Here is a 56,584-nt window from a genome sequence, read left to right on the forward strand (position 1 = left end):
CGAGAGAATAAAGGCCGCCCGCCGCCAGGGGTTTCCCCTCCTTCGCCATACCGGAAAATATCCTAGCATCAATGAGTTAAAACTAACTAACTCATCAATTAGTCTGGTGTCCATGCCGCAAGCCGCCCGTTCCCGAATGGGTCGTCGTCCTCATCCGCAGGACTTCGACGCACGCGAACATCTGCTCGATGTCGCGGTGGCGCTGTTCGCCGAGCGCGGTATCGCCAACACGACGGTTGCGCAGATCGCGGCGGCGAGCGGCGTGACATCCGCGATGGTGCACTACTGGTTCCAGACGCGCGAAAAGCTGCTCGACGCGTTGTTCGAGGAAAGGCTCGTCGCCGCGTTCGGCGCGATCTGGGACCCGGTCGATCCCGAACACGACGAACCGCTCGCGCTGACGCAAGGCATCGTCAAGCGCATGTTCGATGTCACCGAAACCATGCCGTGGCTGCCTTCGCTCTGGCTGCGCGAGATCGTCAACGAAGGCGGTTTGCTGCGCGAGCGCGCGTTTGCGCGCATCCCCGTGCAAAAGCTCGCCGCGTTCGGTCAGAACATCGCGCGTGGCTGCGCGTCGGGTCAGTTGAACGCCCAGCTCGAACCGTTGCTGCTGTTCAACTCGGTGCTCGCTCTGGTGATGCTGCCGCAGGCAACCGCGAGGATCTGGCAGCGCCTGAATCCGCGCACCTCGTTCGATCGCGCGAGGCTCGAACGCCATGTCGTCGCGCTGCTCGCGCAGGGCATGAGTGCAACCACGGCGGTCGAGACCAACGCCAAGGCCGCAACCGGGGCGACGTCCACCGCACGCCGCGCGAAGGGCAAGCCGTCATGATCGTGTTCGCCAGCTCATCCCGACGTGCCGCGTTGCTCGCGCTGTGCATCGCGTGCGCAAGCTGTTCGCGACCACCGGCGAACACGTGGCAAGGCTATGTGGAAGGCGAGTTCCTGTACCTCGCGTCTTCGCAGGCGGGACAGTTGACCGAGCTCGCGGTCTCGCGCGGGCAGACCGTCGCGCAGAACACGCCGCTCTTCGCGCTCGAAGCGCAGAACGAAACCGACGCCGTCGCGCAGGCGGGCGAGCAACTGCGCTCGGCCCGCGCCCAGCTTGCCGACCTTGGAACCGGCAAGCGTCCGCCGGAAGTCGCTGTGACGCGCGCGCAACTCGTGCAGGCCGAAGCCGATGCGGCGCGCGCCGCGACGCAGTTCCGCCGCGACCAACAGCAATTCGGCGCGGGCGGCATCGCGCAAAGCCAGCTCGACGACTCGCGTGCGACCGCGTTGTCGAGCGCCGCGCACGTGCGTGAGTTGCAAAGCCAGCTGGCCGTCGCGCGTCTGCCTGGGCGGATCGAACAGATCCGCGCGCAGCAGGCGCAGGTCGACGCGGCGCAGGCCCAGCTCGGCCAGGCCCAATGGAAGCTCGATCAGAAAAGCGTGCACGCGCCGCACGCCGGCCTCGTGTTCGACACGATGTATCGCAGCGGCGAATGGGTGCCGGCCGGCAGCCCCGTCGTGCGCATGCTGCCGCCGGAGAACGTCAAGGTGCGCTTTTTCGTGCCCCAGGGAGTGGTCGGTTCGCTCGCGCCGGGCCGTCGCGTATCGATTCATTGCGACGGTTGCGCGGCCGATGTGCCGGCCGTGCTCAGCTTCATTTCGGACCAGGCGGAGTACACGCCGCCGGTGATCTTCAGCAACGAAAGCCGCGCGAAACTCGTGTTCATGGTCGAAGCCCGACCTCAGAGTGCCGATGCGCCGAAGCTGCGGCCCGGCCAGCCCGTCACGGTCACGCTGCAATGAGTGCGCCCGCGCCCCCCGGCAATGCCAGCGACCCCGTGTACGCGATCGACGTGCAGGGGCTGAACAAGCATTTCGGCACCAAGCACGTGGTCAACGATGTCACGATGCGCGTGCAGCGCGGTGAGATTTTCGGCTTTCTCGGCCCCAACGGCAGCGGCAAGACCACCTGCATCCGCATGATGTGCGGACTGCTGACGCCCGACTCCGGCAGCGGCACGTGTCTCGGCTACGACATCGTGCGGGACAGCGCGCAGATCAAGCGGCGCACCGGTTATATGACGCAGCGCTTCTCCTATTGGGAAGATCTGACGATCCGCGAAAACCTCGACTTCGTTGCGCGCATCTACGAGATGAAGAATCCGCCGGGAGGCGGTCGATCGCGCGCTCGAACAGCTTGGCCTTCAAAGCCGTGCGAAGCAGTTGGCCGGCGCACTGTCGGGCGGATGGAAGCAGCGTCTCGCGCTGGCCGCGTGCATGCTCCATGAGCCGGAACTGCTGCTGCTCGACGAACCGACCGCAGGTGTCGACCCGAGCGCGCGCCGCGACTTCTGGGAAGAGTTGCATCGCCTCGCGGCGCGCGGCATCTCGGTGCTCGTCAGCACGCACTATATGGACGAGGCGGAACGCTGCCACAAGCTCGCTTATATCGCCTACGGCAAGCTGCTCGCGCAGGGCACCTCGAAACAGGTCATCGATTCGCAAGGGCTCGTGACGTGGGCCGTGTACGGCCAGAATCTCGTCGAGCTCGGCGACCGGCTGCGCCGCTCGCCCGGCGTCGAGCAGACGGTGGCGTTCGGTTCGTCGCTGCACGTGAGCGGTCCGGACACGCCCGAACTCCACGCGACCATCGACCAGTTGGCTCATTCGGACCCAGCGTTGCGGATCGAAAGACAGGAAACCGGCCTCGAGGACGTGTTCATCTTCATGATGAACCGCTCTACCGACAATTACGCCACCCCTTCGGGCAAAGCACCGTGAATTCCGCGCGCCGACTTCCACGCTTTTCGCTGATGCGTTGGTGGAGCGTCGTGCGCAAGGAGTTTTTGCAACTGAAGCGCGACCGCATCACGTTTGCGATGATGATCGTGCTGCCGATCATGCAGATGGCGCTGTTCGGCTTCGCGATCAATACCGACCCCAAGCATCTGCCGACCGCCGTCATCGCCGCCGATCACAGCGAGTTCACGCGCAGTTTCCTGATGGCGATGCGCAACTCCGATTACTTCGACATCGTATCGACGCTGCCCGACGAAGAATCCGGTCGCCGTGCGCTCGCACAGGGCAAGGTGTTGTTCGTTCTGAATATCCCCGTCGGTTTCACGCGCGATCTGGCCAAGGGCGCGCGGCCATCGCTGCTCGTCGAAGCCGACGCGACGGACCCCACCGCGGTGGGCACCGCGCTCGGCGCGCTGCCGTCGATCGCGCAGTCGGTGTTGCAGAAGGACCTCACGGGTCCGCTGTCGACGCTCGCGGTCGGCCCGGCCGCTTTCGACGTTCAATTGCACCGGCTCTACAACCCCGAAAGCCTGACCCAGTACAACGTGGTGCCCGGCCTGATGGGCGTGATCCTGACGATGACGATGGTGATGATGACGGGCCTCGCGATCACGCGTGAACGCGAGCGCGGCACGATGGAAAATCTGCTCGCCACGCCGGTACTGCCGCTCGAAGTGATGACCGGCAAGATCGTGCCTTACGTGGCGATCGGCCTGGTGCAGGTCAGCATCATTCTCGCGGCGGCGCGCTTCGTGTTCAACGTGCCGTTCGAAGGCAGTCTGATCGCGCTGTATCTGTCCGCTCTATTGTTCGTTGCGGCCAATCTGACGATCGGCATTACGCTGTCGTCGCTCGCGCAGAACCAGTTGCAGGCCATGCAACTGACGATGTTCTATTTTCTGCCCAACATCCTGCTGTCGGGTTTCATGTTTCCGTTCGCGGGCATGCCGAAGTGGGCGCAGTACATCGGCAACCTGTTGCCGCTCACCTACTTCAACCGGCTGGTGCGCGGCATTCTGCTCAAGGGCGTCGGTTGGGCCGACATGTGGCCGCATGTATGGCCGCTGCTGATCTTTCTGTTCGTCGTAATGGGTATCGCCGTGAAGTTCTATCGGCGCACGCTCGATTGAGGAAGGCCTGCAATGTGTTCCGCTCCTGGCTTTCGTGACGCGGTTTTTCATCGCGCGGCTTGTTGGTCGCAGCGTTGCGCCATGCGCCGGCTGGCCGGCTTCTGCGCAAGCGCGGCATTGTGCGCGTGCAGCGTCGGCCCGGATTTCCATCGACCCGACGTGACCAGCGTGTCGAGCTATACCGCCGCGCCGCTTGCGGCGAGCACCGTCGCAGCCGATGGTCCCGGCGGCGCCGCGCAACACTTCGTGCCGACCGAGGTGCCCGGCGACGGCTGGTGGCGCGCTTTCGGCTCGCCGGCGCTGGACGCGCTCGTGCAACAGGCGCTCGACGATAGCCCGACTCTCGCGCAAGCCCGCGCGAAACTCGACGAAGCGCAGCAGGACTATCGCGCGCAGGCGGGCGGCACGCTATGGCCGCAAGTCGATGCGAACCTGTCGACCACGCGCGAGAAAATCGATCCCGAGGCGCTCGGCTTCGGTCAGCTGACGCAGGGCCGCGCGTTTGCGCCGTTCACGCTGTACAGCGCACAGGTCATGGTGTCGTACACGCTCGATCTGTTCGGCGCGAATCGCCGCGCGCTCGAAGCGGTGGCCGCGCAGGTCGACTATCAGCAATACGAACTCGAAGCCGCGCGTTTGACGGTCGCGGGCAACGTCGTGACGGCGGCGGTCCGGCGCGCGTCGCTCGCGCGGCAGATCGCCCTCACCGAAGCGCTGCTCGCCAACCAGATGCAGCAACTCGATATCGCCGAACGCCGCTATGGCGCGGGCGGCATCTCCGAGGTCGATCTGCTGAGCCAGCGCACGCTCGTGCAGCAAACCCGCGCGACGTTACCGCCATTGCGCACGCAGCTTGCGCAGACCGATCATCAACTCGCGATCTATCTGGGACGCGCGCCGGCGGAATTGGCCACCACCCACGACCTCGCCGCGCTCGACCTCGACACGCTAGTGCTGCCGGCCGATCTGCCGCTGACCTTGCCGTCGACGCTCGCGCGGCAGCGACCCGACATTCGCGCGTCCGAGGCGCTGTTGCATCAGGCGAGCGCGAACATCGGCGTCGCGACCGCGAACCTGTATCCGCGCATCACGCTGTCGGGCAGCGCGGCGACCGAACGCGTCAACGTGTCCGATCTGCTGACGGGCTTCAACGTGTGGAATTTCGGTGCGGGTCTCACGCAGCCGCTGTTCCACGGCGGTGAACTGCTGGCGCGCAAGCGCTCGTCGGAGGCGGGCCTGGCAAGCGGCGCTCGCCGTCTACAAGCAAACCGTGCTGCAGGGACTGCAACAGGTCGCCGACGCGCTGCGCGCGCTCGATCAGGACGCGATTGCATTACAGGCACTCGACGCCGCGCAGCGCAGCGCACAGCACAGCGCAGGGATCGCCAGCCAGCGGTATGCGGCGGGCGGCATCAGTCAATTGACACTGCTCGACACGCAGCGCCAGGAATTGCAGACCGGACTCGATCGCACCAAAGCCGCCGCGCAGCGTTATGCCGATACCGCCGCGCTCTATCAGGCGCTCGGGGCGCGGCCTTGAGTCGATCGGTTGGTCATCGGTTTGCAGGCGTCTCGCGCCGCACCTTGTTCAGCACGAGGTACGCGAACGAGCCGATCACGATGCCCCAGAACGCGGAGCCGAGCCCGAGGAACGTCATACCGGATGCGGTCGCGAGAAACGTGATGACGGAGGCCTCGCGATGGTCTTCGTCCTGGATCGCGCCCATCACGTTCGACGTGATCGCACCGATCAACGCGAGGCCCGCCAGAATCGCGACGAACTCCTTCGGCAGCAGTATGAAGGACGATCGCCGCGCGGCCTATCGGCATTGTTCAGCGGCCGCGGCTCGCTAGCCCTGATCGCCGCCGCCGACCGGCAGCACGGTGCCGGTGATATACGACGCGTCATCGGAAGCGAGGAACAGGATCGCGCCGACCTGTTCGTCGATCGTGCCGTAGCGATGCATCAGGCTCGACGCGATCGTCTGATCGACGATGCCCTGATACCACGTCGCTTCCTGCTCGCTTTGCGGTGCCGTATTGCGCGGCACGCGGCGCGGCGGCGCTTCGGTGCCGCCGGTGGCGACCGCGTTGATGCGGATGCCGTGTTCGGCATGCTCGAACGCGAGGCTCGCGGTCAGCGCGTTGACGCCGCCCTTAGAAGCCGCATACGGCACGCGATAAATGCTGCGCGTCGCAATCGACGACACATTGACGATCGCCCCGCTCGCGCGCTTCAGCATCGCGGGCAACACCGCGTGGCAGCACCACAGCGTCGGGAACAGCGAACGCCGCACCTCGGCCTCGATCTGCTCTGCTTCATATTCCTCGTACGGCTTCGCCCAGATCGTGCCGCCGACGTTGTTGACGAGCGCGTCGATGCGGCCGAACGCCTCGATCGCGAAGGCCGTCATCGCGGCCGCGCCCGCATAGGTTTCGAGGTCGGCGATGAACGCGCGCGCTTCGCCGCCTGCGCACGTGATCTCTTCGGCCACCTCGTGCACGATCGGCGAACGGTCGACCAGCACCAAAGCCGCGCCCTCGCGCGCCGCGCGCAACGCGACGCCACGGCCGATGCCCTGGCCCGCGCCGGTCACGACGAGCACCTTGCCCTTGAAGCGATCGGTAAAGGTCGAAGTCATGCTACGTTGCTCGCCGAGAATTTTTCGTAGTAGAAGTTCGCGGGCTCGACGCTGCTGTCGCGCAGCCAGCCCTGCACCGCTTCGACCATCGCGACCGGGCCGCACAGGTAGACGTCGACGTCGCCGTCGTTCAGCCATTCGCTATCCACATGCGCGGTCACGTAGCCCTTGCGCTCGTGGCTGCTCGCGGAATCGACGACACAGGTGCGATAGCTGAAATTCGGCAGCGAGCGCTGCGCCTCTTCGATCTGTTCGAGCGCGACCAGATCGATGTCGTTGGTCACGCCGTACACGAGGCGCACCGGCTGCAGGTTGCCGCTCGCCTTCAGCACGTCGAGCATCGACAGAAACGGTGCGATGCCGGTGCCGCCCGCGAGGAACAGCACCGGACGCTGCGGATCGCGCAGATAGAAGCTGCCATACGGACCCGTGAAGCCGATCTGCTGACCAGGCTGCGCATCGTTGCTCAGAAAGCCGCTCATCTTGCCGTCCGGCACGTTGCGCACGACGAACGCCGCGCGCGTCGCGCCCGGCGCCGAGCTGAACGAGTACGACCGGCTCTCGCCGCTCGCGCCCGGAATCTCGACGTTCACGTATTGACCCGCGAGAAAGCTCGGCGCGCTCGCGCCGTCGATATCGATCGAGAAATGGATCGTCGAATCCGACAGCCGTTCGACCGCCGCGAGCGTGCCTTCGAAACGCGACACCCCGGTCTTGCACGCCGCCGACGACGCCTGCACGCGAATCACCAGATCCGAGCGCGGCCGCGTCTGGCACGCGAGGATATAGCCCTGGCTCGCTTCCTCGGGGGTCAACGCATCTTCGACGTAGCTCGACTCGGGCATGTCGTACGCACCCGATTCGCACAGCCCCCGACAGGTGCCGCACGCGCCTTCACGGCAATCGAGCGGAATGTTGATTTTCTGCCGATATGCGGCATCCGACAGCGTTTCATTCTCGCGGCAGCTGATGAAGCGCGTGACGCCGTCTTCGAACTGAAGTGCGATAGTGTGTTCCATGGCCTGTCTCCTGCAACCGCACCGGCTAGATGTGGTAGATGTCGATGACCTGATTGATGTAGTCGTTCTTCAGCACGACGTACTTGCTCAGGATTTGCGGCTGCGCGCCGTTGAAGTCGATCACGTAGCGCGACATGCCGAAGTAGCTGTAATTCGTCTTGTAGCGATGGCTCAGCGTGTGCCAGTTGAAGCGCACCGTATACACGCCGTTGTCCGCGCTCTCCACTTCGACGTTGGCCACGTTGTGGCTCGTGCGCGTGTCGGGCATCGTCGCGCTCGAACGCTCGGTCTTGATGCGGAACACGCGGTCTTCGAGGCCCTGGCGGTTCGGATAGTAGATCAGCGAGATCTCGCGCTGCGGATCGGTGACGAGCTTGTCCTCGTCATCCCACGATGGCATCCAGAACGACGCGTCCGGGTGATAGCAGGCGAGCCACTCGTCCCATTGCTCGTCGTCGAGCAGGCGGCTTTCGCGGAACAGGAAAGCCTGAATATCGGTGATGGCGATGTTGCTCATGCGCGGCTCCCCGGCGCATTCAGCGCCTTTTTCATCGTGTCGATCCAGTAGCGGTGCTGCACCGTGTAGAGGCCCTCGTCCTCGGTCTTCACACCGCTCATCACCGGGTTGAGGCCGATCTTTTGCGCGGCTTCGTCCGCGCCGTCGATCCAGTGCTTCGAACCGCGGCACATGTCGTTCCATTCGACCGCGCGGCCCGCATAGCCCAGCTGGCAGGCGCGGAATTCCTCGAGGTCGTCGGGGGTGGCCATGCCGCTCACGTTGAAAAAGTCCTCGTATTGACGGATGCGGCGCGAGCGCGCTTCGTCGGACTCGCCCTTCGGCGCGATGCAGTAGATCGTCACCTCGGTCCTGTTGACCGACAGCGGCCGCAGCACGCGAATCTGCGAGCCGAACTGGTCCATCAGATACACGTTCGGGTAGAGGCACAGGTTGCGCGAGTTCTGGATCATCCAGTCCGCGCGCTCGGTGCCGCAGCGCGCGGCGAATTCCTCGCGGCGGCTGAAGTTCGGACGGTCTTCCGGATTCGCCCAGCGCGTCCACAGCAGCATGTGACCGTGCTCGAACGCGTAGAAGCCGCCGCCCTGACGGCCCCAGCTGCCGGCATCCATCGCGCGGATCTTGTCTTCGCGCGCGTTCTCTTCCTTGCGATGATTGGTCGTTGCCGCATAGTTCCAGTGCACGGCCGACACGTGATAACCGTCCGCGCCGTTTTCGGCGGTCAGCTTCCAGTTGCCTTCGTACGTATAGGTCGACGAGCCGCGCAGCACTTCGAGACCGTCTTCCGACTGGTCGACGATCATGTCGATGATGCGCGCGGCCTCGCCGAGGAACGTTTCGAGCGGCGGCACGTCATCGCTGAGGCTGCCGAACAGGAAGCCGCGATAGTTGCCGAAGCGCGCGAGCTTCTTCAGGTCGTGCGAGCCTTCCTTGTTGAAGCAGTCGGGATAGCCGGCCTCCGCGGGGTCCTTGACCTTCAGCAGCTTGCCGCTGTTGTTGAAGGTCCAGCCGTGGAACGGGCACGTATAGGTCGCCTTGTTGCCGCGCTTGTGGCGGCACAGCATCGCGCCGCGATGCGTGCACGAGTTGATGAACGCGTTCAGCTCGCCCTGACGATTGCGTGCGATCACGACCGGCTGACGGCCCATGTAGGTCGTGAAGTAATCGTTGTTGTTCGGAATCTGGCTTTCGTGGGCCAGGTAAATCCAGTTGCCCTCGAAAATGTGCTGCATTTCGAGTTCGAACAGACGCTCGTCGGTAAACGCGCTGCGATGCAGGCGGTAATCGCCGCGCTCGCGGTCTTCCACGAGAAAGTCGTCGATGTTCTTCAGTTGTGGAGTGTGATCCGGGTAGATCGGAATCATGCCTGTCTCCTGGTTCGGACTGTTGGTATGCGTGCGACGCACGCGTATAGGGAGCGGCCTGCCTGCCGGGAGGCCGGTGGCCGGTTGGTCTTTCACGTCGGGGAGCGGAGGCGGTGCGCCTCCGTATGGCGTCAGGCCGTGGCGCGCAAGCGCTCGACCTTCGGCACGGGAGGCGGGACCTGGTGCCTGAGGGAATCGGTGGAATCGGTGGACAACCCTTGCATCGGGGTTGCGATATCAGCATGTCTCATTGCTGCTCCTGAACTCTTTCTAGGTCTTGGATTCCATGCGCGCGAGGATTTGCCTGCGCCGTCTCCAGGGGCCGACCGACGCTTCAGACCGGGCCGAGTTATCGATGCTCGGGAGGTATAATTTTGTGGGGCGTCTACGGTAACTGAAGGATAGTTCGACGCCATTTGCATCGTCCAACACTGATTTGGTATCGCGACGATACTTAAAAGGTATTTCTATGGAACTGCGCCATCTGCGCTACTTCGTGGCCGTCGCCGAGGAATGCAATGTCACCAAGGCCGCCAAACGTCTGCATATTGCGCAGCCGCCGCTGAGCCGGCAGATCCAGCAGCTCGAAGACATCCTTGGCGTGCAGCTGTTCGAGCGCAACTCGCGGCCGCTGAAGCTGACCGAGGCTGGCCGCTTCTTCTATTCGCACGCCGTGCAACTGCTCGCGCAAACGACGGAAATCGAGGCGATGACGCGGCGCGTCGGCAAGATCGAGCGCAGTTTGTCGGTGGGCTTCGTCGGCTCGACGCTGTACGGCATGCTGCCGAAAATCATCCGGCGCTTTCGTACCGAGAACAGCACCGTCGAGTTGAGCCTGCACGAGATGTCGACGATGGATCAGATCAAGGCGCTCAAGGAAGGCCGCATCGACGTCGGCTTCGGCCGCATCCGTCACGAAGACCCGAGCATCCGGCGCGTCGTGCTGCGCGAAGAACGGATGATCGTCGCGCTGCCGCTCGGCCATCCGCTGATCGCCGCGAAGCCGGTGCTGTCGCTGCACGACCTGACCGGCGAAACGCTGATCATTTTCCCGAAGGCGCCACGGCCCAGTTACGCGGACCAGGTGCTCGCCGCGTTTCACGATCGCGGTCTGAAGCCGCAGCGGCTCTACGAGACGCGCGAATTGCAGATCGCGCTCGGCCTCGTCGGCGCGGGCGAAGGCATCTCGATCGTGCCGGCGAGCGTGTACGGCTTGCAGCGCGGCGACGTCGCCTACAAGGACCTCGACGATCAGAACCTCGTGTCGCCGATCATCATGAGCATGCGCATGCTCGACGAATCGGCCGACATCCAGCGCATGCTCGAACTGATCTATGCGCTGTACGACGAAGAGCACATGACCTATCTGCCGCCTTCGCATTCGTAGAGCGGATTGCGCGGTTCGCGGCCCGACGCCCAGGCGGGCGTCGTCGTAACGAAGTTGTATGGACAAGATATCCGCCGCGGTATAGACCGCGGGTATACGCGAAAATTCCGGCTGCGCCCGCAGCCCTTCAATTAGCCTTTAAAGCTTGTACACAAAGGCTTTCACGCCTATTCCCTGTCTCCTTCCGGGGTGCCCGTAAGCACTAACCCCGATTGCCGCTCATCGCTCGTACGGATAATTTGTCTATACAACATCGCACCTCGCAGCATCCCTCCCGGAGACTTTATGAAGAAACTCGCCTTGTCCCTCGCCCTCGCGCTCGCTGCCACCGGCGCCTTCGCCAAAGATTGGTCCACGGTTCGCTTCGGCGTGGATGCGAGCTACGCGCCGTTCGAATCGAAAGCGACCGATGGCAAGCTGGTCGGCTTCGACGTCGACCTCGGCACCGAAATCTGCCGCCGTTTGAACGCGAAGTGCGTGTGGGTCGAGCAGGACTTCGACAGCATGATTCCGGCACTGAAGGCAAAGAAGTTCGACGGCGTGCTGTCGTCGATGTCGATGACGCCGCAACGCGCGGAACAGATTGCCTTCTCGACGAAGCTGTTCAAAACGCCGGAGCGCCTCGTCGCGAAGCAGGACTCGGGCATCCTGCCGACCGCTGAATCGCTGAAGGGCAAGACGGTCGGCGTGGAACAGGGCTCGACTGAGGAAACCTTCGCAAAGGCCTACTGGGAACCGACGGGCACGAAGGTCGTGTCGTACCAGAATCAGGACCAGGTCTACGCCGACCTAGTCTCGGGCCGCCTGGACGCAACGATGCAGGACGCTGTGCAGGCTGACCAAAGCTTCCTGAAGACTCCGCGCGGAGCGGGCTTTGCGTTCGCCGGCAAGGAACTCGACGATCCAAAGATTCTTGGCACCGGCGTCGGCATCGGCATGCGCAAGGAAGACGCCGATCTGAAGACGAAGGTCGACAAGGCGATCGCCGACATGATCAAGGACGGCACCTACAAGAAGATCGAGCAGAAGTACTTCAACTTCGACGTGTACGGCAGTTAAGTCCGCCCCCACGAGCCCGCCCCACCCGATCGCCAGGCCCCGCGCGCATGCGCGCGGTTCGCTCCTTCAACAAGGACACTCCCATGCTGTTTCAAGGCTTCGGTCCGCAGCTCCTCGCGGGCACATGGGTAACCATCAAGCTCGCGGTGCTGTCGCTCGCGGCGTCGTTTGCGCTGGGACTTCTCGGCGCCGCCGCGAAGTTGTCGACCAACCGTGCGATCTCGCGCATCGGCACGATGTACACGACGTTGATCCGCGCCGTGCCCGATCTCGTGCTGATGCTGTTGCTGTTCTACAGCATCCAGATCTGGCTCAATGATCTGACCGACATGTTCAGCATGGAGCAGCTCGACATCGATCCGTTTCTCGCCGGTGTGATCACGCTGGGCTTCATTTACGGCGCGTACTTCACCGAAACCTTCCGCGGCGCGTTTCTCTCCGTGCCGCGCGGGCAGATCGAAGCGGGCTTCGCGTACGGCATGAGCGCGCGGCGCGTGTTCACGCGCATCCTGTTCCCGCAGATGATGCGCTTCGCGCTGCCCGGCATCGGCAACAACTGGCAGGTGCTCGTGAAGGCCACCGCGCTCGTGTCGATCATCGGTCTCGCAGACGTGGTCAAGGCATCGCAGGACGCCGGCAAGAGCACGCAGTCGTTCTTCTTCTTCACGCTGGCGACCGGGGCCATCTACCTCGCCATCACCACGATTTCGAATCTGCTCTTGAACCGCCTCGAGAAGCGCTACTCGATCGGCGTACGGAGGGCCGCGCTGTGATCGAACTGACTCGTCAATACTGGCAGAACTACCTGTTCACGGACGGCTTCAACTACACCGGCCTCGTCATCACGCTGTGGTTGCTGGTTGCGTCGATCGTGCTTGGTTTCGTGTTGGCCGTGCCGCTCGCGATCGCGCGCGCGTCGCGCAACCGCTGCATCTCCGGACCCGTCTGGCTTTACACCTACATCTTCCGGGGCACGCCGTTATACGTTCAATTGCTGTTGATCTACACGGGCCTCTACAGTCTGCATTTCGTCCATTCGCACCAGATGCTCGACAGCTTCTTTCGCAATGCGATGAACTGCACGCTGCTCGCGTTCGCGCTGAACGAATGCGCGTATGCCACCGAGATCTTCGCGGGCTCGATCCGGGAGACCTCGCACGGTGAAATCGAGGCGGCCCAGGCTTACGGCATGTCGAAGTTCAAGCTGTACACGCGCATCATCCTGCCTTCGGCGCTGCGCCGGGCACTGCCCTCGTACAGCAACGAGGTGATCCTGATGCTGCACGCGACGACACTCGCGTTCACGGCGACCGTCCCCGACATTCTGAAAGTGGCGCGCGACGTCAACTCCGCGACCTACGCGACGTTCCAGGCGTACGGCATCGCGGCGATCCTGTATGCGGCGATCGTGTTCGCGCTGATCTGGGGCTTCCGCAAGATGGAAATCCGATTGCTGGCTTATCTGAAACCGCAAGCGCATTAAACCCGGACGCATTCGCGTCATGATGGAGCATACGAGCATGTACAAGCTGACGGTCGACGACCTGCACAAGAAGTTCGGCGACAACGAGGTATTGAAGGGCGTCTCGCTGAAGGCGAAGGCGGGCGACGTGATCAGCCTCATCGGGTCGAGCGGCTCCGGGAAAAGCACCTTCCTGCGGTGTATCAACTTTCTCGAATCGCCGTGCTCCGGGCGCATCACGCTGAACGGAGAGGAAATCAACACGAGCAGGGATCGCAACGGCTCGCTACGCGTGACCCATCCGAAGCAGTTGCAAACGATGCGCACGTGTCTGTCGATGGTGTTCCAGCATTTCAATCTGTGGGCGCATATGACGGTGCTCGAGAACATCATCGAGGCGCCGATCAGCGTGCTGGGATTGAGCCGCGCGCAAGCCGAGGAACGCGCTCGGAAGTATCTGACCAAGGTCGGTTTGCCGGCCAGCACGGAGAAAAAATATCCGTCGCATCTGTCCGGTGGTCAGCAGCAGCGCGTCGCGATTGCTCGCGCGCTTGCGATGGAGCCGGAAGTGATGCTGTTCGACGAACCGACTTCGGCGCTCGATCCCGAACTCGTCGGCGAAGTGCTGCGTGTGATGCAGGCGCTCGCAGAAGAAGGCCGCACGATGATCGTCGTCACGCACGAAATGGGCTTTGCGCGCAACGTGTCGAATCATGTCGTATTCCTGCACAAGGGCAAGATCGAGGAGCAAGGGCATCCGCATCAGGTGCTGACGAATCCGCGCAGTGAGCGGTTGCAGCAGTTTTTGGCGGGGCGGTTGAAGTAGCGGCGGCGGGGTATGGCGCGTCGTTCAGCCTCGCGCCTTACCTCGAATCATTTCCAGAACGACTGCGCCACTCACCCGATCGCACTGGTCTGCGCGCGGTTCACAGATACACCGTGTGTTCGCTCTCGCCCTCCGGCAGCACGAGGATCACGCCTGACTCGTGTGAGCGCGCCGCGAGCTGCCCGCATCGCCGCTTTGCGGCGAAAAGCGTTCATCGCTCAGACTCTCCGTTCCGAATTGCCGAGGCTCCAGTCCCACGGACGGATCTCGACGCAATCGAACAGCCCCGCCTGCATATACGGATCGTTGCTGACGAACTCCATCACATCGTCGATACGCTCCGCTTCGACGACCAGCAACGTGCCATTCATCGCATCGCATTGCGGCGCGAGCGTCGGACCGCCGAGGCGCACGAACACGCCACGATGCGGATTGCCGCGCAACCACGTCCGATGCACCGGACGCACCCGTTCGCGCACTTCGCGCATGCCGGGCTTGTCGGTCGCGAATACCGCGAAAAAACGTGCCATCGTCATCAACTCCGATCGAGGATGAAGTCGTAGCGCGCTTCGCGGAACGGTCCATCGAAACCGAAGCGGCGCGCGAGTTCGTGATCCGCGGAGCACTCGCGATAGTCGACCATCAGCGAGGGCTTCACGCCGAACACCGCGTCCGAATCCAGATACGGATCCTCGCGATCGAACACATGCGTGACCAGTGTCCGGTGCCCCGGCGCATCTATCATGAAGTGCAGATGCGCGGGTCGCCACGGATGCCGTCCGGTCGCTTCGAGCATGCGGCCGACCGGGCCGTCGGTCGGAATCGGATAGCTGACCGGCACGATCGTCGAAATCGCGTAGCGGCCTTCGGCGTCGGTGCGAAAACGTCCACGCAGATTGCCGTGCGGCTGCTCGGTGTCCTGCCCCGAGTACATGCCGTTATCGGCGGTCTGCCAGACGTCGAGCACCGCGTTGGCAAGCGGCTCACCGTCCGTCGACAGCACGCGCCCATGCACGAGTGCGGGCGTGCCCGGCGTGAACGCGATGTTCTCGCCATATGCGCGCTCGGGCATGCCGCGAATATAGAACGGACCGAATACGGTGGTGTCGGTCGCGCCCGTCGCGAGACGGTGATTGATCGCGTCGACGAGCATCGATACGCCGAGCGTATCCGACAACAGGATGAATTCCTGACGCACGAGGTCATCGCACATCTTGCCGGTGTCGGTCAGAAAGCGAATGGCCGACATCCATTCGGCCTCGGTCGGCTCGACTTCACGCACGAACGCATGCATGTGCCGCACGAGGCTTTGCATCAGCGTGCGCAGCCGTTCGTCGGGCGTGCCCGCGAAGCTTGCTACCACCTGCTCGGTCAGGGCCTGCTCGGCCCCTTTGCTGTCTGTCGACATGTCTTCCTCCATCGATTGTTCTGGCGGCGCTGCGTTGGCCAATGCTCAGGCGGGTTCGGCGCCCTGCCACGCACGTTGCAGCGGCGCGCGGATCGCGTCGCGCGCCACGGGACGCGGGTTCGCATACGGATTCTTGCACGCGAGATCGGCCGCTTCGTCGAGTCCCTGCTCGAGCATGCCGATCTGCGCGAGCGCCATCGGAATGCCGAGCGCGCGGTTCAGTTCGAACAGCAGCGGACCCGCGTCGGCCGCCCGCTTGCCGCCGAGCGCGCGTGCGACGCGCGCAAGCGCGTCGGGCGCGGCGCCGTGGGTGTAGTGTGCCGTATGCGGCAGGTTAAACGTACCGCCCAACGTATGACACAGCTTGTGATGGGAAGTGAATGCTGTTTCGCTGCTAATCGCTGAATCTGTCAATCCGTCACGGTGGATCGTGCAGGTATGCTGATTGCTCATGTTATGACGAGGCGGTTTGCGATTGACCGGTTCACCGTCACTTTGCCACCGTCTGATTGGGTCTCGAAAGGAGTTTCGATCGTGTCGCTCTCTCGCCGTCATTTCATGATACTTGCCGCATCCGTTGCCTCAACGACGGTTCTCTCGACAAAGTCAAACGCGGACGCGCCGGTGCTGTCCGAAAACGATCCGACCGCACTGGCCCTCGGATACAAGATGGACGCATCGAAGGTCGACAAGGCGAAATTCCCTCGGTACCAGACAGGGCAGACCTGCGCCAATTGCCAACTGTATCAAGGCAAACCCGGTTCCACGAATGGGCCGTGTCCGACCTACGGGGGCAAGCTGGTCGACGCAAAAGGGTGGTGTAACGCCTATGTGAAAAAGGCGTAATTTACACGCCGTCGTTGTGCTTCATCGTAGCTCGCGCCGATAGCCGCGTTCCAGTGCGCCGTTATGACAAGGAATAACAGGCTAGCCTCCGTTCAGCACCATCTCACCTGGTCATATCCAACAGGATCGACCGTCTAGTCCGGCCACTTGCGGGTTTTGGGGCGAAGCCCGAGTGTGATGGCAGCATGGCGCCCGACCGTTAGTTGCGCATCCGACAGGAAGACGTTCGGTCATCTGCGCCAACGTATCGGAGGCCGCAGTTCGGCGCGAAGCGGACGAAGTTCGCCGGTCGGATGGCTTTACACTTGTGTCTCGTCATCCCTTGCCGAGCGGCGGCCGACTCGGGAATCCCGCCATATTGCTTAGCTGGGCCAGTTCATTCGCCGCCTCGCGCAGCAGCATCGAGTACTCGTGAATCTTCTCGGTCGTCAGCCGCACCCGCGGACCGGCCAAACTGATGACGCCGACGCAACGCGAGCCGCTCACCACGGGCACCGCCACCGCTGACATGCGCGGGGCAAACACCTCGTCGATCATCGCGTAGCCACGCACGCGCGCAGCGTGCAGGAAGCCCAGCAGCGCCTTGAGCGTCGTCGGCGCATTGGGTCCAAACTCATTGGGCTGTCCAAAACCCTGCTTCAGAACCAGTGCCGCCGCCTGTTCGTCAGTCATTGTCATCAGCCATGCGTGTCCGGTCGACGTGCATGAAAGTCGTGCTGCCTGGCCCATGTCAGGATCGTAGCGAAAGCCGATGCGCTGTCCGTCCGCCTTCCCCACCCAGATGATTGCTTCGCCGTCCACCAACGACAGCCGCGCCAGTTCACCTGTCTGCGCAGCGACGCGTTCGATGATCGGCTGGGCGATATCCGCGATGCCCGTCAGGCTCAGGAATTCCAGCCCGTTCGACGTCATACGCATTGTCAGAATGTAGCGGCTGTGATCGACCAGTTGCCTGACATAGCCGCCTTCGATGAGCTCGGCGAGCACGCGGTGGCACGTGCTGCGGGGCAGGGACAAAGCGTCGGCAATCGCCAGAAGACCCGCGCCTTCGGCTTGCGTCGCCAGGAAATCAAGAATTCTCAGGCCGTTTTTAAGCGACATTTCGCGTGATTTTCATTATGTGCAATGCAGTTCCGGTGCGGAACACCTCGCTTTCCGAGCGCAAACAATAGCACTTGTTCGTCGCCAGAACGAACGGTTCGACATATGAGGAATTCAGGAGACAACATGTCATTTTTTGCTGATTCAGGCCTTGCCGCGGAACATCAGTCCGCGCAGGCTCACTTGATGGCGCGTCGGGCGGTGGCAGGCGCAACCGTCGGAACGGCGCTCGAATGGTTCGACTTCGCGCTGTATGGTGTGGTCGCGGCCACGATCTTTCCAAAGCTGTTTTTCCCATCGCTGGACCCGACCGCCTCGCTGCTCGCGTCGTTGGCTAGTTTCTGGGCAGGGCTGGCCGCACGCCCGCTAGGCGCGGTGATCTGCGGGATGCTCGGGGACCGTTGGGGACGCCGCAAACTGATGCTTATCACCGTGTCGGTAATGGGAGCTTCATCGTTCCTGATGGGGCTGTTGCCCACTTACCACCAGGTTGGCATCTTCGCGCCGACGTTGCTGGTGACACTGCGCATCATCCAGGGATTCGCGCTTGGCGGCGAGTCGACGGGCGCGCAACTGATGGCGGTCGAGCATGCGTCTGCTAACCGACGCGGTTGGTATTCGGGCCTGCTTGGCATCTGCTCGCCACTCAGCCAGATTCTCGCCAACTTCTCGCTCTTTACACTGGCCGCGTTGCTTTCATCGGACGACTTCGACTCCTGGGGATGGCGAGTCCCGTTCCTCGCAAGCTTTGTGCTGGTGCTGCTGGGCATCTACATCCGCAGGAAGGTTAGCGAGACACCGGCCTTCGAGGCGCTCAGGAAGAGTGGCTCGCCCACACGCGCCGCCAATCCGCTAGGCACCGTTTTCAAATATCACTGGCGCACCGCACTTCGCCTGACGCTGTTCTTCTGTGGCCCGGCCGCACTGTTTTATCTGATCGTGGTTTTCTCGCTCAGCTATCTGACGAAACACCTCGGCGTACCAAAGCAGACCGGTTTCATGCTGCTGATGGTTGCGAATGTCTGTGCCATCGCGGGAGCGCTGGCGGGCGGTTATCTGAGCGATCGGATCGGACGCAAACGTGCGCTGATGATCGGCTCGTTCTGCACGCTGATCTGCTGCCTGATCTACTTTCCGATTCTCAACCAGAACTCGATCGCCATGACGATGGCCGTGATGGGCGCCTTCCTCGGCTTCACACAGTTCCAGAGCGGCATCCAGCCGGTGTGGTTCGCCGAGTCGTTTCCGACCGATGCGCGCTACACGGGGTCCGCACTGTCGTACTCGGGAGCGAACCTGCTTACCGGCGGCCCGATGCCAATCGTCGCCGTGGCGCTGCTCAATGCCTTTAACGGTTCCCCTTGGGCCATCGTAGCGGTCTGCGGCTCGCTGAACCTGATCTCCTTCCTGATGATCGCAATATCCCGGGAAACCAAGGACACGGCCCTGGAACGCTCTTCTACACACTGACACCATGACTCGCAAACTCTACATCCTCAATGGCTCCAACCTGAACATGCTGGGCGCGCGGGAGCCTCATCTTTATGGCAGCACTACGCTAAAGGACATCGAACAGAACTGCCTCGCGCTGGCCGACGCCCTCGAGTTCGACTGCGTATTCCGACAAACGAACAGCGAAAGCGAGTTGATCGACTGGATCCAGGAAGCATTCTTGCAGGACGCCGCGCTGATCATCAATCCAGCCGGCTTTTCATTCGGTCGGATTTCGGTGCTCGACGCAGTCAAGCTCATCCGCCGACCAGTAGTGGAATTGCATATCACCAACATCCACCGACGCTCGGAGGAATATCGTCACTCGACGATTTCGGTGGCGGCTACCGCGGTAATTTGCGGGGCTGGCGCAAACGGATACTTGCTAGCAATCCGCGCGATTGACGATCTGTGGGGCAACCAGACCTGAGCCGGCTCCTCTATTCATGAAGCACGCGGGCTCCTCGATGGAGCTCGAGTTCGGCTGGGGTGTCTTCTACGCAGTGGTGGTTGCCACGTTCGCCTTCCTCATGTTCTTGCGCGAGCGGCGCGTGAATCGGGCGATCGACTCCGAATTGATAGGGCTCGACATCAAGAGCTGGCTGATGTCGGCATGCGTCAGCGCGGCGCTGTTGCTGGCGTTTTCGATTGCATGGCTGCTCGAACGAATCGGGCACGGCCACCCGACACCGTACATCGACCCCGGCGTGCTCGCACTACTGACGCTCGTCCTGATCCCGATGCCGATCGGAACCGTGATCGGCGCGGTCAAGGAAGTGTTGCTGATCACGCCGCCGGATCTGGAGCGCGGGCTGCGCGACCTGATGCAACAACTGACCGCCGACTACGGCTTCGTCAAGCACTCGCACTACGCGACGCGCGTCGGCCGCGGCCTGTTCGTCGAGGTGCATATCGTGTTGCCCGAGGCGATGGAGCACGCCGGCGTCCGCCATCTCGACCAGATCCGCGACAGGATCTCGCGCGCAATCGGCGAATCGGGCCCGGACCGCTGGCTGACGGTGGCGTCCACGCGCGACCCGCGCTGGTTGTAATTTTCGCGACTAGTCCCCGAACGGGTTGTTGGTGTCCTTCACTTCGGTACTGAGGTTGTATTCCGCACGCATGGCCTTGAGTACGCCCTCGATGTCGCGCTCGAAGCCGATCACGTTACCGAAGTGGGTCATGTTCCAGTTGCAGCCTGTCTTGTCAGCCTCTTGCAATTGCGGCCGCGGCACGCGAATCTTCACGCCATCCTCGACGATTTCCTGCAGTCGATGGATTCGCCGACTGACCTCCTGCTGAAGCTGCGAGGCATTAAGCGTCTTGCGTATCATCCAGGTCTCCTCCCGGTTGCTCGAGCCAGTCTAACGCAAGTGATGCGTTTCGCGACCTGGCGCTGAAATGCGAAGCGCCATAAAGAAAGCGGGCGAATTGGTTCGTGGGGTGCGTCAGCCAGCGCCGACGCGCGCGAAAGTCTGGCGGCTTTAGACGACGTTGGTTGTGCGTCGCACCACACATTCGTTCGCTTTCTCTGTCGCCGCCTGGATTGTTTCCCCGATAGCCAGACATACGGATTACGAGGAACATAGGTATGCGCTAAAGGTTGCCAACGTGTAAAACTGGTGGGGGTAAGCATGGGACAACTCGACTTCAGTACCTTCGAGCACGAAGGTTGGGAGCGGGTCGCGCAGGCCTATCATGAGTATTTTGGTGATTTGACCGCCCAGTCGAACCAGGCCATGCTCGAAACCCTCTGCATTCGGCGCGGAGCCCGTTTTCTCGACGTCGCCTGCGGCCCGGGCTACCTCGCGGCGGCCGCCGCGCGCAGCGGCGCGGATGTCGCCGGGGTGGATTTCTCGGTCGCGATGGTCGACAAGGCGAGACGCGTCTTTCCGGCACTTGAGTTCCGCGTCGGCGACGCGGAGGATTTGCCATTTCCCGACGCAAGCTTCTCGGCAGTGGGGATCAGCTTCGGAATGTTGCACTTTGCGCACCCCGAGCGCGCACTCGCGGAGGCGTTTCGTGTACTGCAACCTAACGGCAGAATCGCCTTCACGGTATGGGCGACACCGAACAAGGCGGTTGGCTTCGGCATGGTGTTGAAGGCGATCGAGGAGCACGGGACGACCGACGTACCCGTCCCGCCGGGACCACCCTTCTTCCGATTCAGCGATTGGGAGGAATCGAAGCGCCTGTTGCTCGATGCCGGGTTCGTCCAACCGGAGGTGCGGGAGTTGGACCTCACGCTCGTGCTTCGTGCTCCCAATACACCTTTTCATGCACTCCTGCGTGGTGGCGTGCGGGTTTCCGCGTTGCTACACGCGCAGACGCCGGCCGCGCTCGCGTATATTGAACGGGCCGTCGCACACGAGGCGCAGGCGTATCGCAGCGATACGGGGGACCTTAGGCTTCCGATGAGCTGCGTTCTGGCTTCCGCACTCAAGCCTTAGGGCGAGCGGGTTGACTCAACTCAACTCAACTAGACCGTCGCGGCGAGCTTGAATTCATCGAACCTGGCTACTGGTGGCGATAGTTCCTGGACTTCCAGACGGTCCACCAGAGCTGCATGCGCACCGTCAACCAGCCAATCGCAGATTCGCTCGAGTTCTTCAGCGTGTCCTTGCAACACAGCCTCGACCGAACCGTCCATCCGGTTGCGCACCCAACCCGTGATGCCTCGAGCCGTGGCCTCGTTGATGCAAGCCTGCCGGTAACCTACACCCTGCACGTGACCATATACCCTGACCAGTCTGGTCCGTAAATCGGTATCGAACTGTGGCGTCATGATGCACGTAACTCCAGGTCGGATAAGACGCAGCGCAATTGCCTCTGGTCGCTGTCAGTCCGCAAACAGAAGCGCTGCTCGACACGAATCGCGAATTCGACAGTCAACCTCCGCGCACCTCGTCGGTTTCGCCTGCCGAGTCTGTCGCCTCCCAATCCGCCTTCGTCGTTGCTGCTGGCGTCACCGGCTTGATACGTGTCCACCACGCGGTATTTGCCGGTGCATGGAAGCGGAACTGCGTGCTCCATGCCGCCCAGAACTCCCGCTGTGCGGCCTGGGACGTCGGGAGAACAAAACCTAACTTCTCAGCGAGTGCCGGCAGATAAAGGTCAAACGCTGATTTGACAACGTCGCCCCAGCTTCTTGCCTCAAGAATCGCAAGCCGATACGCAATTGCCGCAATGGCGGCCGCAATCGCAGCGTTCTGAAAAAGATCCGCCAACAGGTAATTACCGGACAGTCCGTCCGCAAGCCAGATGTCAATCGCTCGCACCAAGGTAAAGATGGACGTAAAGGTACCCAGAACGACGAGTCCGACCAGAAAGTCAACTGGAGCTCTCGAATCCGCAATGATTGCCTGATAGTCCTTTGGGACGACTGCAAGAAGACGCGGCCATACGAATATGCTGTCAACCTTATAGACTTCGCTCGAGTAACCCTCGAATGCACGCAACGTGTTCCCAAAGGCCGTAGGAAGAACGAGATTTTCATGCCGGGGGAAATCACGGGCGTTCCGCTCCTGGTTGCGGTACAGCCTCGCCCTTACGGTGGCTCGGTTCGATTCAGCCTTTCTGTATTCCAACGATTCCTTTGAGGCTTTAAGCCGCTCGATTGTACTGTTCTCTGTAGCGAGTTCCGTACGGAGGCGTTCTATGAGGTCCAGCTGACGATTGCGGCGATTTCGCTCATCGCGCTTCCAGGCCTCGCGATTGAATGGCCATTTGTATCCTTCGAGAACCTGATAAAACCAGTTGTTCAATACCAACAGGATCAGCGATAGGACCCATACGATGATGAGGAAAGAGAACAGGCTTCCAACCTTGTCGCTGTCCGAGGTCGCCTTGTGTAGCAAATCGCAAAATGCCGGGATATCGGCGTTTGCCGCGAGAAAGCCTGTAAAGCCAAGCAGGGCCGGCAAAAAGAAGCCGAGGATAAATGCTTTGTCCAGCAGTTTCGATAGGCCCGAGAGCATCGGAGATTATCCCTTGGCAAGTTCAGCGACGCACTGGCGGTGGGTTGTCGTCATCTGGGTCCTGCTGCGACTGTCCCGGAAGACCTCCGAATTGAAGAGCCCGGTGAACCGCATTCAAATCGATGCTTGCCAGTTTGCTCGGCGGCGTTGCTGAGCCGGAGTCGTCTACAAGATGTTGATAGAGGAAATCGACAACCGCACCGAGGGCATTGAGGGCGCTCGCGTAATCTCGTGCAATCGCCAGGTCGTGGACTTCTACGGCCCGCCTCATCACCAATTCGCGTAGCGGTTCCGGTGCTGATTCGTATTGGCGAGCAAACGCGGCGTTCCGTTTGATCTCTTCAAGCCGGTCAATCGCTTTTGAGGCACTGCGGCGGCTCTGCCCCCTGGGTACATGCGTGGCGCTGCGCCCGACCACTTTTGTCAGCAGTTCGACGATTTCACGAGATGAGTTTTCTTTCATCCTGGCTCTCCAAGGGGAAAACACACTCGCCTCCCCGGCCCCGCCCGGGCGTCAATGCTCGAACCGTTACTCGATGTTAGTACAGCTGTTCGGTAGGAGGAAACAGTATATCGGTGCGCACGCCGCAGAAGTGTCGCGTGGACTTCGCAACAAGTGAACTATCGCCGGGTTCCTCGCTGCCTCGCGCATACGGTTGGTCAAGCGAGCGGCACAGGACAATCCCTTAACGCTTGCCGGGCAATGTTCAGACATGCGCGCGCAATTCTCCGCAGCGAAATGTTGGTTTCGGACCGTCGCTGCCCGGTCAAAGTGTAGGGTGAGTCCCACCACCGAGTCCACGTCGCCACTGTCACGCGAACATTCAACGCCTACGCAGCCCGTTAGCGGCACGCTTGCCTGACAGCCCCTCCGTCGGCACGGTCTTTGCATCCAGAAACTGCGTCAACCGGAGATAGCCATGATGCGATGTTTTGCGGACTTCGCTCCCAAGCAAGCGCTGCGCGGCAGTGCAGCCGTACTTGCTGCCACCATACTCCTAACAGCATGCGGGACGGGAATGGCGGCATTCGCCGGACTGCTTCCGAAATCCGACGGGGTAGCGACCGCAGTGACCGCTACACCGTTGGTCGAACTGCAGACCACGATGACGAATCTAATCGAATCCGGTTACGAGGACATTTCCGCAACTGCTGACTAAGCTCGCCCACAAGCTCGGCGGTGCCGCGCCACGCCACGTGATATCACTGTCGGAACCGACTTCACCGTTCATCAGGTGTTGAACACGGTTCGTCTTCAACTCTGTTCTCTGCCATTAGCTATGCTTCTCTCTGTGTCTTGCGCCCGCCGCGAAGCACGGCCACCAAACACCGGCACAGTCGCTTGCGCACGACCCAATGATCGGTCCGACAGGTACCGTTACGTCACCAGCGGGCAGGCACGGTCGTATTGATTGCGTTCGAGCAATGCCCAACACCTGGCGGACCACCGCGTACTGCACGAACATAGGAGCGAAAGGTGGCAAATATTGACTTCGAGAACCTCCGGCAGTTGTTTCCAGTCACCGACGATATTCCCGATTCCGTCCGCCTCGCGGAGCCGATTCATCAGCGCGTCTCGCTCGTCGATGGAGAATTGAAGGCATGGGATGGCGCCTGCAAGAACGTGCAGTCGCCAGTCTGCGTGCGACAAGCCTCCGGCGACGCTGAACAGGTCGTCATTGGCAGTTATCCGGTCATGGGCGAGGTCGAGAGCGATGCCGCGCTGAACGCGGCCGTGCGAGCCTACGATCACGGCCGCGGTGAGTGGCCAACGATGACAGTCGCGCAGCGCATCGGCTGCATGCAAGACTTCATTCGTCTCATGGCGGCCACGCGCCATGAGATTGTGAATCTGATCATATGGGAAATCGGCAAGAGCCTTGCCGATTCGCAGAAGGAGTTCGACCGCACCATCAGCTATATGCAAGACACTATCTCGGCGCTCAAGGAGCTAGACAATAGCAACTCGCGCTTTGTCATCGCCGAGGGCACCATCGGCCAGATTCGCCGCTCTATCGTGAGGAGCAGTTCGGACCGATCATCCCAGTCGTGCCGTTCGATGACATCGATACACCACTCAAGTATGTCATCACTTCGGACCACGGTCAGCAGGTCAGCATTTTCGGCACCGACGCTGCCCAAATTGGCTCGCTGGTCGACCCGCTCGTCAATCAGGTGTGCCGCGTCAATCTCAACAGCCAGTGCCAGCGAGGCCCAGACGTCTTTCCGTTTGCCGGCCGCAAGGATTCTGCGGAAGGTACGCTATCGGTCACCGATGCGTTGCGCGCGTTCTCGATTCGCGCCATGGTCGCGGCCAAAGAGACCGACCTGAACAAGACGCTGCTCGATACGATCGTCACGAATCATCACTCGAAGTTCGTGAACACCGGTTTTATCTTTTAGCGGCTCGATGGGTACCGAGCTCGAGTCCCGGTGCGGAGGTTCAGCGCGCGATGCCGTCAAGGTCAGCGCATCGCGCGCACGGTTGAGTGAAAGGGTCCATTCGTCAGTTGGGGCGATTTCGCACGACGTCCGGCCAGTCGATGCCCGTAGAAAAGCATAGGTTTAAAAGCGACGAATATTTGCGACCTGCTCGTATTGTTCCACACCGACTACGACTCGGTACTCCTGCATCAGCCGGATGAGCGCCTGCGACGCCCTGGAAATCACACCGTAGACTTCCAGCTGCTCGGCGTGCACCAGCGCCTGCCCCAAAGTCATGGCCACGTCAGTCTCCTTATTGCAGTTGAACAGCGAGCAAGTCGTTGGCGAACGCGGGTCGGGCGGAGGCGAACTCCATCAGGTCGAGGAAGCCCTCGCTGAGCGCAAACTCATGCAGCGCATCATCGCCGCTGTCAGCTTTGATTCGACCGTAGCTTTCGACCATTTTCAGGTCGGTAATCAAGTACATCATCTCAACCTCTTTCTGTCTGGGAATGCCCCGAGTTGTCGCGCTCATACCTCGACGGAAAGAATGCGCCCCGTCGGGCCGTTGTCGTCTCATGCTTCGGTCCGAAGAGTACGTAGCGTGGCTTAATTCAAGCTTAAACAATGCCAACGATGAGAACGCCTCGCCGCAACGGAGATTCGGCGGCGCCCAATCGGAAAACCTCGCGGAATAGCATTCAATCCGTCGCGAAGCGGTTGAACACTGGACGGTCGTTTAGCGGGGAGAATAAAGTGGCCTCGGGCCACTTGCTCGATGGCGGAGCAAGCGGCTGTTATTGAATGTCAGTCCGCAATCTCCGGCTCGACCAGCTTCGCCAGTTGCGCGAGCGACTCCTGCCAGCCGAGGTAACACATCTCGACCGGAATCATCTCGGGGATGCCTTCCTGCACGATGTTCAGTTCGGTCCCGCACGACACCTGCCGCAACGAAACGGTCGTGTGCATCTGACCGGGCAGATTCGGGTCGTCGAAATGGTCCGAATAGCGGATCTTTTCGAACGGCACCAGTTCGATGTACTCGCCGCCGAACGAGTGCCCCTTGCCCGAGCCGAAGTTATGAAACGACATCCTGTAGGTGCCGCCGACGCGCGCATCCATCTGATGCACGTCGCAGGTGAAGCCATACGGCGGTAGCCATTTCGCCATCGCGGCGGGTTCGAGGAATGCGCGATAGATACGCTCGGGCGTCGTGCGCAAAACACGGTGGAATTTGACGGTTCCGGTAGCCATGATGAGTATGCCTTTCACGGGAGGGGTTGAATATACTGTCACGACGCGCCCGCGTTGCGGGAATCGACACGCACGAGACCAGGCAAAACCCGTAGACGGGTTGACACTCGTTTAGCAGATGCATCGCCCCATACGGACTGCGTTGCGGTCGAAGCGTCCCCGGTCGCCATAGCGTCCCCGTCCTTTTTAGATGATCGATGATTGCAACGCATCAGAGACCGCCGGCCTACGCCGGCCATTGAAGTCCGGATGCATGGCTGCAATCGTTACCTTCAATCCGTTGCAAATGAGAACTTGGCAAGCCGGGGGCGTCCATGCATGGTGTATAGGCACTTGATGAGCAGGGACTTCAGGCGGCGAGTTTCTGCTGAACCGGTTGATCGTCTTTCAGCGGTTCGCCATCCCTGAAGGCAATGCCTTCCAGCAACAGCTGGATCTTTTCGGGCCCTTGACGCGGCGCCAGGCTTTCTCGGCTTCCTCGATCAGCTTGAATGCCAGACCAAGGAAGGTGGGTCGCGACACACAGTTGCGCGTGCGCGTCGTACGGTGTCGCACCGTCGCGAACGTCGACTCAATCGGATTCGTGGTCCGCAAATGCTGCCAGTGCTCAGCCGGGAAGTCGTAAAACGCCAGCAGGCTTTCCCGGTCCTTCTTCAACGTTTCCGTTGCCTTCGGATATTTCGCCGCGTAGACCGTCACGAAACGATCAAACGCGCCTTCCATTCGCCATTCGAGGTCTTTGCCCCAACACTTGCTTCAGCAGCTCAATCAAGGCTCTAAACATTAAACCCGCCGTTGCGCTTCGACCTTGAAACCGCCGTTTACGTACGGCCATAAAACATAATTCGTATTACATATAGGCAATACCCGCTGAATGATGGCCGAAACTGACGGTGTGATGCGCCCCCGAGAGCACCCGTGTCCCACTATCCTCATCCTCATGGCAGCGTTGTGCAGCACAGCATTCGAAGACCTCCACATCTCGAATCGGGGAAAAAGATGCAAACGTTCGATGTGTTGACTTATGTTGCTCATACCTTGCGTGCGGGAGAGCGCGTAGGTGTTGCCTCTATTCTCTGCGTCGCCGTCGAGATAATGCTGCCGTATGGCAAGGTGTCGTTTGCATCACGCGCGCGCGGCATTCTGTTTCACATTTGTTATTTGTTTATAGGTGGGCTTTTCTTCGAACTTTATCATTCTGTGATCGTCGCACTGCATATCCGACCGCTTTTCTCGATATCGCTTGACGGCGTATTGGATTCGCCGCGGCCAGTCTGGCGCGCCACCAGCATCGCCCTTGCTATCGCTGGGGCGATACTGATTGGTGATTTGCTGTACTACTGGTTCCATCGCGCGCAGCATACGTTCGGTTTCTTATGGCGGTTCCACCAGGTCCACCATTCGATTCGCGAGATGAATGTGTGGAACTGCAATATGCATGTATCCGAGGAGTTGCTCCGTCCCCTCGTTGTCACGCTTCCAATGGCACTACTGATCGACTTCCATCCTCCATTCCTATGGTCGTTGATTGGCATGGTGATACTCATTCAGGGCACCTTCGAGCACGCCGATACACGCATCAGCTTTGGCCCGATTTCCTATCTGTTCCCAGACAATCGATTTCATCGAATTCATCATTCAGTCGAGTTGCGCCATTACAACCGAAATTTCGCTGCAGTCGTGACCTTGTGGGACGTATTGTTTGGGACCGCACACTTCCCGAAGAAAGGCGAATGGCCCGAGGTCGGTCTTGACTACACTGATGAACCTGACGGTCTGGTTGATTATCTGCTGATGCCATTCACCGTCAGGCTACCCGCCACCGCCGTGCAAGACCCATCCCCACGGAGGACGGAGTGATGTCCCCACTCGCAACGACACTCGGATCGCGGCTTGCCGATGCGAAAAACAGGCCATCGGGTTTCGACTACATGCGTCTCGTGCTCGCCGTCCTCGTGGTCGCGAGCCACACCATCAACGTCTGTTATGGTCACAAGTTCACTCAAGCGGTATGGTCCGGGCCTGCACGAGCACCGCTCGCGCTAATCTTGCCAATGTTCTTCGCTCTGAGCGGTTTCCTGGTTGCCGGCAGCTTCGAACGTTGCCGCACGATCGTTTCCTTCTGCGGGCTGCGGGTACTGCGGCTGCTACCCGCATTGGCGGTCGACACGCTGATCGCCGCATTGCTGATCGGGCCGTTCTTTACCACGCTTCCACTTCATCAATATTTCACTGATCCCGAGTTCCGGGCGTACTTCCTGAACATTCTCGGAGACGTCCATTTCGCGCTGCCAGGTATGTTCGCCAACAATCCTTGGCCGGATGCAATCAATCAGCAATTGTGGACGTTACCGTTCGAACTAGCCTGTTACGTCGCATTGACTATTGCGTCGTATGCCGGCATGGCACAACGACCGCATCTTTTACTCGCCGCATCAATTGGTGCGAACGTCTTACTCGTTGCGCTTGCGCACCGTTCCGGTTCGGCTGGTATGACCGTACACGGACCGATGCTCGTTCTCTGTTTCTTCTATGGCGTTTGCGCGTACCAGTTCCGCAACCGGATCGTCTGGAGTTCATGGCTCTGTGTGCTATCTGGCCTCGTCGCAGTGATTTGCCTATCCGTTCGCGGCGCGGATTACTTCGCGGCGCTGCCCGCCACCTATCTGACCGTCTTTCTCGGACTCACGCAACCAAGACGCCACCGCTTTGTCGCAAGCGGTGACTACTCATACGGCATCTTTCTTTACGGTTTCCCGATACAGCAATCTGTGGCCGCGATGCTTGCCCCGGCCGCCCTCACCTGGTACGTTCATTTTCCGATTTCCCTCGCCCTCACACTTCTCTTTGCAATGATGTCGTGGCATGGCGTCGAAAAGCGTGCCCTGAAACTGCGCGGCTTGCTGGACCGTATCGAAACCGGTGCGTTGCATATCGCCGCCGCCGTACCGGGGGGGCGATATCTCGTACCGGCGCCCGCGGTCCGAATCACGAAGTCGCCGACCCTCGAATGATCGTCAGAAGGCGGGGAGAGGCAGCCGCAGAGATTCAATCTCGCGCAATTCGTAGCGGCGCTGCGGGGCGTCTTTGCTCATCAAGGTCAGATACGGAGCAGCGAAATACCACTCTTCATCCAATACATCCGTTGAGTAGGGCCCGCGTTTTTTCCTGCCGCCAGGATACCTGGTCTGGCGCGAAGTTCCTAACAAGCATCTAAGATGGGTGGTTCCCGTCAGAGCCACAAAGGAAGGTCATGGGCATCGACTCGACACATCAAACCGCCATCAAAGCTTTCGTGTTCGATGTCTTCGGAACCGTGGTTGACTGGCGAAGCGGCGTCGCGCGCGAAGCGCAACCGTTTCTGCAGCGGCACGCGCCGAATCTCGACGCATCCGACTTCGCGGACGCATGGCGACGCGAGTATTCGCCCGCGATGGAAGAAGTGCGTAGCGGACGCAGACCGTATGTGCGTCTCGACGTGCTGCACCGGGAAAACCTCGTCAAAGTGCTGGCGCGTTTCGGCATCGCCAACGTTCCCGAACCGGAAATCGATGAGTTGAACCTGGCCTGGCATCGGCTGGACCCCTGGCCCGATGCCGTCGACGCATTGCGGCGCCTGAAGGCGCGCTTCATCATCGCACCGCTATCCAACGGCAACATTCGCCTGATGGTGGACATGGCAAAGCGTGCCGGTCTGCCTTGGGATGCCATTCTCGGTGCCGAAGTCGTCCGCGCTTACAAACCCTCGCCGCTGGTCTATAGCGAAACGGCGGAAATCCTCGGCATTGCGCCACGCGAATTATGCCTCGTGGCCGCACATAACAACGATCTCGCCGCTGCCCGGCGCGTCGGCTTGAGCACCGCGTTCGTCGTGCGGCCCACCGAGCATGGCCCTCAACAGACGAGCGATCTGAAAGCGGACGAGGCGTGGGACTTCATCGTCGACGATCTGCACGAACTCGCGACGCAACTAGGCTGCGCGCGCTGACGCAAACCCACGCAAGGCGACGTACTGCAACAGCATGATCGTCTTGCCATCGACGATTTCCCCTGCGTCGACCGCTCGCAACGCGGCTTGCAACGGCATTTCGATCACCTCGAGATCTTCCCCTTCATCCTCGACGCCGCCGCCGTCGTTGACCCGCATCGACGCGTCGTACTCGCCGACATAGAAGTAGAGCTTTTCGGTTACGGATCCCGGGCTCATGTAGGCCTCGAAAATCTTGTGGACCTGACCCACGCGATACCCCGTTTCCTCCTCGACTTCGAGCCGGATGCGTTCTTCCGGCGAAGCGTTGTCGAGCAACCCGCCCGGCGCTTCGATCATCATGCCGTCGTGACCGTTCACGAACGCGGGCATGCGGAATTGTCGCGTGAGTATCACGTTGCCGGTGCGCGGACTGTGCAGCAGGATCGTCGCGCCGTTGCCGCGATCGTAGGTCTCGCGGTTCTGCCGCTGCCATGTGCCATCGCGACGCAGGAAGTCGAACGTCACCTTCTTCAGCGTGTACCAGTCGTCGGATAGCAAGGTCGTTCCGACGATGCGAACCCGGTCTTTCGTTGCGGTCATGGCGCCTCCTGTCGACCATGGACAATGATTCATGGTATCGTGCAACTTCGTGCAGTTTCAAGATATTTCATGCAAAGCAATGTTGACGACCCAACGCAAGAAAGCGATCCTCGACGAACTCGCGCGCAACGGGCAGGTCCTGGCAGGCGAGCTGAGCGCGGCGTTTGGCGTGTCGGAAGACACGATCCGCCGCGATCTACGCGAACTGGCCGCGCAGGGGCGCTTGCAGCGGGTCCACGGCGGCGCGTTGCCCGCGTCGGCGGCGCTCGCGTCATTCGAGCAGCGTCAGGACATCGAGACGCTCGCCAAGCGGCGCATCGCTCGGCGAGCGGTCGAACTGATCGCGCCGGGGCAAACCGTGATCGTCGACGGCGGCACCACGTCGGCGCTATTGGTCCAGGCGCTGCCGTCCGATTTGCACGCGACCATCGTCACGCATAGTCCGAGCGTCGCCACGGCGCTCGCCGCGCATCCTTGTGTCGAGGTGATCCTGATTGGCGGCCGGCTTTACAAACATTCGATCGTGGCCGTCGGTGCCGCGGCGATGGAAGGCATTTCGCGCATCCATGCCGACCTGTACTTCATGGGGGTGACCGGCGTGCATCCCAGCGCTGGGCTGAGCACCGGTGACTTCGAGGAAGCCGCGATCAAGCGCGCGCTCGCCGCGCGGGCGGCGGAAACGGTCGTGCTCGCGTCATCGTCGAAACTGAACGCCGCATCGCGGTTCGTGATCGGCGAGATCAAACTCGCGCAGACCATCGTGGTCGAGAAGAAGACCCGCGCGGAATTGACGAAGCCGATCGAAGCGGCTGGGGTGACTGTGGTGAGAGCGTAGGGGTGGCGCGCCATGGATCACGCGTCCGTCGGGCGTACGCCGCCCGATCACATCCGCGCATGACGGATAGACATAGAAGGCGCCGGTCGGACGAGGACAATAGAGTCCATCGATCGCATTCAGTCTATCCACCACGAGATCGCGCCGCTGCGATTTTTCGAAGCCGGAGTTTCATCCGCGCGCGGCCGCTTCCGAACAAAGATCAAACAGGCGACTTTTGAAGTGCTAGGATGACGCGCGCAACCCGGCTTGTTCCACGAAGCGACACTGCCGGGTTGCCGACACGATGGTGAAATCGTTGCGTTGTGCAGCCTGATACTCAAGTACAGAGGAGACACTCAATGAAACTTTCGAAGCTGCTTATAAACGCGTTGGCGCTCTCGGCTCTCAGCTTTACCGCGGTCGCGGCTCATGCCGAAGATCTGCTCGACTCGGTCAAACAGGCCGGAGTCCTGAAGATCGGTCTCGAAGGCACCTATCCGCCGTTCGACTCGCGCAACAAGGACGGCGAGCTCGAAGGCTTCGACGTCGATGTCGCGAAAGCCGTGGCGGCGAAGCTCGGCGTAAAGCCGGTATTCATTCCGACCGAGTGGAGCGGCATTATCGCGGCGCTGCAAAGCGGCAAATTCGACGTGATCGTCAATCAGGTCACCATTACCCCGCAACGCAAACAGGTTCTTGATTTCAGCCAGCCGTACACGTACTCGGCCGCGCAGCTGATCCAACGGGCGGACGACAAGCGTGAGTTCAAATCGCTCGACGAATTCAAGGGCGACAAGAAGATCGGCGTGACGCTCGGCACCAACTACGACCAGATGGCCCGCGCGGTACCTGGCATCAACGTGCAAACTTATCCGGGTGCGCCCGAGAAACTGCGCGATCTCGCCGCCAGGCGTATCGATGCGACGATCGACGACCGGCTGATGCTGCCGTACATCATCAAGAACTCGCAGTTGCCGTTGCGTACGGGCGCGGTGCTGAAAGGCGCCGAGCAGGAAATGGGCATCCCGTTCCGCAAGGACAATCCGAAGTTCGCGAAAGCACTCGACGACGCGCTGACCCAAATGAAGCAGGACGGCACGCTCAAGAAGATCTCGATGCACTGGTTCGGCACGGACGTGACTCAGCCTATCGCGCAGTAATTTTCTCGTTGTTCTCGCGTACCCGCGCCGACCTGCCGAATGGTCGACGCGGGTACGCCGCTTGCTCGCTGAGCGGTTTCTGCCGCGCAATCGCTCGCGATCAACGCTTCCATTGCTTCGAATCACGAAGCAAGCGCGGATACGCCATTACGCGCACCTTCTCCCTCGTTCATCACGTTTCATTCTTCGTGCTGAATGCATGCACGCTCTGCTGCGCCGCAGTTGCCTGATGCTTCGAAAGCGTGCGATGCTTTCGGAGCCATTGATCCGGCCACCTCGTGTCGGACTCGCATGTCGCCGGGAGACGACCTCGAATGGCACGCGATGAGACCAGTGAAATGCCCACAACCTTGGAGGCATCATGAGCATTCAATCACTGTCTCGCAGCCGCAACGCATCAACCGCCCATCTCTTCCCCAGCTCAAGTAAGTACTTCGTGCCGCGGCGTTCGCCGATCACGCTCGGCGTCGCCTGCATCGCCTCGCTCGTCTTCTCGTCCGCGAGCTGTCTGGCCGATACCCAGGTGGGCGCCACGCTGCCGCCGGCGCCAGACATTCTGTACGGCGATCTGTTCGTCGCCGTGCAAACCGCGCAGATCTTCGCCGACCAGAAGACGTTCGTCGACGCAACGCCGAATGGCAATCCCGCCGCGATCGTCCAGCTATACGAAACGCAGAAGAACCAGCCCGGCTTTTCGCTGCAGAAATTCGTCAGCCAGTACTTCACGCCGCCGCCCGATCAGAGCATCACGCCGCCGCCGAACCAGAGTCTGCGCGAGCACATCGACTGGCTCTGGGACGGCCTCACGCGCACGACGACGAGCGCGCCCGACTACAGCTCGCTGATCCCGCTGCCCAAACCATACGTCGTGCCGGGCGGCCGCTTTCGCGAAGGCTACTACTGGGATACCTATTTCACGATGCTGGGGCTGCAGGAGTCCGGACGTGAAGATCTCGTCGACGATATGCTCGACAACTTCGCGTACATGATCGACACGTTCGGCCACATACCGAACGGCAATCGCACGTACTATCTGAGCCGCTCGCAGCCGCCGTTCTATTCGTATATGGTGGAGCTCGCGGCGCAAAAGGAAGGCAACAAGGTTTATCAGAAGTACCTGCCTGTGCTGCGCAAGGAGTACGCGTACTGGATGCAAGGCTCGTCCAGCACGCCGCCCGGCGGCGCTACGCACAATGTGGTCGTGCTCAACGATGGCACCGTGCTCAACCGCTACTGGGACGATCTGGACACGCCGCGCGACGAGTCGTACCTCGAGGACGTGCAGACCGCGCAGGCGAGCGGCCGGCCGGCCAACCAGGTCTACCGCGATCTGCGCGCGACCGCCGAAAGCGGCTGGGATTTCAGCTCACGCTGGTTCGGCGACAACCAGACGCTCGCAACGGTGCGCACGACATCGATCATCCCGGTCGATCTGAATAGCCTGTTGTTCCATCTGGAGACGACGATCGCGCGCGGCTGCTCGGAGACACGCGACTTCCGTTGCGTCGCGCAGTTCATCGGCTACGCGGCGCGGCGCGCGGAAGGCATCAACCGCTATCTGTGGAATCGCAACGGCTACTACGGCGACTACGACTGGCAACTCGGCAAGTCGCGCGACAACCAGACACCGGCGATGCTGTATCCGCTGATGGCCGGCGTGGCGTGGCCCGATCGCGCATGGAAGACCGCCCAGACCGTGCAGAATGTGCTGCTCAAGCAGGGCGGCCTCACGACGTCGACCTATAACACCACGCAGCAATGGGACGCGCCGAACGGCTGGGCGCCGTTGCACTGGATCGCGATTCAGGGCCTCAAGCGCTACGGACGCGCCGACCTCGCGCAACCGATCGGCACGCGCTTTCTCGCGGACGTCGAGAACGTCTACAACACGCAGCACAAGCTCGTCGAGAAGTACGTCGTGGAAGGCGCGGGCGAAGGCGGCGGCGGGGGTGGCGAGTATCCGCTGCAGGACGGCTTCGGGTGGACCAATGGCGTAACGTTGATGCTGCTCGATCTGTATGGCAATGGGCAGTGAGTCCCCGCGGCATCGTCAAGCGAGTGTCGTGCGGCTAGTCCCAATGGAAGCAGAATGATCTGGCTCGCCAATATTGTTCTCGTGCTGCACGCGCTGATCGTGGTGTTTATCGTCGGCGGACTATTCGCCATCTGGATCGCCCACGGTTTGGGACTCCCGTGGGCGCGCAATCGCACATTCCGGACGGTACATGTTCTCGCCATCGGTATCGTGGCGACCCTTGCGGTGCTCAATCTGCCGTGCCCGTTAACCGTTCTGGAGGATCGTCTGCGCACGGGAACGGTCGGTCCGCAAGGGTTCATACAGCGCTGGGTCAGCGCCTGGCTGTATTACGACTTTCCGGGCTGGGTGTTCGTAGTCGCCTATGTCGCGTTCTTGCTGGCAGTGATTGTTACGTGGTACCGAATTCGGCCACGAGCGTGACGGGCGTACCGCCGCCCCGCTCGCCGAAGCGATCGACGCCGCCCGGACGGAAATTCCCCAGCCTGCTCTTTTTTAATTCTATTGAGGACGCATTTTCACCGGTTAAATTTACCATTAAGTTAATTTATCAAACGCAATTAATTCCGACGACATAGCCACGAAAATCCGCAGTTCCTCGTCGCCATTCAATGCAATTCGGATAAATCCACCAGCGTTTTTCTGCCCCCCATGCAGCGGCGACCGCGCCAGCGCTCGATCTCAAAGCGCTACTCCCCCACAAGATCCGACTTTATTCTGAATCGCATAATTGCCGCTTGATCCTTGACAAGACCGCATTTCGCATCCTATTTTCACTCTTGCTGTAAGCATCGGAAAGATTCAATTTTAAATTTCTCTTGAAATGTCGAGATAAATCGACAGGGAATCCCTTTATCCATTCAATTAGTAATTTAAGAAAGTGAATGGAAATATTAATGAAAGTATTTTGAATTAATGCATTGCGAAAAGCTGTCCATGCAACCGCTGCGTGCCATCGAGTGCGGTGCGGGTTATTCGATCTCCAATGCGCGCGACCGGCGAAAAGCGGCCTTTGTGTAGCGGTATCACTCACCAGGGAACGAGATGAAACCAGACAGAAGGAGTACCGACGATGGTCGCGTCCGTCGTCATGGCCGGCTCGCCGCGCTAAGCGCGCTGACACTCGGAATCGTTATGCTCGCCGGATGCGGCGGCAGCGACGGAGGTTCGTCGGCGTCGACGGTACCAAGCGGCATGGCGCAGGTCGCCAATCAGGCGCAAGCGGCGTCGGCGCCGCAGACGCCATCCGCCAATCAGCCCTACACCGATCTCACCACCTATTCGACGAGTGCGACGTCCGGGATAGCCGCGTCGCTGGTCGCGGAGAAAGCGGCGATCATGCATTACCAATGGACGTCCGGCAGCACCACCGTCAATTACACGACGACCACCGGCCACCTGACCGCAATGGATCTGACGAGCGGCGCACCCGAAGCGACGATGTCCTACGTGGCCTACACGGCGCCCAGCACGAATGGCAAACCGCGCCCCGTTACGTTCGTCTATAACGGCGGGCCGGGTTCTTCGTCGATCTGGCTGCGTCTCGGATCGTTCGCGCCGACGCGCGTCGCGACCACCGATCCGCTGCTGAACGGCACCAGCTGGCCGAACTATCCGCTTGTGAACAACACCGAGAGCCTGATCGACACGACCGATCTCGTGTTCATCGATCCGCCGGGCACGGGCCTCTCCGAAGCGATCCTGCCGAACACGAACCAGACCTACTGGAGCACCGATGCGGACGCGAACATCATGCGCGACTTCATCATCCGCTACCTGACGGTCAATTCACGCAGCAGCTCGCCGATCTATCTGTACGGCGAATCGTACGGCACGCCTCGCACCGACATCCTCGCGCTCGCGCTCGAATCGGCCGGCGTGCAACTGACGGGGATCACGCTGCAGTCTTCGATCCTGAACTACTTCGCGGACGCGATCGAGGCGGTGGCAATCACGGGTTCGCCCGACCAGCTCGCGCTCGAAACCGATACATTGAGCGGCTACATGCCTGGCTATGCCGAGGTCGCGGCGTACTACAACCAGGTATCGCCAGCGCCAGTGAGTCAGGCGACCTACGCGCTTCGCAGCGAGGCGTTCGTGACCGCCAACTACAACCTGTTCAAGAATTATTCGCTGTACTGGACCTTGAGCCAGCTCGGCGCGCCCACCTACGCGGGACCGCCGAACTTCCCGCCGACGTGGCTGGAGAAGTTCTGGGACGCCGAATCCGGTCTCACGTTGCAGGCGATGCAGGGCTACTTCAACATCAATCCGTTCAACCTCACGCTGGTGCCTGGCTCGACGATAGGCCGCTACGATGGTCGCGTGTCGTTGCCCAACTCGGACTCGCGTCTGCAGAGCGACGGCGACCCGTCGGACATCCTGATCTCGCTGCCATTCACCAATGCATTGGCGACACAGATGCCGGATTACCTCGGCTACACGGCGCCGAACGCGGCGTACATGCCGCTGAACGACGCAATCATCGAGGTGTGGGATTTCTCGCACGGCGGCCAGCCGCTGCCCGACACGATCCCCGATCTGCTCGGCGCGCTAAAGCTGAATCCGCAACTGAAGGTGCTGGCGGAAAACGGCTTCCACGATCTCGCCACGCCGTTCTTCAATACCGAGAAGCAGCTCGCGCGGCTCAAGACGGTCCAGGGTCTCAACCCGAATCTGCAGGTCAACTTCTTCCAGGGCGGACATATGATTTATCTGGATGACGTGGCGCGCCCGCAGATGAAGGCGGATCTCGCGGCCTTCTATGGCGGCACGCCGATAGCGGGCGCGCTGACGCTCGCGACGCTGCCTCAGCCGTGGGCCGACGAAGCGTCAGCCGCTACGCCGACGAGCGAGGCGCTCGCCGCGGCCGCGCCCTGATCGATGGTGGTTTCGCTTCGCGCGAAACCCTCTGACTACTCTTTATGGCGAATGATCATGTCTTCAATCGATATCTTGCGACGCACTCTGGCGTTGATCGTCCTCGGTGTGATCGTCGGCAGTGCGCATGCGTTGCCGCCCCAGCCGGTGGCGCCCGTGACGCTACCCAACGGCGGACACGGCGTGGACGGTCCGTTCTTTCCTCATAACCGTGCCAACGCGGTCGCGCCGACCACCGGCTCGACGCTGCAGCAGCAGGCTCAGCAGCGTGTGGAGAGCAGACTGGGCGCGAAATCGGTGCTCAGCAACGGCTCGTCGATCACCAAGGCCCAGGCGCAAAGCAATGGGCTCGGCTATATCGCCAGGCATTTTGACGAGATCGATACCGCGCATTCGGGCCGTGTGACGTTGAACGACGTTCGGCAGTATCTGCAGCAGCATCAGCAGTGAGAGTGCGGTAGTCCAGTGGTCCGGGATGACGGCCGGCGCTGCGTCGCGATCGTGCGACGCAGCGCCGGCCGTATGCGGCTGCGCGCCGCGCCCGCGCGGCGGATCGCTCACGCTCACTTGCCCGTTGCCGCCTGGATCATCTTCCATCCATTGCCCGCCGGATCGCGAAAGCCCGCATCGACGCTGCCGAAACGATCCACCGGCTCCTGCGTGAATTCCACGCCGCGCGCCTTCAACTGCTCGTAGCTCGCGCGACAGTCGGCAACGGACAGCACCAATGGCGGCATCGCCCCCTTCGCGACCATCGCGCGCAGCGTTTGCGCGGTCGCTTCATCGTGGACCGGGGGCCCCGGCGCGAACAGTCCCAACTGGAAAGTCGGCTGTTCCGGGTGCTGGACCGTGAGCCAGCGGTAAGCGCCGTTGCGCACGTCGGTGTGGACGCGAAAGCCGAGTTTGTCGACGTAGAACGAAAGCGCCGCATCCTGATCGTCGACGTACAAACCGACCACATTGATACCCTGATTCATGACTCCTCCCTCGCTGGTTGAGGGTTCGACTGTATCGCTGGCCACGCGGCGGCGCTTCTCCAAAACTGCGATCGGCAGGTTCGGGCGTTTGCCCGGCCTTCGGCACGCTGGCGCGCCGGTTTCGGCGACGACCGCGCGAATCTCGTCCTCCGAGTAACCGAGCGCGCCGATCGGATCGGTCGGCCACGCGACGCCGCCGGAGGCCGCGAGACGCTAAAGCGCTTCGCAAAGGCAGCGGGGCATCGGTATCGCGGCGCTCGCGCGTCGAACGCGAGCGCTGCGTCCCTTCTGATCGTCGACGTGCGCGCCGACCACATCGATTCCCTCATTCACGACGTCTCGCTGGTAGGAGGCTCGGCAGTGTCGCCGACCACGCGGCGGCGCTTTTCCAGAACTGCGGTCGTCAGATCGGGGCGTTGCGCGGCCTTCAGCACGCAGGCGGGCACGCGATCGAGTTCAGCGGGATTGGCGCGTGCCTGCACGCGCATCTCGCTCGGGCTCAGGCCGGTAATGTCGCGAAAGACGCGGCCGAACGTGCCAAGGCTTTCCCAGCCGGTCGCGAACGCGATGTCGGTGATGCCGAGGTCGGTATCGCGCAGCAGTGTGGTGGCCTGCTCGATACGCCGCGTCAGCAGATAGCGGTGTGGCGGCACGCCGAAGGCCCGCTTGAACGAACGCGCGAAGTGCGCCTCCGACACGCCGCTGACTTCAGCCAGGCGCCGCACCGGCCAGGCTTCGTGCGAGGCCGCATCGATGCGGTCTTTCGCACGCAGCAGGCGACGCAGCAGCGCCGGGTCTTCGAGTGCTTCGGCGCCGCCCGAGACGGGGGTCGGCGGGACTGCAGGGTCGTGTGAGCCGGGCATATGTTCGCGTTAGAACCGATAGCCGATGCCCGGCCGCCGCCGCGCCAAGAACGATCGCGGCCATGAGGAGCGTCCAGGCAGGCTTTGTCATCGAGCGGCAGGCCTCGTGTTGATGGAACGACGCACAAGCTGCGGCCCCTGGACCTGACCGCAACCCGAGGCCATTGTTGCACGGCTTTGCGTGAACCTCGCGTCAAAGGCCGATCGAAAATTTTTCGATTTATTTAAAGGGATGGCAACGGTGCTGTGGACGATACCGCGAAGAACACCGACGCGTTCGACGGCTACCTGAAGAACGTCGTGTTCGCCTACAACTACATCAGCACCGGCTGACGACCGGCCAGACGTGGTCGGGTTCTTCGCAGTAAGCAGCAAGCGTTAAACGCTGATGGCAACAGCGTGCGGCGGCGGCAAGCCGCACGCGTCGAGATAGACGTGTTTCATTCGACGGCCCGCGCGGACTATTCCGCACGGGCCGTTTTCATTTCATGCGCCGGGTCGATCATATGTCCGCCATGGTGGGCGCTTCACGCGGTCTGTTCGGTCTTGCCGTAAGTGAGCCGGCCGTTTTTCGACAGCAGCACCGCCACCGGCCGCGTCATTTCGAACTCGGAGAAAATGATCGTCATGCTGGCGGTGATCGGCACCGCGAGAAAGGCGCCCGGCACGCCCCACAAAGCCGACCACACGGCCATGCTCGCGAGAATCGCGAACGGGCTCAGGTTCAGGGAGTTGCCCGTCAGATATGGATCGAGAATATTGCCGATCACGAAGTGAATCGCGGTCAGCGACACCAGCACGACCAGGATCGAATTCAGGTCGCCGAACTGCAGCACCGACATCAGCACCGGGAACACGATCGCGAGCACCGAGCCGATATAGGGCACGTAGTTCAGCAGCGCGGTCAGTATCGCCCACAGCCCGGCGAACTCGAGGCCGACGCTGCGCATCGCGAGCCAGCAGATCCCGCCTAGCAGCACGCCGAGGAACGTCTTCAGCGCGAGATAGGCGCCAATGCGCCGGTTGATGTCGGTGACCACGCCCCGGATGCGCGCCGCGTTGGTCGAATTGGCGGTCATGTTCGTCAGCTTGTCGCCGAACGTCCGGCGCTCGACCAGCAGAAAACTCGCATACAGCACGATCACGAACAGGTCGATGATCACCGACGACAGCGACGCCAGCATGCCGGTCACCATCGCCTGAATATTCAACTGTGTGAGCATGTTCCGCCGCAGCGATTCCCACGTCGGCTCGCTTTCGAGGTGCAGCAGCGTCGAAATCTTGTGGATCATCAGCAGGACCGAGTCCTGGTAGCGCGGCGCGAGCGCGACGAGCGCGTCGTAGTTCTCGACGAGCATGTCGACCGCGAAGAAGATCGCGGCGCCGATCAGGAACATCGAGAGTCCGTAGCGCAACTGGACCGGCAGCCGCGGGCCGATCACCGGAATGCGTTGCAGCAGCCGCGTGAAGTCGACCACCACGTATACCGCGATCGCGCCGAACACGATCGGCACGAAAACCGCGCGCCCGATATACAGCACCCAGCCCACAATCAGCAGCAGCACCACTACATATACGGACGCTTGCAATCTGTCGGTCATTGGTCAGTGCTCCATGAATCCGCGAACAGGTGCGCCAGAGAGTCACCCCAAGGTCACCCGAGGACGAAGGCGATGGCCGGGCACGCGCCCGCCGTGCGATCCCCTTACCAGCCGGTCGCGCGATGGACAGCACTGATCTTCGCACAGAACGATGACAGCTCACATAAAAAGCGCGCCAGATCGCTCCGCCGGCAAACTCCGGGCCGACACCTCGAAATGCGCCAGCAGAATGTCGCGAAACGTTGCGATGCGCCGGATTCGCTCGTGAAACCCATCTGCTACGCTGCCCTAATCGGTTTCAATCTCCTGACATGATCCGAAGCGAGCGCCTGCGTCACGCGGTGGCAGCGCACGGCCGAATCCATGCAGCGAAGCCGCGCTGCGCGTGCCCGTGCGATGTCCGCGCTATATCTGTGCGTGATGTCCGATTGCACGCATCCTCTCACCTCACGACATGGGAGTACGAGATGCTGCAACGGCTGGGGTCGCGATTCGTCGCAGTGGGTCTGATGTGGACATTGTCCGCTTGTGGCGGTGGTGGGGGCCGCAGCGGCGCCGACCCGGCCAGCACCGGCTCGAACGGCGCGGCTGGCGCGACCATGCCAGCATCGAGTCCCGCGCCCGCGTCGAGTCCGACACCGGCATCTAGCCCGACCCCCGCGTCGAGCCCGTCGAGCGCATCCGACGCGAGCGCCACGACACCGAAGCTCGCCGCCGCGACGCCGATCATCGACGGCACGACACTCGGCGCCGCCATCTGGCCCGCGGGCGTCACGGCTTCGGGCGGAACCGGTCAGCCCGTCAGCGGACTGAACTGCGGGTTGCGCAGTACCGCGTACACGTACGCGCATCTGTCGATCTACCAGAACGGGCAACTGCTGACGCTGCCACCCAACATCGGCATGGTCGAGCCGACCCTGACCACGCCGACTGGCTGCGCATATCCGGTGCACACGGTCGATTCGAGCGGCAAGATTCATATGGACGCGACGACCGGCGCGACCTATACGCTCGGCCAGTTCTTCTCGATCTGGGGCGAGACGCTGAGTGCGTCGAACGTGGCGGGTTTGACCGCCTCGCCAATCGCGATCTACGTGAACGACGGCGGCACGCTCACGCAATATACGGGCGACCCCGCGAGCCTCGTGCTGAAGCCGCACACCGAAATCACGGTCATGGTCGGCACGCCTGTCACACAAGTCCCCACCTACACCTGGACCGATCCGCCGCCGTTCGACCCGAACCCGATCACGCTCGTCTTCGGAGGCGTGGTCGGCTCGTCGTTCTGGCCGAACGGCACGACCGCGACGGGCGGCACCGGCACGCCGGTCGACGGCCTGACCTGCGCGCCGGACATGAGCGTGCTGTACCACGTGCACGCGCACCTAGCGATCATCAAGGACGGGCAGTGGCTCGCGTTGCCGATGAACGTCGGCATCCTGTCGCAATGCACGTATGAGATGCATACGCACGACAACACCGGCATCATCCATATCGAAGCGCCGAACCTCAAGACCTATACGCTCGGCGAGTTCTTCGATATCTGGGGCGAGCCGCTGACGAACACGAACGTCGCGGGCATCATGGGCGACGTGGTCGCGTATATCAACGACAACGGCGATTCGCGCCGCTATATGGGCGACTTGCGCAGTATCGAGCTGACGTCGTTGCGCGACATCACGCTGCAAATCGGTACGCCGCCGGTAAGCACGTTGGCGACGTATTCGTGGTACGAACCGCAGTGACGTCGGCCGGAGGCCGCGTCACTTCGCCATGGCGCGGCTTCAACGCGACGTACCCGAATGCCCGATACCGCCCGGCCCGCGCGGCACGATGCCCGCGACGGAGCGCGGCGCCGCGTTCGCGACCAGAATCATCGCCGCGCCGGCGAGACCGCTCGCCACGTGCTTCAACGCATGGCCGGCGATCACGTGATGCGTCAGCTCCCATATCTGCCAATCGAGGCTTTCGAAAATCTTCGCGACCCCGTAGAAGACGATCACGAGCGTCCATGCGATCACGCCGTCCACCTTGCGCGTGAGCGTCAGGCCGACGATCAGCATGAGCCCGCCGAACTGAAGAATCGCGTAAGGCCACAGGCTGTTGAACACGAGCCAGTAGCCGACGGTGGCGGGCGACACGACCACCATGATCAGCATCTGCGCCCAGCCGACGCGCTGTCCGCTCCACGACGTCCATAGCATGGCGAGGATGCCGGCGAACACGATGGTCATCGGCAGGCGGTCCCAGACGAGCGTCGCATCGTTCGGCGCCATGTGGTAGTAAGCCGAGCCGAGCGCGGTGAAGAGCAGCCCGAGCGCGGCGACGACCATGCCGGGAAATTGCGCCGGCTGGTTGGACGCATGGCGCCGGACCCAACGCAGACAGAGCACCCCGGCGATCAGAATGACGACGTTCGACAGCACGTCCGCAGCATGGTGCAGCGGCCCCAGCGAGCGTTGATCGGCGAAGTGGTGATACGAGGCCGGCTGCGCGAGCGGCCATATCATCTGCAGCGCGGTGCCCACCACGAAAAGCAGCACGCTAGCAAGCAGCAAGCGGGAGATCTTCACGTTGCTCGACTCCACAGTGGGCGAAACGCTCGAAGGCGCCGTGAACCGGACCCTTTATGACCCTTTGCGCTGACACGGAGCGGATCACGCTCGATTGCATGGAAACCATGCGGTCGATGCGCGGCCGGGTTGGCCCCCGTTCGAATTCGCGCAGCCTGCTCGTATCATCGGACAAAGCGCTTTGCGCAACAAGAGCGTCGGGCGGCGCACCGATGGGCATGCGCTCATAGTATTCTTCTCAACCAATGCAAGTTGCGTGCAAGCATGCGCGCGACACCGTCAGTACAGGCGGTCGAGCGAAGCTTTGTCGAGCAACGCCACGCGATGTTCCGATTCTGGAACCGGCCGGCTCGCGCGACCCAAACGAAGACCTGGACTCCATGCAAGCGCAGATCCACCACCCGTCGTTCCCGCACCGCCGATGGAGAGGCGCGCTGTGCGCGCTGCTGTGCGCAAGCCTGCTGGCCGGCTGCGCGCCGTTACCGTCGCTCGAGGGTCGCCAGGCGTCGCATGCGTTGTCGCCCGCGGTGGCGGCCACCACGGATCTCGGTCGCGCGGTCGCGCCCGAGCTGGCCGCGCACGCGGGGCTGGCGGGCATTTATCCGCTGGCGGATGCGCATGTCGCGTTTGCCGCGCGCATGGACCTGATCCGTTCCGCGCAACGCACGCTCGACATCCAGTACTACATCTGGCGCGACGATCTGACCGGCACGCTGCTGCTCGAACAGATCCACGAAGCGGCGGACCGGGGCGTGCGGGTGCGCCTGCTGCTTGACGATCTCGGCATCGCCTCCGCGCTCGACCCGACACTGGCGGCGCTCGACGCGCATCCGAACATCGAGGTGCGCCTGTTCAACCCGTTCGTCGTGCGCAGCCCGAAAATCCTCGGCTTCGTGACCGACTTTTCGCGCGCCAATCGGCGCATGCACAACAAGTCCCTGACCGCCGACGCCACCGCGACGATCCTCGGCGGCCGCAACATCGGCGACGAGTACTTCGATGCCACCGACGGCGTCGTCTTCGCCGACCTCGACGTACTCGCGGTCGGACCGGCCGCGACCGACGTCTCGCGCGATTTCGACCGCTACTGGGCAAGCGCGTCGGCGTATCCGGTCGGGAAGATCCTGCCGCACGAGAGCGTCGATGAGCTGGCCACGCTGGAGCGTAATGCGCAGGCGATCGAGCAGGATCCTGCCGCCGCTGAGTACAAGCAAGCGCTGCGCGGCCCGCGCGTCGTGCAGAACCTGCTCGACGACAAGCTGCCGCTCGACTGGGCCAAAACGAAGATGATCAGCGACGACCCCGCGAAAGGCCTGAACAACGCGCCGCCGGAAGCGCTGATTTCCCACCAGCTCCGCGAAGTGATGGGCCAGCCGACGAAGTCGCTCGACCTCGTCTCCCCGTACTTCGTGCCGGCAAACACGGGCACGCAGTATCTGAGCGGGCTCGCCGCCCAGGGCGTCGACGTGCGGGTGTTGACGAACGCGCTCGAAGCGACCGATGTCGTCGCCGTGCATTCGGGCTATATGAGGCGGCGCGTCGAGTTGCTGCAAAACGGCGTGCACCTGTATGAATTGCGGCGCGTGGCAGGCGCCACCTACAAGAAAGAACAGTCGCCGGGGCCGTTCGGCAGTTCCGGGTCGAGCTTGCATGCGAAGACTTTCATCGTGGACTCCCAGCGGGTCTTCGTCGGTTCGTTCAACTTCGATCCGCGCTCCGCGCATCTGAATACCGAGCTTGGACTCGTCATCGACAGCACCGAGCTCGCGACGCGGGTCGATCGCAAGTTTCTCGCGCTGCTGCCGAGCGTCGCGTACGCGGTGCATCTCGACAAAAACGGCAAGCTGTACTGGATCGAAACCAACGGCGACGTCGAAACCCGCCACGACACCGAACCGAATACGACGTGGTACGCACGGCTCGGTGTTTGGATGCTGTCGATTATGCCAATTGAGTCGCTGCTATAGCTCACAGTTCAGAATCGTCGCAAATCGCGATCTCGCACGGGATCGGGCGTGCGCTGCGTCTCGCGCAACACGCCGTTGGTGTCGAACGCGAAATTGAACAACATGTGGTGGATGTTGCTTTCGATATAACGGTATGACCAGACTTCGCGTTGCGAGAGCCGGAAGAACTGCGTTTGCACGGGGCGGCCGAAATTGATCAGCACATCGTCGCGCGTCCATTTGCCGATTTCCGCGCGATTGAATTCGCTCAACTGCAAGACCTGACGCACGTTCACGATCTTGCCTGAAGCGTCGATATCGGCGGCGACGGTGGTCGAGCCCATCGGCTGGGTCGGCCACATCAGTCGGCGGCCGCCCCCCGGCAGGTCATAGACTTCGCGCGGCGGACCCATGCGGGCGACGATCGCCGCTTGATCCTGACCCGCCTGGAATTGCTGCCACGGTTGCGCGCAAGCCGCGAGCATCATCGCCGTCGCGCACGTGAGCGCGACGCGGCGCAATGCCAGCGGCGCGCGCGCGGTTCGCGCGGCAGCGTTCCGAACGCGGGCGAGGCGGGTAAGCAAGGGTTCCTCCCGTTACGTTCGATCGCACGATCCCTCACCGCGCAAAAGCCGAGGCGACACGGGCTGCGCGCCCCGCTCGCCCATGGCTGCAGTCAGGTAACCGACGCTTACTGCACGAGCTTCGCGCGCAGACGCGAGTGCTCTTCCCCGGAAATCGAACCGGACGCTTTCAGCTTGTCGAGCTTCTCGATTTCGTCGGCGACACTGAAGCCCACCACATTGCGCAGATCTTCGCGCACCTGCTTGGCCCGCGCCTGATCGCGTTCCGCCATGCCGCGATGCTGCGTGAGCAGATACGCGAAGATGCCGATATACGGCAGGATGATGAGAAAAATCACCCACAGAACCTTGCCCCATCCGGACACGTCATGGCGGCGGAACAGGTCGCTCGACACCGTGATCAACAGCCAGAACCACAGGATAAAGATGAAGATGGAGAAAACGTCGGCCAGAAAATTCGGGAATGTGAAACCATCATTAAAGAAAAGCATTGTTGTTCTCCAGTCATTCCGGTTGCAATTGAACGGCTTAACGGATTTCGACCTATTGTTGCCCCGCTATGGATGACGCATACGATCAGCACGGCAGCGCCGAAAACCTACCATGACCGCATGTCGATTCGCACGCGCATTCATACTGTATGAAAGACATGCATGAGTTTCAATGGCTCGTTTAAAGCCGCAAACCCGCTGTTCGTCACGTCTTTCATTTGTGCTCCTCACTTCGGGCGCCGCAAATGCATGATGCGGATCTTTTTGTCTTTATAGCTTATCCCGCTCGTGTAACGCGAGCAATTTTTAAGGATTCCGTTCGATTGACGATTTCTGGTGGTGTGGCGATCATGCCGCGTGGCATTGAACATGCATATGTGAAAATGATGTCAAAAAACCAGCGCTTTTGCCCGGCAAAAAAAATGCCAAAAGAGACGTTTGCGAAGCATCCATGCAGCCCCTGACCGGCCGGCTATGCGCCTCGTCACGCCGCTGCACGATCAACGCGACTCGTCATTCGCGATGCAGGTCACCGAGTGCGAAGCCGACTACACTTGGCAGGACGACCGAACCACGAGCGCTTCAACAGGCGCCGCGGCCGGATCGCTCACCTCGATCGTCATATGCGTGAGCGCGCTTTTCGCTGCAAACGCATCGAGCCACTGCCGGGCGAGGCGCGGCAGCACGTGCTGTTCGATGAAGCCGATCAAAAGACGCGCACCAGTCTCCTGCACGAGGCAGCGCGCGACGATGTAGTCGACCACCTCCGCCGCATAACTCAGCGCGATGCGGTGGTTGTCCGCCATCCGCCGAACGACTCGATCGAGATGCAAACGCACGATCCGCGCGAGCGAATCCGAGCCCAGCGGACGATATGGCACCAGCGTCACGCGTCCGAGGAAGGCGGCCGGAAACGCCTTCAGCAATTCCGTCGAAAGCGCGGAACGCAGACCGTCAAAGTCCGGCGCAAGCATTTCGTCCGCGCATAGGCTCGCGCTCAGATCGGAGCCGACATTGCTGGTCATCAGGATGGTCGTATTGCGGAAATCGATATAGCGACCATCGCCGTCTTCCATGTAGCCCTTGTCCAGCACCTGGTAGAACATTTCGTGCACGTCGCCGTGCGCCTTTTCAATCTCGTCGAGCAACACGACCGAGTACGGACGTCGGCGCACCGCTTCGGTCAGCACGCCGCCATCGCCGTACCCGACGTAGCCAGGCGGCGCGCCCTTGAGTCCCGAGACCGTATGCGCCTCCTGGTACTCGCTCATGTTGATCGTGATGAGGTTCTGCTCGCCGCCATAGAGCGCCTCCGCCAATGCGAGCGCGGTTTCCGTCTTGCCGACGCCGGACGGCCCCGCGAGCAGGAAGACGCCGAGTGGCTTGCGCGGGTCCGCGAGCCCGGCGCGCGCCGTCTGCACGCGCTCGCCGATCTGCTGCAACGCGTCGTGCTGGCCGATCACGCGCGCCGCCAGCGTGGCGGGCAGCACCTGAACGGCGCTGACCTCATCGGTGATCATGCGTCCGACTGGAATACCGGTCCAGTCAGAGACGATGTCGGCGACGATCGCTTCGCCGACTTCCGGGAACACGAATGGCGTATCCGCCTGCAGGTTCGATAACGTCCGCTCCAGCTCGCGCAACGTCTCCAGCGCGGTCGCCGCGCGATCGCGCACTTCGGCCTCAGGCCCGGCTGCGGCGGCGCGCTCGCTTTCGACCTCGCGCGCGTGCGCCAGCGCCTTCGCCACATCGGACTGGGCCTGCCAGGCGTTTTCGACAACACGTTCCTCGAGCTCGAGCGTCGCGATGGTCGCCTTGACGTCGGCCAGCGCAGCCTCGCTGCCGAGCCCGATGCGCACCTCGTTACCGAGCAGCTCGGCTTCGACGCGCGCGGCTTGCAAGCGCTCGCGTATCCGCTGCAATTCGCGCGGCGGCGCATGCTGCGATAGCGCGACGCGCGCGCAGGCGGTGTCGAGCAGGCTGATCGCCTTGTCCGGCAACTGACGCGACGGGATGTAGCGATGCGACAGTGTCACGGCTGCGCGAATCGCTTCGTCGAGAACCACGACGCCATGATGGCTCGCGAGCGTGCGCGCGAGTCCGCGGACCATATCGATCGCGGACGGCTCCTCGGGCTCGGCGATCTGCAGCACCTGAAAGCGCCGCGTGAGCGCCGGGTCTTTCTCGATGTGCCGCTTGTACTCGGCCCACGTCGTCGCGCCGATCGTGCGCAACGTGCCGCGGGCGAGCGCCGGTTTCAGCAGGTTCGCCGCGTCGCCGGTGCCGGCCTGGCCGCCGGCGCCGACCAGCGTGTGAATCTCATCGACGAACAGCACGACCGGCGCCGACGACTTCGCCGCCTCCTCGAGTACCGACTTCAGCCTGGCCTCGAACTCGCCCTTCATGCTCGCGCCGGCAAGCAGCGCACCGACGTCGAGGCTCAACAGCCGCACGTCGGCAAGTTTCGGCGGGACTTCGCCGGCCGCGATCGCGCGCGCGAGGCCTTCGACCACCGCCGTCTTGCCAACCCCGGCGTCGCCGGTCAGCAACGGATTGTTCTGACGCCGGCGCAACAGCACGTCGATCATCGTGCGAATCTCGACTTCGCGCCCAACCACCGGATCGATTTCACCGGCGCGCGCGCGTGCGGTCAGATCCGCGCAAAACTGCGCGAGTGCCGCGCCCTTCACCGATGCAGCGAGCGCACCGGACGCCTCGCCCGGCACCGCCGACGAAAAGTCACTCTGGTCGTACGGGGTGTCCTCCGCTTCGGGGGAGCCGGCAATCCACGCCGGCAACGCATCGTGAAGGCCGTCGACGGCAATCTTGCCGAACTCCGGCGAAATGGCCAGCAGCAAGCGCCGCAACTCAGGCGTCTCGACAAGCGCCGCCATCAGCCATGCGCCGCGGATCCGACCGTCGCCGAATGCCAGCGTCGCGACCACCCACGCGCGCTCGATTGCCGTCTCGACGTGATGCGAAAAATCCGTGAGCGCGCTCGCGCCGGACGGCAGCGCGGCAAGCGCGGTCTGCAGGTCCCGCTCGAGCAGTTCGCGGCTGATGCCACAGTGTCTGACGATGCGGTGCAGGTCGCTATCGGACTGCGCGAGCAACTGGTGCAGCCAGTGCGCGAGCTCAATATACGGGTTGCCGCGCAGCTTGGAAAACGCCGTTGCGGATTCGATGCTCCTGAAGAGCGTTGCGCCGAGCTTGCCGAACAACGCGTGGCGTGAAATGGACATGATGACGTTGCAGGTAAAAGGTAAAGATGTTTGTAGCGGAAAGGCGTGGCCTCGCGTCGGCATCCCGCGCTCCGCGGAGCAGGTATCCGAAAAAGCGCGCCGGCCAGCCAGACTGATCGAGCGACAAAGGATAGCCGGTCGATCGCTGCGTGTATTTGGGCCGTCGCCCATATTCCACTCGAGGAGCGCGAAGTAGCATTCATATCTTCCACGCGCCAACCCACATTTTCAGTTGGTGATCCTTTTATTTCTGCGGCGAGAGAGTTTTTACAAATGCGCGCTTTCCAGGCAAATCTCATTCGCCGTTGCATACGGGTCAGGCCATGACTGGATATCACACACGCTGGGACCATTCGCCCTTCGAAGCAAGCGCGCTCAGGACCTTCGCACGAACGATCCAGTCTTTCCGGCTCGCTCCAACCGTTTCGCGAATCGATCTGTCGGAAATGAGTGAGGCAAGCCAGCGGGCCTTCGTAGGCGAGAACAGTCACGTCGGCGTGGAGGGTTCGCCTCGCGCTAGGCCGAGCGCGCATACCGACCTTCAGCCTATGCCCGATTTATTACGGAACCCGCCTCTCGAGATAGCGAATGCGTCTGGAGACTTTGTCCAGGCACCACCGTCGAGCGTGAATTCTGCCGCGGACCGGGTCGAGCCCGTGCTCATGAAGCCGGACGACTTCAGCGACCTGATCGCACTCGCCGACGAGGACGATAACGATCTGCTGCAGTTGCGGCGCGAACCGAATCCAGCGGAACCCGGCGCACACGACGGCATGGCAAAGCTTCTGGCAGCCGACATCGACGCAGCGGACCCGCTCGCCGCGCTCACGCTGGAATATCGTCACGCGCTGTTGAGCCAGGAGAGCGGCAACGCGCACGAGCCCAAGGCGTCGGCCGAAGATCACGGCGGGTCGATCATCGGCTCACCTCACGACCCGTTCGCCGAGCTTGTCGATCCGTCGCGTGCTGAAGCGTCGGTGTTCGACCTGCTGACGAAGGGGAAGAACATCGACACCCTGCTCGATAGCCTTGACTCGTTCAGTGCCGAGCAGATTTTCGAGTCGGACGAAACGCACGAGATCCTCGCGCTGCTCGCGCCGCGCGGAATTCCCGCGCACCGTGCGAGCAGAACCGCGCAGCTTGCGCGCGAAGAACATCACATGATCAGTATGGACAGCCACATCGCCATGCCTGAATCGATCGAATACGAAGAGCCTGAATTTTCAGATGAAAATAACCGCTGACCTGCCCAAGTCGGACACGCCAACACTTCGCAGCCTGCTCGACGCGCAGACTTACTGCGAACTCAAGGAGCAAACCATCGACAACGTGCGCAAGCATCCGTCGAACGTGCGCGAACGCTGGCTGTTGTTCGAGCTGTTGTGCCTCGACGGTGAATGGAAACGCGCGTTACAACAGCTGCAAACCTGGGCCACGCTAGAGCCGGAAGGCACATCGCGCGCCCAGATGTATCGCGGGCTGATTCGCAGCGAGATGTTCCGCGCCGAGGTGTTCGCGGGTCAGCGCGCGCCGGGCGAGATCGATCCGCTGCCCGAGTGGGTGAAATCGCTGCTGCAAGCCAACGTCAAGCTGGGCGAGGGCAACCTCGCCGCCGCCGACGAACTGCGCGGCGCCGCGTTGAACGCCGCGCCGGCCACGCGCGGCGACAGCACGCAGATCGGCGCATTCGAGTGGCTGACCGATAGCGATAGCCGGCTGGGCCCCGTGTGTGAGCTGACCGTAGCGGGCGGGTATCGCTGGGTGCCGTTCGACTCGATGAAATCGCTGACACTCGGTCCGGTCACCGCGCTGGCCGACCTCGTCTGGCGCTCGGCCGTCGTGGGCCTACGCGACGCGACTATCCTGCGCGGCTACCTGCCGGTGCGCTATCCCGGCTCGGAAAGTGGTCCCGCCGCCACCCGGCTCTCGCGCGAAACAACCTGGAAAGACGTAGGGGAAACCGGCGTGATCGCGCTCGGCCAGAAAACCTGGAGCACCGACAAGGGCGACGTCGGCCTGCTCGACATCGGCGAATGCCGGTTCAATCACGACGAGCACGTATGACCACCTCCGACGCGCGACACCGGCAAGCCTACATGCCGTCGCTGATCGACCGCCTGCTCGACGATGCGCCCGCGCGGCGCAGCGAGCGGCCGGAGGCCTATGCGCCCAATAGCGAAGGCATGCGCCGCATCATCCAGCGTGATCTCGGCCTGCTGCTCAACACCACGAACCTGGACGACGAAATGGACATCGCGCGCTACCCCATGCTAGCCGCGTCGGTCGTCAATTACGGCATTCCCGCGTTGTCCGGCAGCTACCTCACCAGTCGCAACTGGGAAACCGTCGAGAAGACGGTCCGCAACGCGATCGTTCGCTTCGAGCCGCGGCTGATTCCGGAGTCGCTGCGCATCCGGCCGCTCAATAGCAAGAACCCGGTACGCTACAACCAGCTCGAGTTCGAGATTCATGGCCTCATGCGCTGGTCGCCCTATCCACTGGAATTTCGCATCCAGAGTGCATTCGACATCGAAATGAATCACGTCACGTTCGAGCTGGGCTCCGGCAAGGGAAGTTGACATGGACCCACGATTTCTCGACTACTACAGCCGCGAACTGACCTACATGCGGGAAATGGCCGGCGAGTTCGCCGCCCAGCACCCAAAAATCGCGCGCCGCCTTGGCATGGAGGGCATCGACGTTGCCGACCCCTACGTGGAGCGGCTCATCGAGGCGTTTTGCTTCATGTCGGCGCGCACGCAGATCAAACTCGACGCCGAATTTCCGCGCTTTACGCAGCGCCTGCTCGAAGTGGTCTATCCGAACTATGTCGCGCCGACGCCGTCGATCGCCGTCGCGCAGTTGCGTCCGAGCCTGCGCGAAGGCGATTTCACGAGAGGGCTGAAGGTGCCCCGGCAAAGCATGCTGCGCTCGGCGATCCCGCCCGGCGAGCAAACCGCGTGCGAATTCCGCAGCAGCCAGGACGTCACGCTATGGCCTATCGAGATCGCTGAAGCCCGGCTCAGCGCCGTGCCGCCGGATATCCCCGACACCGATCGCCATCTGTTGCCGCACCTGCAATTGCGCGGCGCGTTACGGCTGCGCCTGCGCACAACAGGCGAAGTGAAGTTCAACCAGATGACAGACTTCGACCGGCTGCCCATTTACATCGGTGGCGACGAACGTATCGCTTCGCATCTGTTCGAGCTGATCCACGCCGGTAGCGTCGCCTCCGTCGTGCGCGCGTATGGCGCGTCGAGAGACGAAGGGCACGTGGTCGCGAAAACACCGGTCGAATTTGAAGGTCTGCAAGCGCAACAGGGTCTGCTGCCGCTCACGTGGAATACGTTTCACGGCCACAACCTGCTTCAGGAATACTTCGCATGCCGCCAGCGCTTCTATTTCTTTGCGCTGACGCAGCTCGCGGCGGGTCTCGCGCGCGTGGACAGCAAGGAGGCCGAGGTCGTGCTGCTGCTCGACCGCCTGCCGGAAGAGCTGGCCGCGCACGTCGACGCAGCGCGTTTCCTGCTGTTCTGTACGCCGGTCATCAACCTGTTTCGCAAGCGCACCGACCGCGTCGAAATCAATCGCGCGCAAACCGATTTTCATCTGCTCGCCGACCGCACCCGGCCGCTCGACTACGAGATTTTTTCGGTGTCGCGCGTATTCGGTCAGCGCGCGCAAACATCGCTCGAAGTCGAGTTCAATCCGCTTTATCAGACGCTGCATAGCGACGTGGGCAACCATGGCCGCTATTTTTCGGTGCGCCGTGAGCAGCGCGCGCTGTCGGCCAATGCACGCAAGTACGGCACCCGTACGCCGTATATCGGGACCGAGGTCTACGTGTCGCTCGTCGATCAGGCGGAGGCGCCGTACGCTGACGACATCCGCTACCTGTCGGTCGAAGCGTGGGTCACGAACCGTGACCTGCCGCGCCTGATCCCGCGTAACGGCAAAACCGACCTCACGATGTCGGACTCCGTGCCGATCGAGGGCGTGCGCCTCGTGCATGCACCGAGCGCGCCGCGCGCGCCGTACGCGAGCGGTGAAACGGCGTGGCGTCTGATCAGGCAGCTGAGCTTCAACTATATGCCGCTCGCCGAACTCGACCACGGCGACGGCGGCCAGGCGCTGCGCAACATGCTCGGCCTCTTCATCGCCCCAGGCGAGCGCGAACAGGCACGGCAGATCGAGGCACTCGTCGGCGCACGCACTGAACCGGTGGTCCGGCGTCTGCCGGGCGACGGACTACTCGTGTATGGGCGTGGCGTGCGCTGCGAACTGACGGTCGACGAAACCGGCTTCTCAGGCATCAGCCCGTATCTGCTCGGGCTCGTGCTCGAGCATTACCTCGCGCGCCACGTCTCGATCAACGTGTTCACCGAAACCGAACTTCGTTCGATGCAACGTGGCCTGATCACCCAATGGCGGCCACGCATGGGCGGACGCGGAGCGGTATGAGCATGGATGGGGCAATGGCGAGCGCCGTCGCGCCAACGCGATCTTCGCTCGATCCGCAATCGCTCGACGCGTGGTTCGATCCGGACACGCCGTGGCAGTCCGGCTTCCTGAGCCTGCTGCGGGCTATCGCCGCGCGCGACCCGCTGATGCCGTTGCCGGGCACCGCGAGTCTGCCGCAAGAAGAGCCGTTCCGGATCGGTCAGCAACCCACTCTGGCGTTTGCGCCACGCGAAATCGCGTCGCTCGGCATGCGAGACGGTCGCCTCGACGTGCGGCTGTTCGGGCTCGGCCTGTGGGGGCCGCAGGGGCCGCTGCCGCTGCATATGACGGAGCTGGCTCACAGTCGTGTGGAAAGCCACCAGGATCATGCGCTCGTCGGGCTGGTCGATCTGTTCCATCACCGCGCGCTGTCGCAGTTTTATCGCGCGTGGGCATCGGGGCAAGCCACCGCGTCGCTCGACCGTGCCGGCGACGAAACGTTTTCGTTCTACGTCGCCAGTCTGATCGGCGTCGACCCGGCCGAGGCGGAGCAGTCCTGTCTGCCCACGCACTCGCGCTACAGCGCGGCGGCGCACCTCGTGCGCGAGGCGCGGACTCCGCACGGCATCGCGGCGACGCTCTCGCATTACTTCGGTGTTCCGATGACGATCGAAGAATTCGTGCCGCACTGGATCCATCTGTGCGCATCGGAACATACGAGGCTCGGGGTGCCGGGGCCCGCGGCGATCATCGGTGAATGCGCCCAACTCGGCGAGGCAATTCCCGACCGGCAACACAAGTTCCGGCTCGTCGTGGGTCCGCTCGACCTCGATCAGTATTTGCGCCTCACGCCGCACGGCGAGGACTTGCCGACGTTCGTCGAATGGGTGCGAGCGTTCGTCGGCCACGAATACGCGTGGGAGGTCAAGCTGCTCGTCAACCCCCGCGCGGCGCCACCCGCCTGCATCGGCACGTCGCAGAGACTCGGCTACTCGACGTGGCTCGGTGATTCCCTCGACGACCTGCCGGTCGTCGGCATGGTTTTCGAACCTGAACAGTACAACGACCGACCCCGGAGTTCCCTCGCATGAACGCCAACGCTCCCGCCGTCGTGCTGCGCTACGCCGATCTGCTCGAACCGGTCTCCGCACACGCGCCTTGCGGTCCCGATCTCGAATACGATCCGGCCTTCGTGATGCTGCAGGCGGCCGCGGCCCCACGCGCCGAAGCGCAGTACGGCGACTTCGTCGACGTGCCGCCAACGGCCAATTGGGCCGACATTGAACGCGACTGCCGCGCGCTGCTGCTGCGGACAAAAGACATTCGCCTCGCGGTGATCCTGCTGCGTTGCCGAACCCGGCTCGACGGCGCGGCTGGCCTGCGCGACGGACTGGCATTGCTGATGGCGATGCTCGAATGCTATGGCGAAGCGCTCCACCCGCTGCCCGTGTTCGAAGGCGAGCGAGACCCGGCGATGTTCGCCAACGCGATCGGCGGACTCGTCGAACCGGATGGCACGCTGGCCGATGCGCGCGACATCCCGATGCCGAGGGCCGCGGGGCTTCAACTGCATTTGCGCGATATCGAAAAATCATTCGCGACGCCACGCCAGAAGGACGCGCTCGCCCCTGAATCCGTCGCCCGGTTGCTCAAGGAATTGTGGGGCCGACGCGACGCGGCAATGGCCGCACTAGTCGAAGCGCAGTGT

53 protein-coding genes and 6 pseudogenes (1 of these 59 running past the window's edge) are annotated in these 56,584 nt (G+C 62.1%); 34 read left to right on the forward strand and 25 right to left on the reverse strand.

Annotated features, from left to right (window positions below; all coding sequences use genetic code 11):
- Positions 1–136: 136 nt before the first annotated feature.
- The 5 genes and pseudogenes from OKW40_RS00530 (at position 137) to OKW40_RS00550 (ending at position 5,460) form a co-directional block, all read left to right on the forward strand.
- Positions 137–832, forward strand: a complete 696-nt coding sequence (locus OKW40_RS00530) for a TetR/AcrR family transcriptional regulator (protein WP_429354298.1) — start codon at positions 137–139, stop codon at positions 830–832.
- The gene (locus tag OKW40_RS00535; RefSeq protein WP_429487638.1) at positions 829–1,794 is read left to right on the forward strand and encodes an HlyD family secretion protein; all 966 of its coding nucleotides are present in this window, start codon (positions 829–831) and stop codon (positions 1,792–1,794) included. Before OKW40_RS00530 ends, OKW40_RS00535 begins: the two co-directional genes overlap by 4 nt.
- Positions 1,791–2,772, forward strand: a pseudogene (locus tag OKW40_RS00540) (ABC transporter ATP-binding protein). The gene OKW40_RS00535 and the pseudogene OKW40_RS00540 overlap by 4 nt, the downstream one beginning before the upstream one ends.
- 32 nt (positions 2,773–2,804) lie before the next feature.
- Positions 2,805–3,920, forward strand: coding sequence for an ABC transporter permease (locus OKW40_RS00545; protein ID WP_184069711.1), 1,116 nt, complete (start codon positions 2,805–2,807; stop codon positions 3,918–3,920).
- A gap of 81 nt (positions 3,921–4,001) precedes the next feature.
- Positions 4,002–5,460 (forward strand): annotated as a pseudogene (locus tag OKW40_RS00550) (efflux transporter outer membrane subunit).
- Positions 5,461–5,473: 13 nt separating this feature from the next.
- Here OKW40_RS00550 and OKW40_RS00555 read toward each other — a convergent pair.
- The 5 genes and pseudogenes from OKW40_RS00555 to benA all read right to left on the reverse strand — a co-directional run.
- Positions 5,474–5,722: pseudogene (locus OKW40_RS00555) on the reverse strand (benzoate/H(+) symporter BenE family transporter); the annotation flags it as partial.
- Between the two features lie 48 nt (positions 5,723–5,770).
- Entirely contained in the window at positions 5,771–6,562 is a 792-nt protein-coding gene (locus OKW40_RS00560; RefSeq protein ID WP_184061811.1) for a 1,6-dihydroxycyclohexa-2,4-diene-1-carboxylate dehydrogenase, read from the reverse strand.
- Positions 6,559–7,581, reverse strand: coding sequence for a benzoate 1,2-dioxygenase electron transfer component BenC (benC, locus tag OKW40_RS00565; RefSeq protein WP_429487640.1), 1,023 nt, complete (start codon positions 7,579–7,581; stop codon positions 6,559–6,561). The genes OKW40_RS00560 and benC overlap by 4 nt, the downstream gene beginning before the upstream one ends.
- 25 nt (positions 7,582–7,606) lie before the next feature.
- Entirely contained in the window at positions 7,607–8,098 is a 492-nt protein-coding gene (benB, locus tag OKW40_RS00570; RefSeq protein ID WP_184023816.1) for a benzoate 1,2-dioxygenase small subunit, read from the reverse strand.
- On the reverse strand, positions 8,095–9,462 hold the full coding sequence (benA, locus tag OKW40_RS00575; RefSeq protein ID WP_429355202.1) for a benzoate 1,2-dioxygenase large subunit: 1,368 nt from the start codon (positions 9,460–9,462) through the stop codon (positions 8,095–8,097). Before benA ends, benB begins: the two co-directional genes overlap by 4 nt.
- A 469-nt stretch (positions 9,463–9,931) precedes the next feature.
- Here benA and OKW40_RS00580 point away from each other — a divergent pair, with 469 nt between their 5' ends.
- The 5 genes from OKW40_RS00580 (at position 9,932) to OKW40_RS00600 (ending at position 14,196) form a co-directional block, all read left to right on the forward strand.
- Entirely contained in the window at positions 9,932–10,849 is a 918-nt protein-coding gene (locus OKW40_RS00580) for a LysR family transcriptional regulator (protein ID WP_184069460.1), read from the forward strand.
- A 285-nt stretch (positions 10,850–11,134) separates the two neighbouring features.
- Positions 11,135–11,908, forward strand: a complete 774-nt coding sequence (locus OKW40_RS00585) for an ABC transporter substrate-binding protein (RefSeq protein ID WP_429487643.1) — start codon at positions 11,135–11,137, stop codon at positions 11,906–11,908.
- An 83-nt stretch (positions 11,909–11,991) separates the two neighbouring features.
- On the forward strand, positions 11,992–12,681 hold the full coding sequence (locus OKW40_RS00590) for an ABC transporter permease (RefSeq protein ID WP_429487645.1): 690 nt from the start codon (positions 11,992–11,994) through the stop codon (positions 12,679–12,681).
- Complete coding sequence (locus OKW40_RS00595; RefSeq protein ID WP_429487646.1) at positions 12,678–13,391, forward strand: ABC transporter permease; 714 nt, start codon at positions 12,678–12,680, stop codon at positions 13,389–13,391. Before OKW40_RS00590 ends, OKW40_RS00595 begins: the two co-directional genes overlap by 4 nt.
- Before the next feature lie 37 nt (positions 13,392–13,428).
- Positions 13,429–14,196, forward strand: a complete 768-nt coding sequence (locus tag OKW40_RS00600; RefSeq protein ID WP_184023798.1) for an ABC transporter ATP-binding protein — start codon at positions 13,429–13,431, stop codon at positions 14,194–14,196.
- A 218-nt stretch (positions 14,197–14,414) separates the two neighbouring features.
- On the opposite strand, the gene OKW40_RS00605 is transcribed toward OKW40_RS00600, so the two are convergent.
- The 3 genes and pseudogenes from OKW40_RS00605 to OKW40_RS00615 all read right to left on the reverse strand — a co-directional run.
- Positions 14,415–14,726 carry a YciI family protein gene (locus OKW40_RS00605; protein ID WP_429487648.1) on the reverse strand — a complete coding sequence of 104 codons (312 nt, stop codon included), beginning with the start codon at positions 14,724–14,726 and terminating at the stop codon, positions 14,415–14,417.
- Between the two features lie 5 nt (positions 14,727–14,731).
- Positions 14,732–15,604 (reverse strand): intradiol ring-cleavage dioxygenase, encoded by an 873-nt coding sequence (locus OKW40_RS00610; RefSeq protein ID WP_429487650.1) that lies wholly within the window; start codon positions 15,602–15,604, stop codon positions 14,732–14,734.
- 45 nt (positions 15,605–15,649) lie between these two features.
- Positions 15,650–15,976: pseudogene (locus OKW40_RS00615) on the reverse strand (maleylacetate reductase); the annotation flags it as partial.
- A 186-nt stretch (positions 15,977–16,162) separates the two neighbouring features.
- Here OKW40_RS00615 and OKW40_RS00620 point away from each other — a divergent pair.
- Positions 16,163–16,450 (forward strand): high-potential iron-sulfur protein, encoded by a 288-nt coding sequence (locus tag OKW40_RS00620; RefSeq protein ID WP_221309201.1) that lies wholly within the window; start codon positions 16,163–16,165, stop codon positions 16,448–16,450.
- Positions 16,451–16,765: 315 nt separating this feature from the next.
- Here OKW40_RS00620 and OKW40_RS00625 read toward each other — a convergent pair whose 3' ends face one another.
- The gene (locus OKW40_RS00625) at positions 16,766–17,551 is read right to left on the reverse strand and encodes an IclR family transcriptional regulator (RefSeq protein ID WP_018422624.1); all 786 of its coding nucleotides are present in this window, start codon (positions 17,549–17,551) and stop codon (positions 16,766–16,768) included.
- Between the two features lie 186 nt (positions 17,552–17,737).
- Between OKW40_RS00625 and OKW40_RS00630 the strand changes: the two genes are divergently transcribed.
- The 3 genes from OKW40_RS00630 to OKW40_RS00640 are packed head-to-tail and all read left to right on the forward strand — an operon-like array spanning position 17,738 to position 20,094.
- Positions 17,738–19,021, forward strand: coding sequence for an MFS transporter (locus tag OKW40_RS00630; protein ID WP_090811841.1), 1,284 nt, complete (start codon positions 17,738–17,740; stop codon positions 19,019–19,021).
- A 4-nt stretch (positions 19,022–19,025) separates the two neighbouring features.
- Positions 19,026–19,472 (forward strand): type II 3-dehydroquinate dehydratase, encoded by a 447-nt coding sequence (locus OKW40_RS00635; protein WP_429401981.1) that lies wholly within the window; start codon positions 19,026–19,028, stop codon positions 19,470–19,472.
- 16 nt (positions 19,473–19,488) lie between these two features.
- Positions 19,489–20,094 (forward strand): cation diffusion facilitator family transporter, encoded by a 606-nt coding sequence (locus OKW40_RS00640; RefSeq protein WP_429487652.1) that lies wholly within the window; start codon positions 19,489–19,491, stop codon positions 20,092–20,094.
- 9 nt (positions 20,095–20,103) lie between these two features.
- Here the strand turns inward: OKW40_RS00640 and OKW40_RS00645 are convergent, their stop codons facing one another.
- Entirely contained in the window at positions 20,104–20,376 is a 273-nt protein-coding gene (locus OKW40_RS00645; protein WP_429487654.1) for a hypothetical protein, read from the reverse strand.
- A 300-nt stretch (positions 20,377–20,676) separates the two neighbouring features.
- On the opposite strand from OKW40_RS00645, the gene OKW40_RS00650 reads away from it, so the two are divergent.
- Complete coding sequence (locus tag OKW40_RS00650; protein WP_429487656.1) at positions 20,677–21,492, forward strand: class I SAM-dependent methyltransferase; 816 nt, start codon at positions 20,677–20,679, stop codon at positions 21,490–21,492.
- A gap of 29 nt (positions 21,493–21,521) precedes the next feature.
- Here OKW40_RS00650 and OKW40_RS00655 read toward each other — a convergent pair whose 3' ends face one another.
- The 3 genes from OKW40_RS00655 to OKW40_RS00665 form a co-directional block, all read right to left on the reverse strand.
- The gene (locus OKW40_RS00655) at positions 21,522–21,827 is read right to left on the reverse strand and encodes an acylphosphatase (RefSeq protein WP_090810768.1); all 306 of its coding nucleotides are present in this window, start codon (positions 21,825–21,827) and stop codon (positions 21,522–21,524) included.
- Between the two features lie 103 nt (positions 21,828–21,930).
- A complete protein-coding gene (locus OKW40_RS00660; RefSeq protein ID WP_429487658.1) occupies positions 21,931–23,019 on the reverse strand; it encodes a hypothetical protein in 1,089 nt (362 codons plus the stop codon).
- 22 nt (positions 23,020–23,041) lie between these two features.
- Positions 23,042–23,482, reverse strand: coding sequence for a hypothetical protein (locus tag OKW40_RS00665; RefSeq protein WP_429355182.1), 441 nt, complete (start codon positions 23,480–23,482; stop codon positions 23,042–23,044).
- Between the two features lie 1,014 nt (positions 23,483–24,496).
- Here OKW40_RS00665 and OKW40_RS00670 point away from each other — a divergent pair.
- Positions 24,497–25,422: pseudogene (locus OKW40_RS00670) on the forward strand (aldehyde dehydrogenase family protein).
- Between the two features lie 162 nt (positions 25,423–25,584).
- Here the strand turns inward: OKW40_RS00670 and OKW40_RS00675 are convergent.
- The 4 genes and pseudogenes from OKW40_RS00675 to OKW40_RS00690 form a co-directional block, all read right to left on the reverse strand.
- On the reverse strand, positions 25,585–25,746 hold the full coding sequence (locus OKW40_RS00675) for a hypothetical protein (protein ID WP_184061799.1): 162 nt from the start codon (positions 25,744–25,746) through the stop codon (positions 25,585–25,587).
- A 10-nt stretch (positions 25,747–25,756) separates the two neighbouring features.
- A complete protein-coding gene (locus OKW40_RS00680; RefSeq protein ID WP_187612318.1) occupies positions 25,757–25,933 on the reverse strand; it encodes a hypothetical protein in 177 nt (58 codons plus the stop codon).
- A gap of 317 nt (positions 25,934–26,250) precedes the next feature.
- Entirely contained in the window at positions 26,251–26,697 is a 447-nt protein-coding gene (locus OKW40_RS00685) for an SRPBCC family protein (RefSeq protein WP_018422638.1), read from the reverse strand.
- A 349-nt stretch (positions 26,698–27,046) separates the two neighbouring features.
- Positions 27,047–27,411 (reverse strand): annotated as a pseudogene (locus tag OKW40_RS00690) (transposase); the annotation flags it as partial.
- A gap of 204 nt (positions 27,412–27,615) precedes the next feature.
- Here OKW40_RS00690 and OKW40_RS00695 point away from each other — a divergent pair.
- From OKW40_RS00695 to OKW40_RS00705, 3 genes are all read left to right on the forward strand, one after another.
- Complete coding sequence (locus tag OKW40_RS00695) at positions 27,616–28,557, forward strand: sterol desaturase family protein (RefSeq protein ID WP_311734787.1); 942 nt, start codon at positions 27,616–27,618, stop codon at positions 28,555–28,557.
- On the forward strand, positions 28,557–29,711 hold the full coding sequence (locus OKW40_RS00700) for an acyltransferase family protein (RefSeq protein ID WP_018422640.1): 1,155 nt from the start codon (positions 28,557–28,559) through the stop codon (positions 29,709–29,711). Before OKW40_RS00695 ends, OKW40_RS00700 begins: the two co-directional genes overlap by 1 nt.
- Positions 29,712–29,950: 239 nt before the next feature.
- Positions 29,951–30,685: a haloacid dehalogenase type II gene (locus OKW40_RS00705; RefSeq protein WP_187612316.1), complete on the forward strand. Its 735-nt coding sequence runs from the start codon at positions 29,951–29,953 to the stop codon at positions 30,683–30,685.
- On the opposite strand, the gene OKW40_RS00710 is transcribed toward OKW40_RS00705, so the two are convergent.
- The gene (locus OKW40_RS00710; RefSeq protein ID WP_184023738.1) at positions 30,668–31,267 is read right to left on the reverse strand and encodes an NUDIX domain-containing protein; all 600 of its coding nucleotides are present in this window, start codon (positions 31,265–31,267) and stop codon (positions 30,668–30,670) included. The genes OKW40_RS00705 and OKW40_RS00710 overlap by 18 nt on opposite strands.
- Before the next feature lie 79 nt (positions 31,268–31,346).
- Between OKW40_RS00710 and OKW40_RS00715 the strand changes: the two genes are divergently transcribed.
- The 6 genes from OKW40_RS00715 to OKW40_RS00740 all read left to right on the forward strand — a co-directional run bounded on the left by OKW40_RS00715 (position 31,347) and on the right by OKW40_RS00740 (position 38,609).
- The gene (locus tag OKW40_RS00715) at positions 31,347–32,102 is read left to right on the forward strand and encodes a DeoR/GlpR family DNA-binding transcription regulator (RefSeq protein ID WP_184045063.1); all 756 of its coding nucleotides are present in this window, start codon (positions 31,347–31,349) and stop codon (positions 32,100–32,102) included.
- A 341-nt stretch (positions 32,103–32,443) separates the two neighbouring features.
- Positions 32,444–33,244 carry a transporter substrate-binding domain-containing protein gene (locus OKW40_RS00720; RefSeq protein WP_184061795.1) on the forward strand — a complete coding sequence of 267 codons (801 nt, stop codon included), beginning with the start codon at positions 32,444–32,446 and terminating at the stop codon, positions 33,242–33,244.
- A gap of 361 nt (positions 33,245–33,605) precedes the next feature.
- A complete protein-coding gene (gene treA, locus OKW40_RS00725) occupies positions 33,606–35,279 on the forward strand; it encodes an alpha,alpha-trehalase TreA (protein WP_429355179.1) in 1,674 nt (557 codons plus the stop codon).
- A gap of 54 nt (positions 35,280–35,333) precedes the next feature.
- The gene (locus OKW40_RS00730; RefSeq protein ID WP_429487662.1) at positions 35,334–35,702 is read left to right on the forward strand and encodes a DUF2784 domain-containing protein; all 369 of its coding nucleotides are present in this window, start codon (positions 35,334–35,336) and stop codon (positions 35,700–35,702) included.
- Positions 35,703–36,323: 621 nt separating this feature from the next.
- Positions 36,324–38,159 carry a S10 family serine carboxypeptidase-like protein gene (locus OKW40_RS00735; protein WP_429487663.1) on the forward strand — a complete coding sequence of 612 codons (1,836 nt, stop codon included), beginning with the start codon at positions 36,324–36,326 and terminating at the stop codon, positions 38,157–38,159.
- A gap of 51 nt (positions 38,160–38,210) precedes the next feature.
- Entirely contained in the window at positions 38,211–38,609 is a 399-nt protein-coding gene (locus tag OKW40_RS00740) for a 2-oxoglutarate dehydrogenase (protein ID WP_184061791.1), read from the forward strand.
- Between the two features lie 113 nt (positions 38,610–38,722).
- Here the strand turns inward: OKW40_RS00740 and OKW40_RS00745 are convergent, their stop codons facing one another.
- From OKW40_RS00745 to OKW40_RS00755, 3 genes are all read right to left on the reverse strand, one after another.
- Positions 38,723–39,136, reverse strand: coding sequence for a VOC family protein (locus tag OKW40_RS00745; protein ID WP_090810736.1), 414 nt, complete (start codon positions 39,134–39,136; stop codon positions 38,723–38,725).
- 329 nt (positions 39,137–39,465) lie between these two features.
- Entirely contained in the window at positions 39,466–39,999 is a 534-nt protein-coding gene (locus OKW40_RS00750) for a helix-turn-helix transcriptional regulator (RefSeq protein ID WP_429487665.1), read from the reverse strand.
- Between the two features lie 527 nt (positions 40,000–40,526).
- The gene (locus tag OKW40_RS00755) at positions 40,527–41,600 is read right to left on the reverse strand and encodes an AI-2E family transporter (protein WP_184061789.1); all 1,074 of its coding nucleotides are present in this window, start codon (positions 41,598–41,600) and stop codon (positions 40,527–40,529) included.
- A gap of 467 nt (positions 41,601–42,067) precedes the next feature.
- Between OKW40_RS00755 and OKW40_RS00760 the strand changes: the two genes are divergently transcribed.
- Positions 42,068–43,345, forward strand: a complete 1,278-nt coding sequence (locus OKW40_RS00760; protein WP_429487666.1) for a hypothetical protein — start codon at positions 42,068–42,070, stop codon at positions 43,343–43,345.
- 39 nt (positions 43,346–43,384) lie between these two features.
- Here OKW40_RS00760 and OKW40_RS00765 read toward each other — a convergent pair whose 3' ends face one another.
- A complete protein-coding gene (locus OKW40_RS00765; protein WP_429487668.1) occupies positions 43,385–44,173 on the reverse strand; it encodes a hypothetical protein in 789 nt (262 codons plus the stop codon).
- Positions 44,174–44,553: 380 nt separating this feature from the next.
- Here OKW40_RS00765 and OKW40_RS00770 point away from each other — a divergent pair, with 380 nt between their 5' ends.
- A complete protein-coding gene (locus tag OKW40_RS00770; protein ID WP_184061786.1) occupies positions 44,554–46,140 on the forward strand; it encodes a phospholipase D family protein in 1,587 nt (528 codons plus the stop codon).
- A gap of 8 nt (positions 46,141–46,148) precedes the next feature.
- Here OKW40_RS00770 and OKW40_RS00775 read toward each other — a convergent pair whose 3' ends face one another.
- Together OKW40_RS00775 and OKW40_RS00780 are read right to left on the reverse strand one after the other, a co-directional pair.
- Complete coding sequence (locus OKW40_RS00775) at positions 46,149–46,703, reverse strand: hypothetical protein (protein ID WP_429487669.1); 555 nt, start codon at positions 46,701–46,703, stop codon at positions 46,149–46,151.
- A gap of 107 nt (positions 46,704–46,810) precedes the next feature.
- Positions 46,811–47,194 (reverse strand): SHOCT domain-containing protein, encoded by a 384-nt coding sequence (locus OKW40_RS00780; RefSeq protein WP_184045085.1) that lies wholly within the window; start codon positions 47,192–47,194, stop codon positions 46,811–46,813.
- 245 nt (positions 47,195–47,439) lie between these two features.
- Here OKW40_RS00780 and OKW40_RS00785 point away from each other — a divergent pair, with 245 nt between their 5' ends.
- On the forward strand, positions 47,440–47,658 hold the full coding sequence (locus tag OKW40_RS00785) for a hypothetical protein (RefSeq protein WP_429355170.1): 219 nt from the start codon (positions 47,440–47,442) through the stop codon (positions 47,656–47,658).
- Positions 47,659–47,742: 84 nt separating this feature from the next.
- On the opposite strand, the gene tssH is transcribed toward OKW40_RS00785, so the two are convergent.
- Positions 47,743–50,436, reverse strand: coding sequence for a type VI secretion system ATPase TssH (gene tssH, locus OKW40_RS00790; RefSeq protein WP_429487672.1), 2,694 nt, complete (start codon positions 50,434–50,436; stop codon positions 47,743–47,745).
- Positions 50,437–51,098: 662 nt separating this feature from the next.
- On the opposite strand from tssH, the gene OKW40_RS00795 reads away from it, so the two are divergent.
- The 6 genes in view from OKW40_RS00795 to OKW40_RS00820 are tightly spaced (at most 2 nt apart) and all read left to right on the forward strand, a layout consistent with a single transcriptional unit that may run on beyond the window.
- Complete coding sequence (locus OKW40_RS00795) at positions 51,099–51,680, forward strand: TagK domain-containing protein (RefSeq protein WP_429487674.1); 582 nt, start codon at positions 51,099–51,101, stop codon at positions 51,678–51,680.
- The gene (locus OKW40_RS00800) at positions 51,664–52,500 is read left to right on the forward strand and encodes a type VI secretion system accessory protein TagJ (RefSeq protein ID WP_429487676.1); all 837 of its coding nucleotides are present in this window, start codon (positions 51,664–51,666) and stop codon (positions 52,498–52,500) included. Before OKW40_RS00795 ends, OKW40_RS00800 begins: the two co-directional genes overlap by 17 nt.
- Positions 52,497–53,015: a type VI secretion system baseplate subunit TssE gene (gene tssE / locus OKW40_RS00805; protein WP_187612303.1), complete on the forward strand. Its 519-nt coding sequence runs from the start codon at positions 52,497–52,499 to the stop codon at positions 53,013–53,015. The genes OKW40_RS00800 and tssE overlap by 4 nt, the downstream gene beginning before the upstream one ends.
- A gap of 1 nt (position 53,016) precedes the next feature.
- Positions 53,017–54,897, forward strand: a complete 1,881-nt coding sequence (gene tssF / locus OKW40_RS00810) for a type VI secretion system baseplate subunit TssF (protein WP_090810718.1) — start codon at positions 53,017–53,019, stop codon at positions 54,895–54,897.
- Positions 54,898–54,899: 2 nt separating this feature from the next.
- Positions 54,900–55,967 carry a type VI secretion system baseplate subunit TssG gene (gene tssG, locus OKW40_RS00815; protein ID WP_090811834.1) on the forward strand — a complete coding sequence of 356 codons (1,068 nt, stop codon included), beginning with the start codon at positions 54,900–54,902 and terminating at the stop codon, positions 55,965–55,967.
- A protein-coding gene (locus OKW40_RS00820) for an ImpA family type VI secretion system protein (protein ID WP_429487678.1) crosses the window boundary here: on the forward strand, positions 55,964–56,584 show its 5' portion. It continues 453 nt past the right edge of the window; the window shows 621 of its 1,074 coding nt (coding positions 1–621); it begins with the start codon at positions 55,964–55,966; its stop codon lies off the right edge, out of view. Before tssG ends, OKW40_RS00820 begins: the two co-directional genes overlap by 4 nt.

Source organism: Paraburkholderia sp. RAU6.4a (genome assembly GCF_050435625.1).
GTDB lineage: Bacteria > Pseudomonadota > Gammaproteobacteria > Burkholderiales > Burkholderiaceae > Paraburkholderia > Paraburkholderia tuberum.

Bases quoted from the DNA above. Each gene is read 5' to 3' on its own strand.
- OKW40_RS00545 (WP_184069711.1), top strand. From the start codon at position 2,805: ATGCGTTGGTGGAGCGTCGTGCGCAAGGAGTTTTTGCAACTGAAGCGC.
- OKW40_RS00645 (WP_429487654.1), bottom strand. From the start codon at position 20,376: ATGATACGCAAGACGCTTAATGCCTCGCAGCTTCAGCAGGAGGTCAGT.
- OKW40_RS00560 (WP_184061811.1), bottom strand. From the start codon at position 6,562: ATGACTTCGACCTTTACCGATCGCTTCAAGGGCAAGGTGCTCGTCGTG.
- benA (WP_429355202.1), bottom strand. From the start codon at position 9,462: ATGATTCCGATCTACCCGGATCACACTCCACAACTGAAGAACATCGAC.
- OKW40_RS00700 (WP_018422640.1), top strand. From the start codon at position 28,557: ATGTCCCCACTCGCAACGACACTCGGATCGCGGCTTGCCGATGCGAAA.
- OKW40_RS00720 (WP_184061795.1), top strand. From the start codon at position 32,444: ATGAAACTTTCGAAGCTGCTTATAAACGCGTTGGCGCTCTCGGCTCTC.
- OKW40_RS00650 (WP_429487656.1), top strand. From the start codon at position 20,677: ATGGGACAACTCGACTTCAGTACCTTCGAGCACGAAGGTTGGGAGCGG.
- OKW40_RS00750 (WP_429487665.1), bottom strand. From the start codon at position 39,999: ATGCCCGGCTCACACGACCCTGCAGTCCCGCCGACCCCCGTCTCGGGC.
- OKW40_RS00620 (WP_221309201.1), top strand. From the start codon at position 16,163: ATGATACTTGCCGCATCCGTTGCCTCAACGACGGTTCTCTCGACAAAG.
- OKW40_RS00715 (WP_184045063.1), top strand. From the start codon at position 31,347: ATGTTGACGACCCAACGCAAGAAAGCGATCCTCGACGAACTCGCGCGC.
- OKW40_RS00635 (WP_429401981.1), top strand. From the start codon at position 19,026: ATGACTCGCAAACTCTACATCCTCAATGGCTCCAACCTGAACATGCTG.
- OKW40_RS00640 (WP_429487652.1), top strand. From the start codon at position 19,489: ATGAAGCACGCGGGCTCCTCGATGGAGCTCGAGTTCGGCTGGGGTGTC.
- benB (WP_184023816.1), bottom strand. From the start codon at position 8,098: ATGAGCAACATCGCCATCACCGATATTCAGGCTTTCCTGTTCCGCGAA.
- OKW40_RS00610 (WP_429487650.1), bottom strand. From the start codon at position 15,604: ATGTCGACAGACAGCAAAGGGGCCGAGCAGGCCCTGACCGAGCAGGTG.
- OKW40_RS00625 (WP_018422624.1), bottom strand. From the start codon at position 17,551: ATGTCGCTTAAAAACGGCCTGAGAATTCTTGATTTCCTGGCGACGCAA.
- OKW40_RS00600 (WP_184023798.1), top strand. From the start codon at position 13,429: ATGTACAAGCTGACGGTCGACGACCTGCACAAGAAGTTCGGCGACAAC.
- OKW40_RS00530 (WP_429354298.1), top strand. From the start codon at position 137: ATGGGTCGTCGTCCTCATCCGCAGGACTTCGACGCACGCGAACATCTG.
- OKW40_RS00745 (WP_090810736.1), bottom strand. From the start codon at position 39,136: ATGAATCAGGGTATCAATGTGGTCGGTTTGTACGTCGACGATCAGGAT.
- OKW40_RS00800 (WP_429487676.1), top strand. From the start codon at position 51,664: ATGAAAATAACCGCTGACCTGCCCAAGTCGGACACGCCAACACTTCGC.
- OKW40_RS00795 (WP_429487674.1), top strand. From the start codon at position 51,099: ATGAAGCCGGACGACTTCAGCGACCTGATCGCACTCGCCGACGAGGAC.
- OKW40_RS00535 (WP_429487638.1), top strand. From the start codon at position 829: ATGATCGTGTTCGCCAGCTCATCCCGACGTGCCGCGTTGCTCGCGCTG.
- OKW40_RS00780 (WP_184045085.1), bottom strand. From the start codon at position 47,194: ATGCTTTTCTTTAATGATGGTTTCACATTCCCGAATTTTCTGGCCGAC.
- OKW40_RS00685 (WP_018422638.1), bottom strand. From the start codon at position 26,697: ATGGCTACCGGAACCGTCAAATTCCACCGTGTTTTGCGCACGACGCCC.
- OKW40_RS00730 (WP_429487662.1), top strand. From the start codon at position 35,334: ATGATCTGGCTCGCCAATATTGTTCTCGTGCTGCACGCGCTGATCGTG.
- OKW40_RS00770 (WP_184061786.1), top strand. From the start codon at position 44,554: ATGCAAGCGCAGATCCACCACCCGTCGTTCCCGCACCGCCGATGGAGA.
- treA (WP_429355179.1), top strand. From the start codon at position 33,606: ATGAGCATTCAATCACTGTCTCGCAGCCGCAACGCATCAACCGCCCAT.
- OKW40_RS00680 (WP_187612318.1), bottom strand. From the start codon at position 25,933: ATGATGTACTTGATTACCGACCTGAAAATGGTCGAAAGCTACGGTCGA.
- tssG (WP_090811834.1), top strand. From the start codon at position 54,900: ATGGATGGGGCAATGGCGAGCGCCGTCGCGCCAACGCGATCTTCGCTC.
- OKW40_RS00785 (WP_429355170.1), top strand. From the start codon at position 47,440: ATGCATGATGCGGATCTTTTTGTCTTTATAGCTTATCCCGCTCGTGTA.
- tssF (WP_090810718.1), top strand. From the start codon at position 53,017: ATGGACCCACGATTTCTCGACTACTACAGCCGCGAACTGACCTACATG.
- tssE (WP_187612303.1), top strand. From the start codon at position 52,497: ATGACCACCTCCGACGCGCGACACCGGCAAGCCTACATGCCGTCGCTG.
- OKW40_RS00605 (WP_429487648.1), bottom strand. From the start codon at position 14,726: ATGGCACGTTTTTTCGCGGTATTCGCGACCGACAAGCCCGGCATGCGC.
- OKW40_RS00590 (WP_429487645.1), top strand. From the start codon at position 11,992: ATGCTGTTTCAAGGCTTCGGTCCGCAGCTCCTCGCGGGCACATGGGTA.
- OKW40_RS00660 (WP_429487658.1), bottom strand. From the start codon at position 23,019: ATGCTCTCGGGCCTATCGAAACTGCTGGACAAAGCATTTATCCTCGGC.
- OKW40_RS00710 (WP_184023738.1), bottom strand. From the start codon at position 31,267: ATGACCGCAACGAAAGACCGGGTTCGCATCGTCGGAACGACCTTGCTA.
- OKW40_RS00630 (WP_090811841.1), top strand. From the start codon at position 17,738: ATGGCGCGTCGGGCGGTGGCAGGCGCAACCGTCGGAACGGCGCTCGAA.
- OKW40_RS00760 (WP_429487666.1), top strand. From the start codon at position 42,068: ATGCTGCAACGGCTGGGGTCGCGATTCGTCGCAGTGGGTCTGATGTGG.
- OKW40_RS00705 (WP_187612316.1), top strand. From the start codon at position 29,951: ATGGGCATCGACTCGACACATCAAACCGCCATCAAAGCTTTCGTGTTC.
- OKW40_RS00755 (WP_184061789.1), bottom strand. From the start codon at position 41,600: ATGACCGACAGATTGCAAGCGTCCGTATATGTAGTGGTGCTGCTGCTG.
- OKW40_RS00740 (WP_184061791.1), top strand. From the start codon at position 38,211: ATGATCATGTCTTCAATCGATATCTTGCGACGCACTCTGGCGTTGATC.
- OKW40_RS00580 (WP_184069460.1), top strand. From the start codon at position 9,932: ATGGAACTGCGCCATCTGCGCTACTTCGTGGCCGTCGCCGAGGAATGC.
- benC (WP_429487640.1), bottom strand. From the start codon at position 7,581: ATGGAACACACTATCGCACTTCAGTTCGAAGACGGCGTCACGCGCTTC.
- OKW40_RS00655 (WP_090810768.1), bottom strand. From the start codon at position 21,827: ATGACGCCACAGTTCGATACCGATTTACGGACCAGACTGGTCAGGGTA.
- OKW40_RS00585 (WP_429487643.1), top strand. From the start codon at position 11,135: ATGAAGAAACTCGCCTTGTCCCTCGCCCTCGCGCTCGCTGCCACCGGC.
- OKW40_RS00735 (WP_429487663.1), top strand. From the start codon at position 36,324: ATGAAACCAGACAGAAGGAGTACCGACGATGGTCGCGTCCGTCGTCAT.
- tssH (WP_429487672.1), bottom strand. From the start codon at position 50,436: ATGTCCATTTCACGCCACGCGTTGTTCGGCAAGCTCGGCGCAACGCTC.
- OKW40_RS00665 (WP_429355182.1), bottom strand. From the start codon at position 23,482: ATGAAAGAAAACTCATCTCGTGAAATCGTCGAACTGCTGACAAAAGTG.